Genomic DNA, 55,771 nt, shown 5'->3' on the forward strand with positions numbered 1-55,771 from the left:
GGGCGGATGTCGCGGCTGGACGGTTCCTGCTCAGTTTCGCCACCGATGCCGATCAACTGGCGGCCGAACTGGCTCGGCTGGATCCCGCGGAAATCCTGATTCCGGACTCCGATGAACTGGCGAACCTACTGGCAGGCAGCAAAGGCCTGCGCCGGCGGCCGGTATGGTATTTCGATACCGAAACCTGTACCCGGCAACTGCTGCAGTTTTTCGGCGTCGCGGATCTCAGCGGTTTCGGACTCAATGAGGGCACACCGGCCAATGCCGCAGCGATCGCCGCCGCCGGTCCGCTACTGGGTTATCTCGAAGAAACCCAGAAGCAGCGCCTGCCGCATCTCAATTCATTGCAATGGGAGGCCGCCGACGACGCCATCGCCATGAACGCCGCAACCCGGCGGCATCTGGAGCTGGACGAACGCTTTGACGGCCAATTACAGCACACGCTGCTGGGCGTGCTCGACACGACCTGCAGCCCGATGGCCGGACGTCTGCTGCGGCGCTGGCTGCACCGGCCGCTCAGGGATGCGGACACGGTCCGTCAACGCCACCAGGCGGTATCGGAACTCATCGACCGGCACATGACGGAGCCGCTAAGTGTCGTATTCCGCGGCATCGGTGATCTGGAGCGTATGTTGACCCGCATCGCCCTGCGCAGCGCACGCCCGAGGGACCTGAGCGGACTGCGCGATGGATTGTTGCGGCTTCCCGAAATTGAAGCAATACTGCAGCCTGCCGATGCACCGCGGTTACGTGAATTACGTGCCGCATTGGGTCGACATCCGGATTTGGCGGCGCATCTGCAGCAGGCACTTATGCAGCAACCTGCGGTATTGCTGCGCGATGGCGGTGTATTTGCAAACGGCTTCGACGCCGAACTGGACGAGTTGCGCGTGCTTTCCACCAATGCCGATCAGTTCCTCGTCAATCTAGAAGTACGGGAAAAGGCGGCGACCGGTATTCCCACGCTGAAAGTCGGCTACAACCGCGTGCATGGCTATTACATCGAAATCAGCAAAGGCCAGGCGGAGAAGGCGCCGGCGCACTATACGCGACGGCAGACCCTGACCGGTGCCGAGCGCTTCATCACCGAGGAGCTGAAAGCCTTCGAAGACAAGGTGCTGTCGGCACGCGAACGTTCGCTGGCACGGGAACGGTTTCTCTATGAGCAATTGCTCGACCGGCTCAATCATGACCTGCAGACCCTGAAAGCCTGCGCTCAGGCATTGGCCGAATGCGATGTACTGACGGCATTCGCCGAACGTGCCGAAGCTTTGAACTGGTGCTGCCCGCAGTTGCTGGATACCGATGGCATCCGTATCCGACGCGGCCGACATCCTGTGGTGGAGCAGGTGCGCGAGCAGGCCTTTGAACCGAATGATCTCATCCTCGACGGCGAGCAGCGCATGCTACTGATTACCGGCCCGAACATGGGCGGCAAATCCACCTACATGCGCCAGAACGCACTGATCATCCTGCTCGCCTATATCGGCAGTTTCGTTCCGGCCGAATCCGCTGAAATCGGTCCGATCGACCGCATCCTGACCCGCATCGGTGCCGGCGACGATCTGGCCCGCGGACAATCCACCTTCATGGTGGAAATGTCAGAAACCAGTTTCATCCTGCGCAACGCCAGTCCGCGGTCCTTCGTGCTGATGGATGAAATCGGCCGCGGTACGTCAACCTATGACGGCTTGGCATTGGCGCAGGCATGTGCCGAAGCACTTTGCGATGGCAACCATGCTTACTGCCTGTTCGCCACCCATTACTTCGAATTGACTGCACTGCCTGAAAGTCACTCCGGTATCCGCAACGTGCATCTGGATGCGGTGGAACACGGCGATCAGCTGATTTTCATGCATGCGGTGAAAGACGGCCCCGCCAACCGCAGCTTCGGTCTGCAGGTGGCGTCATTGGCCGGCCTTCCCAAGCCGGTGCTTACGCGTGCCAAGCAGGTGCTCCTGCAATTGGAAAATAAACCGCAACAAGCCTTGAGCCTGAATCCGCAGACACTTGAACAGCCGGCGCAACTCGGCCTGTTTGTTGCTGATGATGCCTTGGCCAATGCCGTCGACGCCTTGAATCCGGACGAGCTGACGCCGAAGCAGGCTCTGGAAGCACTTTACCGGCTGAAGCAGCTACGCTGATTCAGAGCGCGTCGATGTCGCCGAGCGCCTGGATCAGGCGGCGTGCACGCTTGTCGGGCTTGGTCAGTGGCGCCTTGTACCCGGCATTGGCGAGCCGTTTCATCTCGCGCTCGCTTTCACGTTTTATACGTGATGTTTCGGATTCGGAATACAGAGACTGTGCGACGGTCGCAGGGCCACGCTGCTCGCTCAGGCCGAGCACGCTGATTTCGTAAAGTTCATTGGCACGATTGATCTGCAGGATATCGCCGCAGCGCAGCATGCGCGAGGGTTTTATGGCCTGGCCGCCGATCAGCACTTTACCGCTGACCAGCATCTGCTTGGCCAGGCTGCGGGTCTTGAAAAATCGTGCGGCCCATAACCAAATATCGGCACGGACTTCGGTGAGGGGTTCTTTGTTCATGCGCTTTAAATGCAAACGGCCGCGATAAGCGGCCGTGTGTGCAACAGGTTAGACATCAACTCAGGCTTTTTTGCCGTAGTTGAGATCTTCCTTGATGCGGGCTTTCTTGCCTTCCAGGTCGCGCAGGTAGTACAGCTTGCCCTGACGGACATCGCCGCGACGCTTGACCGACACGGAGTCGATGGTGGCGCTGTGGGTCTGGAACACGCGCTCGACGCCGAAACCGTGCGAGATCTTGCGGACGGTGAAAGCGGAATTCAGGCCGCGGTTCTTGATGGCAATGACCACGCCTTCGTAGGCTTGCACGCGCTCGCGATTGCCTTCTTTGACTTTGACGTTGACCACGACGGTGTCGCCGGGACCGAAGTCAGGCAGCTTGCGGGTGATTTGTTCGGCTTCGAATTTTTGCAGGAGGTTCATAGGACACCACGGATTCTGTCGTTCTGGGGGACGCCTCTCGGCGTGTTTAGCCGCTTATTATAGCCCGAAACTTACGGTTTTGACTAGGGGTTTCGGCCATCGGCCGGGGGATTGCCGGTCTGTTCAGCTTTGAACTCGGCCAGAAGCGCGGCGTCGGCCTGGGACAGGCGGCTTTCATCCAGCAAATCCGGGCGTTTCAGCCATGTCCGGCCCAGACTTTGCTTTCGCCGCCAACGGGCAATCAGTGCGTGATTGCCGGACAACAGCACCTCCGGCACTCCATCGGTACCCAGGGTTTCGGATCGGGTGAAGTGCGGACAATCCAGCAGTCCGTTTTCAAAACTGTCCTGAATGGCCGAATCGGCATCGTTCAGGACCCCATCCAGCAACCGGACCACGGCATCGATGACCGTGGCCGCCGGCAGCTCGCCACCGGACAGCACATAGTCGCCGAGGGAAATTTCCTCATCGATGCGGGCATCCAAAAAGCGCTGGTCGACACCCTCATAGCGGCCGGCCAGAAGTACCAGTCGCGGCCTTGCAGCCAGTTCGCGGGCCTTGGCTTGGGTAAACGGCCGGCCCTGCGGACTCAGATAAACGGTGTATGCGAGCGCCTCATCGGCCTGTACCACGGCATCGAGGCACTCCATCAGCGGATCGGCCATCATCACCATACCCGGCCCACCACCGAAGGGACGTTCATCGATCCGGCGGTAGTTATCGTGAGTGAAATCGCGCGGGTTCCACACATGCAGGCCGGCCAGACCGCGCTCGAAAGCACGGCCGACGACCCCCACCTGCAGACACTGGCGGAAGTAATCGGGAAACAAGGTAATGACATCGAAACGCATCAGAAGTCGGCATCCCAGTCCACACGGATTTCACCAGCGTCGAAATCAACCGCATCCACGAACCGGTCCAACAGGAAGGGAATCAGACGTTCGCGCTCGCCAATGATGACCATGACCGGATTGGCCGGCGTTTCGAACAGGTGCGAGACCGTGCCGAAATCAACGCCCTCGCGATTGCGCACGCGCAACCCCTCCAGGTCGATCCAATAGTATTCGCCCAGCTTGGCCTTCGGCAGCTGGCTGCGTGTCACCCACAGTTCGGCACCAAACAGGGCCTGGGCAGCATCGCGATCATCCACGTCCGGCACACGGATGACCGGGCCTTTTGCGGTCATGCGCCCTTTCAGATCTTCCAGCACCCGCTCGTGGCCTTCATGCACAAGGATCAGCGGCTTGTATTTCAGCAGCTGCTGCGGCGGGTCGGCAAAACTCTGGCATTTGATTTCGCCCGAAATGCCGAAAGCGCCGACCATCCTGCCAATGAGGATGCGGCGCTCCGGATTAATATCAGGCCCTCGCGTCATGGCCGCGAGGACGGGCTCAGGCAGCGGCCTGGCTCGAGGCTTCTTTCACGAGCATGCGGACTTTGTCAGTCAGCTGCGCGCCTTGGGAAACCCAGTGGTTGACGCGGTCGGTGTTCAGCTCGACGCGCTTCTCGTTGCCTTGGGCAACCGGGTTGTAATAACCCACGCGCTCGATGGAACGGCCATCGCGCTTTTTGCGTTGATCGGTCACCACGATGTGGTAGAACGGACGCTTTTTGGCGCCGCCGCGGGTCAGTCGGATCTTGACCATAATATTGTATGCTCTGTAGTTCGGGGTGGAATCGAAGCCGAAGCCTCGGGTAGCCCGATATTATAGCCCCAAACGGGCCTCATGGAAAGTCAAAAGCTTAACGACCGCCAAATCCGCCCGGAAAACCACCGCCGAGCATGCCTTTCATGCCGCGCATCATGCCCTTCATGCCGCCACGGGAAAGCTTGGCCATCATGCCCTCCATCTGCTGGTATTGCTTGAGCAGACGGTTGACATCGGCCGGGGTGGTGCCCGAACCGCGTGCAATACGGGCCCGGCGCGAGCCGTTGAGTAGGCCCGGGTTACGGCGTTCTTTCGGGGTCATCGAATTAATGATGGCAATCATGCGCGGCATTTCCTTGCCGGTGACCTGATTTTTGACGTGGTCCGGCACCTGGGCCATACCCGGAAGCTTGTCCATCAGGCCGGAAATTCCGCCCATGGCCTGCATTTGCTGGAACTGTTCACGCATGTCGTTCAGGTCGAATTTCTTGCCTTTGGCCACTTTCTGGGCCAGTTTGGCGGCCTTTTCGTGATCAACCTGCGACTGTACCTGTTCGACCAGACTGAGTACATCGCCCATGTCCAGAATGCGGCTGGCAGCCCGGTCCGGGTGGAACACGTCCAGGCCTTCGGGCTTTTCACCGACACCGACGAATTTGATCGGCTGGCCGGTAATGTGGCGGACGGACAGGGCGGCACCGCCGCGGGCGTCACCGTCGGTTTTGGTCAGGATCACGCCGGTCAGCGGCAGCGCTTCGCTGAACGCCTTCGCGGTGTTGGCAGCATCCTGACCGGTCATGGCATCGACCACGAACAGGGTTTCCACCGGGTTCAGGGCCGCATGAAGTTGCTGGATTTCGGCCATCATGGCGGCATCGATGGCCAGACGACCCGCGGTATCAACCAGCACCACGTCCATGTAGGTTTTGCGGGCTTCGCTGATGCAGGCTTTGGCGATGTCGACCGGCGACTGGCTGGCCTGACTCGGGAAGAAATTCACCCCAACCTGTTTGGCCAAGGCTTCCAACTGGGCAATCGCAGCCGGACGATAGACGTCGCAGCTGACCACCATCACTTTCTTCTTGCGCTTTTCCTTCAGGAATTTGGCCAGTTTGCCGACCGTGGTGGTTTTACCGGCACCCTGCAGACCCGCCATCAGGATGATGGCCGGTGCCGGCACATTGAAGTTCAGATCGACCGCTTCGGCACCCATCACCGCCGCGAGTTCGTCATGCACAATCTTTATCAGTGCCTGACCAGGGGTCAGGCTGGTCAGCACTTCCTGGCCGACCGCGCGCGCCTTGATGCGCTCGATCAGGACCATAACCACCGGCAGGGCGACATCGGCCTCGAGCAGGGCGATGCGAACCTCGCGCAGAGAGTCTTTGATGTTGTCTTCAGTCAACCGGCCGACGCCACGCAGGCGTTGCAGGGTTCCGGACAGGCGTTGGGTCAGCGATTCAAACATGGGACATCCTCGGTTCAGACGCCCATTATACGCCGGTACGGATTTGCCCCGATCCCTCGATTTTTGCGTGAAATATGCCAAACTGTGGGCCATGACCGTTGAATTCGCCAGCCATACCGCCTTCTTCGCCTACCTGCTCAGCGCCCTGCTCTGGGTATTCCGCCAGCGCACCGGGCTGAATAGCATGTTCGCACAAGCCGCGGCCCTGCTCGCCTTGGCCGCACACGCAATGACACAAGGCCTGTTTTGGCACCAAGCCCAAGGGCCCGACCTGCACTTCTTCGCCGCACTATCCTGGATCGCATTGGCCATGGCGGTCATCAGTACCGTGTTGACTGCGCGCAGACCGCTGTCGGCACTCGGCATTCTGGTGTATCCGATTGCAGCGTTGTCGGTCTATGCGAATTACCGTTGGGGCGTGCATGTGACCAGCGCCCTCGACTGGCGCCTGAAGCTGCATGCCAGTTTCGCGCTACTGGCCTATGCCGGCCTGTCCATCGCCACCCTGCTCGCTCTGCTGTATTGGCTGCAGGACCGTGCCCTGCGCCGTCGGCATCTGCAATCCTGGCTGGGCGCCTTGCCGCCGTTAGTGCAAACCGAACATATGCTGTTCAAAACCCTGGGCACCAGCTGGTTGCTGCTCACACTCACGCTCGCGACCGGCATCGTATTCGTGGAAGACATGTTGGCCCAGCATCTGTGGCACAAAACCGTGCTCACCGCGCTGAGTTGGCTAGCCTTGCTGATTCTGTTGGTCGGCCGTATGCGTTACGGCTGGCGCGGCGCGCGCGCCGTGCATTGGACTTTGGGCGCGGCCACACTGCTGGCCTTGGCGTTCTTCGGCTCGAAGTTCGTCCTGGAACTGGTGTTGCAGAAGCCTTAAAACGCCGCCTGCAACGCGTCCATCAAGCGATCCACTGCAATCACTTCCATATCGCCGAACTGGCCGCGCTTGGGCGCATTGGCCTTCGGCACAATGGCGCGCTTGAAGCCGTGCATAGCCGCTTCCTTCAAGCGTTCTTCGCCGTTCGGCACCGGGCGGATTTCGCCCGACAGCCCAACCTCCCCGAAGGCCACGGTTTTCTGTGACAGCGGCCGGTCTTTGAGTGACGACAGCACCGCCAACAGCACCGGCAGGTCGGCCGCAGTTTCCTGCACGCGGATGCCACCGACCACATTGACGAACACATCTTGATCGGACACGCCGATGCCGCCGTGGCGGTGCATGACCGCCAACAGCATGGCCAATCGGTTCTGTTCCAAGCCGAGCGTGACCCGGCGCGGATTGGGCATGGACGATTGATCGACCAGGGCCTGTACTTCAACCAGCAGCGGGCGCGTACCTTCGCGGGTGACCAGCACCACGCTGCCCGGCGCGCTCTGGCTTTGACCGGAAAGAAAAATGGCGGACGGATTGGCGACTTCCTTCAGGCCTTTGTCGGCCATAGCGAACACGCCGAGTTCGTTGACCGCACCGAAGCGGTTCTTGAACGCGCGCAGCAGCCGGAAACGCGAACCGCTTTCACCTTCGAAATACAGCACGGCATCGACCATGTGTTCGAGCACGCGCGGGCCGGCGATACCACCCTCTTTGGTGACGTGACCGACCAGAAATACCGAGGTGCCGGTTTCCTTGGCATAGCGCACTAGGCGCGCGGCGCATTCACGCACCTGACTGACCGAACCAGGCGCAGCGCTGAGTTGTTCGCTCCACAGGGTCTGGATGGAATCGGCGACCAGAATTTTCGGCTTGGCCTGTTGGCAGTGTTGCAATATTTTCTCGACCGAAGTTTCGGCCAGCGCCAGCAGATGCTCGGTATCCAAGCCCAGCCGCAGCGCCCTCCCGGCCACTTGGCCGAGGCTTTCTTCACCGCTGATGTAAAGCGCCGGCTGACGCGCCGCCATGCTGGCCAATGCCTGCAATAACAGGGTGGACTTGCCGATGCCCGGATCACCGCCGATCAGCACCACCGAGCCTTCCACCAGGCCACCGCCAAGAACGCGGTCCAGCTCGTTCAGTCCGGTGCCAAGACGTATCTGGGTCTCTCCGGACACCTGCTTGAGCGGGGTGATTTTCGGTTCGACTGCGCCGGCATAACCGGTGCGCATCGGTTTGGCCGCAGTCGCGGCCAGCGTCACTTCGGTGAGCGTGTTCCATTGCCCGCAATCACCGCACTGGCCCTGCCATTGGCCGTAGGATGCACCGCAGTCGCTGCAGACATATGCGGATTTGCTTTTCTTTGAAATCGCCATGGTCTTTAGTGTAGCCTGATGGCAGTCAAAAGGCATCGGAAAGGACGGCATCATGAAGAAATGGTTTCTGCTCGCCAGTCTGGCGGGATTGGCGTTATTGGCCTATGTTGCCGCCGGCCCCTACCTGACCATGCACCGCATTGAAAAGAGCATCGCGGCACAGGATCTGGATGGCCTGAGCGCACAGATTGATTTTCCGGCGGTCCGCGCCGGACTGAAGGTGCAACTGCAGCGCAAAATCGAAGCGGAAACGCCGGCATTATTGAAGGAAATTCCATTGCTCAATCAGGCCGTGACGACACTCAGCACGAAGGTCTTGGAACAGGCCATCGATCCGCTGATGGCCGGTCAGCTGCTGTATATCATGCAGGGCAACGCCCCGGATCTGGATTTCGGTCTCGGTGAGCTGGTTACGCCGGTGCCGTCATCGACCAGTACCGACAAGGTCTTCGAGAGCGCCGAAACCGATTACATCGACCACCGGACCTTCGTGGCGACAGTCAGCCACGCCGAAAGCGGTACTTACCGCTTTACCTTCACCCGCACGGGTCTCAACTGGAAACTCACTGGCATTGAACTGCCGATGCTGGCGACAGAAACCCCTTAAACGCTTTTGCGCCGGAACAGTTTTCCGTAAAGGGCAACCAAGGCCACCACCGCCAAGCCAAGCAACACGCCGAACAGCGCGTTGACCAACGCCATAATCAACCAGGAAATCGATGGCATCATGCCGGCAATCCCTTCGACGGCATGATGCAGCACCGCCACGTTATGGGTCAGGATGCCGCCGCCGACCAGGAACATCGCTGCGGTACCGGCCACCGACAGGAATTTCATCAGCTTCGGCGCCAACCACAGCAGAAAGCCGCCAAACGCCTGCTTGCCGCGCGACCACAGGCCCGCTGCGGGATTGCGAATCAGATGTAAGCCGGCATCATCGAGTTTGACGATGCCGGCGACCACGCCATAAACCCCGACGGTCATCAGCACTGCAATGGAGGTTAGCGCACCAATCTGCACCCATAGGGATTTTCCGGCGACAGCGCCCAGTGTAATCACAATGATTTCGGCCGACAGGATGAAATCGGTGCGGATGGCGCCCTTGATTTTGTCTTTTTCGTACTGCACCAAGTCGAGCTTCTCGTCGCTGACCGCTTCAATCAGCTTCTGGTAATGCGTTTCCGAATCGGCCTCGGCATGCCCGCCGAACTTGTGTACCAGTTTCTCGGAGCCTTCATAGCAGAGATAGGCGCCGCCGAGCAGCAGCAAGGGTATGATCAACCAGGGCACGAAAGCACTGATCAGCAGAGCAGACGGCACCAGAATGAGTTTATTGACGAACGAGCCTTTGCACACCGCCCAGACCACCGGCAGTTCACGGTCGGGATTGACGCCGCTGACCTGATGCGCATTCAGCGCCAAATCGTCACCGAGCACGCCGGCAGTCTGCTTGGCCGCGACTTTTGTCATCACCGACACATCGTCGAGCAGGGTCGCGATGTCATCAATCAGGGCAAGCAGGCTGGAACCGGCCATAAATCACTCCCGAGAAGGAAAAACCCGCCGGAGCGGGTTTTTCGAATGGTGCCGGAAAGAGGAATCGAACCTCCGACCTACGCATTACGAATGCGCCGCTCTACCGACTGAGCTATTCCGGCGGATGTGTGATTTTACGGTTTTTGCCGGCTTTAGGCAATGAAACTCAGTCCACAAGGGTGATGCGCAGCTCTTTCGGCAGCGCGAATACCATGTCTTCGGGCTCGCCCTCGATCTCGGTGATCTCACCGCCGCCCAGTTGCTGCAGATGCGAAATAACACCCTGTACTAGGACTTCCGGGGCCGAGGCGCCGGCAGTTACCCCGATGCGGACCGCTCCCTCCAGCCATTCCGGACGGATTTCTTCGGCACCGTCGATCAGATAAGCGCGTGCACCGTTCTTCTCCGCCAATTCGCGCAGCCGGTTGGAATTGGAGCTGTTGACCGAACCGACTACGAATACAAGATCGCATTTTCCGGCCAACTCACGTACCGCATCCTGCCGGTTCTGGGTGGCATAACAGATGTCGTCGTGGCGCGGGCCTACGATTTTAGGAAACCGCGTCCGAAGTGCGGCGATAACATCGCGGGTTTCATCGACCGAAAGCGTGGTCTGGGTAGTGAATGCAAAATGCTCCGGTTGCGACACCTCTAGACTCATGACATCTTCGACGTCTTCGACGAGATAGATATTTCCCCGCGCATCCTGGCTGAGCCACTGACCCATAGTGCCCTCCACTTCCGGATGCCCTTCATGTCCGATCAGGACCACATCGCGGCCGGCACGGCAGTGCCGGGTCACTTCGATGTGCACTTTGGTCACCAGTGGACAGGTCGCATCAAACACTTTCAGGCCGCGGGCCGCCGCTTCAAGTCGAACAGCCCGCGGTACACCATGGGCACTGAAGATAAGGGTGGCACCGGACGGCACTTCATCCAGGTGTTCTACGAATATCGCTCCGCGTGCGCGCAGGTCGTTGACCACGAACTGGTTATGCACGACCTCGTGGCGCACGTAAATCGGCGCTCCGAGCATTTCCAGCGCACGATTCACGATTTCAATGGCTCGGTCGACACCGGCACAGAAACCGCGCGGATTAGCAAGAACGATATTCATGACGTCTCCGCTTTGCGATCCGGCAGGAAACTCAAGACAATCAACAAAACAGCTGCCACCGAGATTGCCGAATCGGCCAGATTGAATACCGGCCAATGGAAGTCACGCCAGTACCAATGCACGAAATCAACGACATAGCCGAAACGCACGCGATCAATCAAGTTACCGAGCGCACCGCCGACAATCAACGCCAATGGCAGTGCCATGCGCCAATCGCTCCGCGGCTGCTTTGCCAGCATTACTACGCATACGGCTGAAATGATTACCGCCAGGGCGCTGAACAGCCATTGTTGCCAGCCGCCGGCATCGGCAAGGAAACTGAAAGCAGCACCGGTGTTGTGGACCAGCGTCCAGTTCCAGAAGCCGGGAACCACTTCCTGCGGTACGGCGTAGGTCAACACCGACAATGCCCATTGTTTGGTGATCCAGTCCAGCACGATGATGGCAACCGAAAGACCCAGCCAGGGTAAGGCATTTTTTTGGGCGTCCATCAGAAGAATCTCCTTGTTTCGCCCAGACCGTGGACATTGCCAATGCAACGGTTACACAGCTCCGGATCCTCGGCGTCTGAGCCGACGCTGGCGCTGTAATGCCAACATCGCACGCATTTTCCGTTTCCGGAAACCTTGGCCTGGACCCTGAACGGCGAACCCTCGACAGCTATCGCATCAGCCGGCGCGGAAGCCAATGGCGCGAGCTGCAGCTGCGAAGTAATGAACAGGAACCGCAGTTCATCGCCTGTATCAGAAAGCGAAGAAATCACTTCATTCTCGGCATAGACCGTCACTTCAGCCTGCAACGCTGCACCGAGTTTACCTTCGGCTCGCATCGGTTCCAGAACCTTGCCGACCGCATCACGCATGGCCAGAAGTTGCTGCATTTCGATGCCATCGGCTTTCAGGTATTGGCCATCAGCGGGCAACAGCGCATCAATGGCGGCATTGTCTTGCAGGAAAATGCTTTCGGACTCAGCTCCTGGAATATGCTGCCAGATTTCTTCCGCGGTGAAGCTCAGCACCGGAGCCAAGGCCCTGACCATAACCTGCACGATGGCATACATGGCGGACTGCGCCGAACGCCGGCCGAGACTGTCCACCGGCATGGTGTACAGACGGTCTTTGGTCACATCGAGGTAGAGCGCGCCCATTTCGTTGGTACAGAAATTCTGCAGGCTCGCGACGACACGGGCGAAATCATAATCGGCATAGGCCTGGCTCACACGCTCATGCAGCTGACGCGCTTTCGCCATCGCCCACTGGTCGAGCAGAAGACAATCGGCTGACGCCACGTTATGCCGGACCGGATCAAACCCCGACAGATTTCCGAGCAGGAAACGGGCAGTGTTACGGATACGCCGATAGCCGTCGGCACTGCGTTTGAGGATGTCATCGGAAACCGACATTTCATTGCGGTAATCGGTACTGGCAATCCACAGGCGCAGCACATCGGCACCGAGCTTGTCGATTTCCTTTTGCGGCTCGACGGTATTGCCGATCGATTTTGACATCTTCTTGCCGTGCGCATCGACCGTAAAGCCGTGGGTGAGCACTTGCCGGTAAGGCGCCACACCATCCATGGCTACGCCGGTCAGCAGCGAACTCTGGAACCAGCCTCGGTGCTGGTCTGAACCTTCCAGATACAGATCCGCCGGTTTCGACAGACCGTCTTCAGGACGTGCCGCCAGCACCGCCTGATGGGTCACCCCGGAATCGAACCAGACATCGAGGATGTCGGTGATTTTGTCGTAATTTGCGGCATCGGCACCCAGCAAAGATTCGGGAGACAAATCGAACCAAGCATCAATGCCGGATGCAGCGACCAGATCAGCAACTTTCCGCATCAGCGCCACGGAATCCGGATGTGGTTCGCCGCTGATTCTGTCGATGAACAGTGCGATCGGAACCCCCCAGGTACGTTGGCGCGAAATGCACCAATCCGGACGGCCATCGATCATGCCCTTGATGCGTGCTTGGCCCCAGTCGGGAATCCAGCGCACGCCATCAATGGCGTTCAGGGCATCATCGCGCAGTCCGGCCTGCTGCATGGAAATGAACCATTGCGGTGTGGCGCGGAAGGCCACCGGGGTTTTATGGCGCCAGCAATGCGGATAGCTGTGAGTGAGTTTGGAGAACGCCAACAGCACACCGCGCTCGCGCAGCAGCTCGACGATGCTTTCATTCGCCTTCCAGATATGCTGGCCGGCGAAAATCTCGGTGTTTGGCAGGTATACGCCTTTGCCATCGACCGGATTGACCGTTTCGATGCCGTACTTCTGGCCAACCGCGAAGTCTTCCTGGCCGTGGCCGGGAGCGGTATGCACGGCGCCGGTACCGGCATCGGTGGTGACATGCTCGCCGAGGATGACCGGCACCTGCCGCGCATAGAATGGATGCTGCAGGAGCTGGTGTTCGAGCGCTGCGCCCTGTGCGCGGCCGAGAATGTCGACCGTCGTCACGCCATAACGCTCCAGGGCAGATTCGGCAAGCGCCTCGGCCAATACCAGCAGTCCGTTGGGCCCGCGCACCAGCACATAATCCACTTCCGGACCGAGTGTGACCGCCATGCTTGCCGGCAGGGTCCAGGGCGTAGTGGTCCAGATTGGCACCGCGATGGCCTCGGTGGATTCAATGCCGAAAGCCTTGGCCACCGCCTTCGGATCCAACGCGGCATAAGCCACATCCACCGCCGGGGAGGTTTTATCGGCATACTCGATTTCGGCTTCGGCCAAGGCCGAGCCGCAGTCGAAGCACCAATGAACCGGCTTCACGCCGCGCGCCAGATGGCCGCGCTCGGTGATTTTCGCCAGACTACGCAACATCTCCGCTTCAAACGCAAAGTCCATCGTACGGTAAGGGTTTTTCCAGTCACCCAGAACGCCGAGCCTTTGGAAATCCTTGGATTGGCCGGCAATCTGCTCGGCAGCGTATTCACGGCACTTCTGCCGGAACTCGCGAGCATCGAGCTTGACACCAACTTTTCCGTGTTTCTTCTCAACGGCCAACTCGATGGGCAGGCCGTGGCAATCCCAGCCCGGCACATACGGCGCATCGAAGCCGGCCATCAGCTTGGACTTGACGACGACATCCTTCAGCACTTTGTTGACGGCATGACCGATATGAATGTTGCCGTTGGCGTAAGGGGGACCGTCATGCAGCACAAACACCGGCTTTCCGGCGTTGCGCGCGCGTACCAGCGCATACAAGCCCTGCTGCTGCCATTGCGCCAGCATGGCCGGTTCGCGCTTCGGCAGATCGCCGCGCATCGCAAACGCGGTCTCCGGAAGGCTGATGGTGTGTTTGTAATCTTTGCTGTTTTCCTGCGTGCTCACGCACATTCTCCTAAAGTCCGGCACGCCAGAACTTCGCGTGCCTGTGCGGCGTCCCTATCCATCTGATGCACCAAGGCAGGCAGATCATCGAATTTTTCTTCGTCACGCAGTTTGCGCACGAACTCCACTTGCAGATGTTTTCCGTACAGGTCGCCATCGAAATCGAACAAATGCGCTTCGAGCAGCGGCTCGCGGCCATTGACGGTCGGTCGGGTGCCTAAACTGGAAACACCGGCAATCGGCCCATTGCCAACGCCGTGTATCCAGGTCGCATAGATACCCATCAGCGCCGGCTTGCGGCCCTGCAGTCGGATGTTGGCGGTCGGATAGCCAAGCGTGCGGCCAAGCTGTTTGCCGCGCACGACACGGCCCTCGATGACATACGGATGGCCAAGCTTCTGTGCCGCTTCCGTGAGACGCCCGGTCTGCAAATCGGCACGAATCAGCGAACTGGAAATCCGCTCGTCCTGTTGAATCTGCGGCTGCACACCCTGTGCTTCGAAGCCGTGTACCGCGCCAAGATCCCGGAGCATATCCAGATTTCCCCGTCGGCTTTTGCCGAAGAAGAAATCCGGGCCGACCATTACGCGATGTGCATTCAGACGCTGCACCAGAAGCTCAGTAATAAACGCTTCGGCGGACGTGTCGGCCAGGGCTTGGTTGAAGCGGAGCAGACCGACAGCATCGGCGCCGGCATCGCGCAGTGCACGGAATTTCTGTCGTGCCCGGATCAGCCGCGGCGGCGGATTGGCGCGTCCGAAGAATTCACGCGGCAACGGTTCGAAACTGACGACCACCAGGTCCAGATTGCCGGCATCGGCAAATCGCCGTGCTTCGGCCAGCAGGTGCCTGTGTCCGAGATGCAGTCCATCGAACGCACCGATACAGACCACGCTTCCGCGCGGACTGATCCGTGGTCCTGAGAAATCCCGGAATAATACTGTCATAGCCTTGGAATTATAGCTGTTTCCGGCCTCAGACTTCACGCAAATGGCGCAGACGAAGGCCGAAAATCAATTGCATCGCCAAATAGACGGCAGCACCAGCCGCCACCGCAACCACCAGCCAGAGCACCCGGTAAAGACCAGACAGCTGGCCCCAGTCGCCAACGTGGAAGCGCACCGCCCAAACCACCGCCCACATGGCTGCAGTAGCCACGACAATCCGTAACAACCAGACCAGCCAACCGGCTTCCGGGCGGTAGACGCCTTCCCGGTGCAATAACCAGGCCAGAGCGGCGGCATTGAATATCCCGGCCAATGCCGTTGCCAAAGCGATACCGGCATGGGCATACGGCAATTCGGCCCAGCGCATCAATGACACGAAGGACGCAATCAGAACCACGTTGACCAGCACCGTCCATACCGCCACCCGCATCGGGGTTTTGGTGTCATGGCGCGAATAGAAGGCCGGAAGCAGCACCTTGGACAGCATGAAGGCTGGAATCCCGATGCTCATGGCAGATACCGCCAGGGATACCATATGGGTATCTTCAGCAGTGAATTTGCCGTGCTGGAACAAGGTGGCGCAGAGGGGTTCAGCCAAAGCCACCAGACCAACTGCGGCCGGAATCCCGATCAGGCACACCATTTTCAATCCCCAGTCCAGGGCGCGGTTATAGCCCTCGCGATTCTCGGCAGCATGCTGCCGGGACAGATGCGGAAGAATGACGGTACCGATCGCGACACCGAACAGACCCAGCGGGAATTCGGTCAGCCGGTCGGAATAGTACAACCAGCTCTGCGCATTGACGACCAGCGCCGAGGCGAATACCGTGCCGACCAGCAGATTGAGCTGTGCCACCGAGGACGAAAAGATGGTCGGCAACATCAGTTTGAATACCCGCTGTACGCCCGGATGTTTGAAATCCAGACGGAATGCCGGCTTTACGCCAAACCGCGCCAATGCCGGCCACATCACACAGAACTGGAGAATGCCCGCCAACAGCACGCCCCAGGCCAACGCATAGGCCGGAATACTGAACAAGGGGGCCAGCACCAGCATGGCGAAAATGATGGCCAGATTATGCAGAACCGGAATGAATGCCGGCAGACCGAAATGCCGGAAGCTGTTCATCACCGCGCCGGCCAGTGCCGTCATCGAAATGAAGGTCAGATAGGGAAATGTGATGCGAAGCATGGAAGCGGTCAAGGCCACCTGCTCGGAATCCTGGTCGGCGAAGGCCAGAAAAATCTGGGCAATCCAAGGCGCCAACGCAATGCCGAGACCGGTAACCACCAGCACCACGGCCAACAGCGCTCCCGCGATATGGTTCAGGAAATCACGGATCTGCGCTTCATCGCCCTTTTCCCGCAACTCCGAGAGTACCGGCACGAACGCCGAGGAAAACGAACCTTCCGCGAAAATACGACGCAGATAATTGGGAATCCGGTAGGCCACCACAAAGGCGCTCACGGCCGGCCCAGTCCCGAACAGGGTGGCCTGCAACAGGTCCCGGGCGAATCCGGCCAGACGCGACAGGAAGGTCATCCCCCCGAAAACGGCGGTGGAACGCAATAAACCGGGTTTCGCCACTGTTTTCACCGAATCCTGAACACTGTACCTACGGTCATTATTGACGCAACAGGGATTTTCTGCCATACTTTTCAATCTTTGACACCCCCAATTCACCGATTTTCAGGAGCCCGCTGTGGCCAATATCAAATCCGCCAAGAAACGCGCCAAGCAAACCGTGGTCCGCAACGCGCGCAACACCAGCCACCGCTCGATGCTGCGCACCCTGGTCAAGAAGGTCGTCAAGGCCTTGGAAACCAAGGATGTCGCCGCCGCCGAAGCCGCTTTCGTCGAGGCCGTGCCGGTTCTGGACCGTTACTCCGCGCGTGGCCTGATCCACCGCAACAAGGCCGCCCGTCACAAGAGCCGCCTGACCGCCCACATCAAGGCGCTGAAAGCCGCCTGATTGCGGTTGACGCAAATCCATGAAAAAACCGGCCTAGGCCGGTTTTTTTATTGCTCGTGCGAAGCCGAAGCTCCGGGTCAAACGCCCATTTTGGCGCGCTCGGCAAGATCCTCAGCGGCCTCAAGGGCAGCGTGTTTCTGATCATCGAAGAACTGTTGGATCTTCAGCATGATCGGCCACGTCCCTTCGCGGCCAATGGCCGAAACCGTAAACCAGGGCTCTTTCCAGTCAAGCGCAGCGATGATGGCCTTGGCACGCTCGGACCGGGTTTCATCATCCAGCAGGTCGCCTTTGTTGAGCACCAGCCAACGCGGCTTGTCGAGCATGTCGGGATCGTACTTGCGCAGCTCGTTTTCAATGGCGCGGACCTGTTCGGCCGGATCAATCGATTCGTCGAACGGCGCCATGTCGACCAGATGCAGCAATAGACGCGTGCGCTGCACATGGCGCAGGAACAGACTGCCAAGGCCGGCGCCGTCGGCAGCGCCTTCAATCAGACCCGGAATATCGGCAATCACGAAGCTGCGGGCGATCTCGACACTGACCACGCCCAGATTCGGGTGCAGCGTGGTGAATGGATAATCCGCGACTTTCGGCGTGGCTGCGGAAACCGCGCGGATAAACGTTGATTTGCCGGCGTTGGGGAATCCGAGCAGACCGACATCGGCCAGCAGTTTCATTTCCAGACGGATTTCGCGCTCTTCGCCGGGCGTGCCATTGCTGGCCTTGCGTGGTGCACGGTTGACCGAACTCTTGAAGTGGACGTTGCCCTTGCCGCCTTCTCCGCCCTGGGCGACCAGCATGCGGGCGCCGTGAACGGTCAGATCGCCGATGATTTCATCGGTGGCGACGTTGACCACTTCGGTACCGATCGGCACCTTGATGGTGATGTCTTCGCCGGCCTTGCCGAACATCTGCCGACCCATGCCGTTCTGACCACGCTGGGCTTTGAAGTAACGGTCATGGCGGAAATCGACCAGGGTGTTCAGGTTTTCGTCGGCTTCCAGCCAGACGCTGCCGCCGTCACCGCCGTCGCCGCCATCGGGGCCGCCGAGCGGAATGAATTTTTCGCGGCGGAAACTGATGCAGCCGTTGCCGCCATTGCCGGCGGTGACTGTAATGACCGCCTCATCCACGAACTTCATGGGTATTCTCCCAAGGGGAAATGATGTTAAAGCTTAAATGAAAAACCCCGCCGAAGCGGGGTTTCTCCGACAAGCGCGAGTGGCTTATTCGGCCGGAACCACGCTGACCGTGCGGCGCTTTTTAGGGCCCTTCACGGCGAAATCGACGGTGCCGTCGACCAGTGCATACAGGGTGTGATCACGACCCATGCCGACATTGGCGCCGCGGTGGAACTCGGTGCCGCGCTGACGGATGATGATGTTGCCTGCTTCAATGGCTTGGCCGCCGTAAATCTTGACGCCCAGGTATTTCGGGTTGGAATCGCGGCCGTTGCGGGTTGAGCCTACGCCTTTTTTCGATGCCATGACGTTTTCTCCTCGGTCTTAGGCAGTGATGCCGGTAATTTGGATTTCAGTGAAATGCTGGCGATGGCCCATCTGCTTGCGATGATGCTTACGACGGCGGAATTTCACGATGCGGATTTTGTCCAGACGGCCATGCGACTTGATGGTCGCGGTGACTTTGGCGCCGGCCACGGTCGGAGTACCGACGGTGACGCTGTCGCCGTTGCCGACGAGCAGGACTTCATTGATTTCGACGTTGGCACCGGCTTCGGCATCGAGCTTTTCGACGCGGAGCACTTCGTCCTTCATCACGCGGTATTGTTTACCGCCGGTAACGATAATTGCGTACATGACCTGGATTCCTCTGTAGTTATTTTGAAAAAACCCGGACTTTGGTCGAAGCCCAGACGCGAAATTATGCGCCTAAGCCCCCGAAAAGTCAACAGACTTCGGGCTTATGGAGGCCGAATCGGGGTGGGTGCCCAGCCCAGCCTGAACCGGCGTTCAGACTACCGCCCGGCCACCGCTTCCTGATAGACTGAACGATTGATTCCCGGCCGTATCCGACCCCTATGATGGACTTTATCCGCATCCGCGGTGCCCGTACTCACAACCTGAAGAACATCGACCTCGATCTGCCCCGCGACAAGCTGATCGTCATCACCGGCCTGTCCGGCTCGGGCAAGAGCTCGCTGGCATTCGACACCATCTATGCCGAGGGCCAGCGCCGCTACGTCGAGTCGCTGTCGTCCTATGCCCGCCAGTTCCTGAGCGTGATGGAAAAACCGGACCTCGACCACATCGAAGGCCTCTCCCCAGCCATTTCCATCGAGCAGAAGTCGACCTCGCACAACCCCCGCTCCACGGTCGGTACCATCACCGAAATCTACGATTACCTGCGCTTGCTGTTCGCGCGCGTGGGCACCCCGCACTGTCCGGACCACAATTACCCGCTCAGCGCCCAGACCGTCAGCCAGATGGTCGACCAGACCCTGGCCCAGGACCCGGAAAAGCGCTTCATGCTTCTGGCACCGGTCATCAAGGACCGCAAAGGCGAACACATGCAGGTGTTCGACCAACTGCGCGCCCAGGGCTATGTCAGGGCCCGGGTCGACGGCGTTCTCTATGAACTCGACGATGTGCCACCACTGGCCCTGCGCCAGAAGCACAGCATCGATGCCGTCATCGACCGCTTCAAACCGCGCGAGGACATCAAGCAGCGGCTGGCAGAAAGCTTCGAAACCGCCCTGAAACTGGGCGACGGCAGCGCCGAACTGGCGCCGATGGACGATGCCGATACCCCCAGCATCCTGTTTTCGGCGAAGTATTCCTGCCCGGTCTGCGATTATTCGCTGACTGAGCTTGAACCACGACTGTTCTCGTTCAACTCACCAATGGGCGCCTGCCCGTCCTGCGACGGACTCGGGGTCGCGCAGTTCTTCGATCCAGGCAAAGTGGTACTGCATCCGGAATTGAGCCTGGCCGCCGGCGCCATCCGCGGCTGGGACCGGCGCAACGCCTACTACTTCCAGCTGATCCATTCGCTGGCCAAGCATTACCGCTTCGATCCGGAAAACCCTTGGCAGGAACTTTCAGATGCCGTGCGTCAGGCCGTGCTATTCGGTAGCGGAGGCGAACAGATCGCCTTCACCTATCTGACCGAAGCCGGTGGCCGGACGGTTCGCAAGCACGTATTCGAGGGCATCATCCCCAACCTGGAACGGCGCTACAAGGAAACCGAATCCCAAGCCGTCCGCGAAGAACTCGGCAAATTCATCTCCAGCCGCGAATGCCCGGAATGCCAGGGCTCGCGCCTGAACCGCTCGGCCCGTAACGTGCTGGTCGGCGGCAAAAACCTGACCGACATCAGCCGGATGTCGATCGATGCCTGCACGGCCTTCTTCGCCGCGTTGAAAGTAGCCGGCTGGCGCGGCGAAATCGCCGAAAAGATCGTCAAGGAAATCCTTGAACGCCTGCGCTTCCTGATGGACGTCGGCCTGGATTACCTGAGTCTGGAGCGCAAGGCCGATACGCTGTCCGGCGGCGAAGCACAGCGCATCCGTCTGGCATCACAGATCGGTGCCGGCCTGGTCGGCGTGATGTATGTGCTCGATGAGCCGTCCATCGGCCTGCATCAGCGTGATAACGAACGCCTGCTCGGCACCCTGACCCGCCTGCGTGACATCGGCAATACCGTGATCGTGGTCGAGCATGACGAGGATGCCATCCGTGCCGCCGATCATATCGTCGATATCGGCCCCGGTGCCGGCATCCACGGCGGCCGCATCATCGCCCAGGGTGTCCTGAAGGACATCCTCAAAGCGAAAGGTTCGTTGACTGGCGATTATTTGTCGGGCAAGAAAAAAATCGAATTACCGGAAAAACGCACGAAGCCGAATCCACGCATGAAGCTTTCCCTGAAAGGGGCTTCAGGCAACAATCTCAAAAATGTCGACCTGACGCTGCACGCCGGCCTGTTGACCTGCATCACCGGGGTTTCCGGATCCGGAAAATCGACCCTGATCAATGACACCCTGTTCCCGATTATTGCCAACGAACTCAACGGCGCTTCGCACACCATCGCCCCGCACGCCTCCATCGACGGCGTCGAGCTGTTCGACAAAGTGGTCGACATCGACCAATCGCCGATCGGACGCACGCCGCGCTCCAACCCGGCCACCTACACGGGACTGTTCACTCCGTTAAGGGAATTATTCGCACAGGTTCCGGAATCGCGTGCGCGCGGCTATTCGCCCGGACGCTTCAGCTTCAACGTGCGCGGTGGCCGCTGCGAAGCCTGTCAAGGCGATGGCCTGATCAAAGTCGAAATGCACTTCCTGCCCGACGTGTATGTGCCCTGCGATGTCTGCCACGGCAAACGTTACAACCGGGAAACATTGGACATCCTTTACAAAGGCCACTCCATCCACGACGTGCTGGAAATGACCGTGGAAGACGCCTTGGAACTGTTCAAGCCGGTACCGGCCCTGGCACGCAAGTTGGAAACCCTGATGGATGTCGGACTGAGTTACATCAAGCTCGGGCAATCCGCCACCACGCTTTCCGGCGGTGAGGCGCAACGCGTGAAGCTCTCGAAGGAACTGTCACGTCGTGACACTGGCCGCACGCTTTATATTCTCGATGAGCCGACCACCGGCTTGCACTTCCATGATATCGACCATCTGCTCGGAATCCTGCACAAGCTGCGCGATGACGGCAATACCGTGGTGGTCATAGAACACAATCTCGACGTCATCAAGACCGCCGACTGGATCATCGACCTCGGCCCGGAGGGCGGATACCGCGGCGGCCAGATCATCGCCGAAGGCACGCCGGAGCAGGTTGCCGCCAATCCGGCCTCGCACACCGGGCGTTTCCTGGCACCGCTACTTAAAAAGGCACGCAAATGACCCCGATTTTCAGCCATGGCATGGACATACGCTGGCGCGAGATGGATGCACTCGGCCATGTCAACAATGCCCAATACCTCAGCTATGTGGAAGAAACCCGCGTGCAGTGGTTCAACAGCCTGCAGAATAGCTGGCAGGAAGGAGATGCTGCGCCCATCGTAGCGGCCATCCATGTCGATTTCCGCAAACCCATCGTGTGGCCGGAGCAAATCACCGTTTCCCTGTTCGCTGAAAAACGCGGAAGCAAGAGTGCCACCATCGGCCATCGCATCCATAGTGCCGGGGATGCTTCGGTAATCTATGCCGAAGGCTATACGGTATTGGTCTGGATCGACCGTGCCGGCCAGACGGTTGCCCTGCCCGACTACATTGCAGCACTGTTCATCTAATTCAAATCATCCACGAGACCGCCATGATCGAAATCATCCAGCACGGCAATATCCATGAAATCAAACTGGCACGCCCGCCGGTGAATGCCCTGAATTTCGTACTGCTTGACGCACTGACGGATGCGGTTCAGTCCGCTCCCGGAAACGGCGCCACCGGCATAGTGCTCAGCGGTGGTGCCAAAGTGTTCTCCGGAGGACTGGATGTGCCCTATCTGCTGGGTTGTGATGAAGACGGTCTGCGCGCCTGTTGGTCACGCTTCTTCGATGCCGCACGCGCCTTGGCGAAATCCCCGATTCCGGTGGCCGCTGCCATTTCCGGGCACAACCCGGCCGGCGGTTGCGTTCTTGCGCTGTGCTGCGATTACCGTGTCATGGCCGAAGGCCCGTTCCGCATCGGCCTGAATGAAACCCAAGTGGGCCTAGCGGTTCCCGAAGCCATCCAATACCTGATGCGCCGTATCGTCGGCGCGCACCGCGCTGAGCGGTTGATTGTGGCCGGTGCCATGATTGAATCGGCACAGGCACATGCGCTCGGCATCATCGATGAACTGGCGCCGCAAGAAGCGGTGGTAGAAACCGCATTAACTTGGCTGAAAAGCACTACGGCGCTGCCGCAGGGGCCACAGCGCATTTCGCGCGCGATTGCCCGCGCCGATATCGTTCAGGCGCTTGACGGCTTCGCTGGCAATCAGATGGAACTGTTCCTGCAGGGCTGGTATTCGGAGGAAACCCAGCGCGTATTGCAGGGTCTTTTCCCGAAAAAATAAGGTCTTGATGTAATCAGTCGCCGACAGCCACTGGATTGCTGTCCTCAGCAATCCAACCGCTCCAACTCGGCGCGAAAAGGCGCCAATGATCCAATCCTGCATGGCTCAAGGCCAGGGCGTTGTGGCAAGCGGTGACGCCGGAGCCGCAGCTGAGCAGCATTTCCTTGCGACCATCAGCCAGAGCTTCGAACTCTGCACGCAAGGTATCGGGAGACTTGAACAATCCATTTTCAAGATTCAGCGCATAGGGCCGATTGACCGCACCCGGGATGTGCCCGGCTTTCCGGTCCAGCGGCTCAAGCTCGCCCCGGAAACGCTCCGGTGCACGGGCATCCAGCAACAGCACATCGGAGCCTTGTAGGCGGACTTTCAGTTCATCTTCAGCAATCAGCCGCTGCATACGGAAATGCACCGGATAGTGTGAGGGCTCCGGTTCAGCAAGGACAGATCCGGTGGGAAGATCCAGTGCCAGCCAGGCATTCATGCCGCCGTTCAATACGGTCACGTTTTCATGGCCGGCCAAAACAAACAGGAACCAGGCCCGCGCCGCCGCCATGGCGCCGTCGGCTTGGTCATAAATCACCACCTCATGTTCCGGGCGAATGCCAAGTCGTTCCAGTACCGTTTGCCAATGCGCCGGGGAAGGCAGCGGATGACGGCCAAGATGCGGATCGGTTTTGGGTCCGGACAGGTCGGCATTTAGATCCATGTACTGTGCGCCGCGGATATGGCTGTGCAGGTATTCATTGCGGCCAAGCGCCGCTTCCGCCAGCGAAAACCGGGCATCGAGGATTTTCAGATTCGGTGCGAACAATTTTCCGGAAAGCGCCGGTGCGGAAATCAGGCTCATGACAATGCTCCCAGTCGCGTGCGTAGATTAATCAGCATACTCGCCGTTGCTCCCCAGATCCGGTAATCCTGCCAGCGGAATTCCTTCAGGTTGCGCATTGCACCGCGAAACTCAATCTCGAAGGGATGCTCATTGCCGGCATCAAGAAACAGCGACAAGGGCGCTTCGAACAGCTCGGCGACTTCCACACCATCGGGCTCAGCACGGTAATCGGGATCAACAATCGCCACAGCTGGAAACACCCGGTAACCGGTGATGGTCACCAGCGGGTCGAGATAACCGAGCAGTCGCACATAGTCCGCCTCCAGCCCGATTTCTTCATGCGCTTCGCGCAAGGCGGCTTCGAACGGGTTGGCGTCTGCGGTTTCGATACGACCACCGGGAAAGCTGATCTGCCCAGGATGGTGGCGAAGATGCGGGGAGCGTTTGGTCAATAACACTTGAAGGCCATCCGCGCGAGGCACCAGACCGCACAGCACCGAAGCCGGTGCAAAGGCCTCGGCTTCCGGAAGAAAGGATTCCAGCTCGGCCAGATTATGCGGTACCGCCTGCAGGACAGCGGATTCGCTCAAGAGCGCACGCTGCACCTGCTGCCATAATGCCTGGGGCATTTCAGGATTCGCTTTCGCGCTGCGGCAGCACGGTTTCCATCAGGTATTCGCGCTGCTCCGGGCTGTAAGAAAGCCAGTTCCCGATTTCGCCAAGACTGCGGAAACAGCCTTCACAGAAGCCGTTGTCATTGATGGTACAGATGCCCACACAGGGGCTGAGGACAGGTTGAGCCATAACCGTAAAGCCCCGGCGAACCGGGGCTTTTTCATCACTTGACGGAGATCAGTTTGATGTCCAGCAAAATGGCCTGATTCGGACCCGGGCCGCCACGGACAGAATCCACGCCGCTACCCCATGCTTTTTCCGGCGGCAACAGAACCTGCCAGCGGGCACCATTCGGCATCTGCTGCATGATTTCCTGCATGCCCGGCAACTTGACCACATCGCTCAGCTTGCCGGAAACCGGCTTGACGTCAGCAAAGGTGCTGACGAAGGGCTGACCGGTTGTGGCCAGCGCACCCGAGAAATTGAATTCCACGGTGCTGTTGAGGTTCGGCCGAGCACCGGCACCGGCTTCAACCACTTTGTACTGGATGCCGCTCGGCAGGGTGACAACGCCCGGCTTGGTTTTGTTGGAGGCAATCACGGCATCCGACTTCAACTTGTTCTCGCGCGCTGCGGTATCGAAGCGGGATTTGGCTTCAGCTTCGCGTTGCTTCTGGTAAGCGACCATGGTGGCTTCCAGTTTTTCCGGAGCGATGGTCGGCGGACGCTTGGCATAGCCGTCTTGAATGGCGCGGTTGATGGCGGTGACATCCAGACCCGGAGCTTGATCGGCCATATTGCGGCCGAAATCATAACCGAGGGCGTAAGCCAAAGCGGCTTTATCGACCGGACCACTGGCAACCGGAGTTGCGGGCTTGGCGGCAGGAGCGGTTTGCGCCAAAGCGGCGGTGGCCAGCGTGGAGGCCAGAACGGCCGACAGCAATTGCAACTTCATAGTCTCTCCAGAGTGAAAAAAAGAGCAAAAATGCTCCCGACAGGTTGATAGAATACCCATTCACCGGCCCTTCGGCTAGTGATGGCCACAGTCGATTCGACCGCCAGCCGCCCGCATTAGTTCCAACTGACGGATGCCCTTGCCATGAATATCGCTAACCTGTTGATTGAATTGAAAGACAATGTCGCCTGGGTCCGTATCAACCGTCCGGACAAACTGAATGCATTGAATCGGGAAACCCTCCTCGAGTTGCACAGTGCCTTCCAAAGCCTCTCAATCCATCCGCAAGTGCGCATAATCGTGCTGACCGGATCAGGGCCCAAGGCCTTTGTGGCCGGCGCCGACATCGCCGAAATGAACGGCCTGAGCGCCATCGAAGCCCGTGATTTTTCCAAGCTCGGCCAGAATCTGATGCTGTCCATCGAACAATGCGGAAAGCCCGTCATCGCCATGATCAATGGCTTCGCGCTCGGCGGCGGACTCGAACTTGCCATGGCCTGCGCCATCCGTGTTGCCGCCAGCACCGCCAAGCTGGGCCAGCCGGAAGTGAATCTCGGATTGATTCCAGGCTTCGGCGGCAGCCAACGCCTGGTCCGTTTGTGCGGCAAAGCAATTGCACTGGATCTGTGCCTGAGCGGCCAACCGATTGACGCCGCTCGCGCGCTTGCGGTGAATCTGGTGACCCGCGTGCATGCCCCGGAGGCACTGGAAGAAGAGACCGAGAAACTGGCGACGCACATCGCTTCGCTGGCACCGCTGGCGCTGCGTGGCGTTTTGGACTGCATCCGTTACGGCGCCGAAGCCACCCTGGATGTCGGTTTGGATTACGAAAGCCAGATGTTCGGATTGATGTTCGCCACCGAAGACATGCGTACCGGAACGGATGCCTTCCTGAAACGGCAACCGGCCGTTTTCGCGGGCAAGTGATGACACAGGCCGATGCCCTCGCCCGGGCCAAGGCGCTTCTGGGTGAAGCGCGACTGGCGCGATCGGTCTTGCTGAAAGTACGCCATGAACGGCGCGCTGCAAGGCTGGAGCGCATCGCCCATGAAACCGCCTTCAAACGGCAACAGGCCTTGGCGGATCCGTTGGCACGTGCACTGGCGCGCGCGCAAGCACTGGTGGACAAAGGCGACGATGCATGAAAATGACCGACCGCACCGAATTCTTCAGCCGTCTGCGCGAGCTCAATCCGCACCCGAAGACCGAGCTTCTCTATACCAGTGAATTCGAATTGCTGATTGCGGTGATGCTGTCGGCACAGTCCACCGATGTCGGCGTGAACAAAGTGACGCGCCGGCTGTATCCCGTAGCCAATACGCCACAGGCGATACTGAAGCTCGGTCTGCCGGCTCTGCGCAAGGCCATCAGCACACTCGGTCTGTTCAATGCCAAGGCCGCTAATGTCTATGAGACCTGCCGGCTGCTGATCGAACGCCAAGACGGCATGGTTCCGCGTGAGCGCGAGGCGCTTGAAGCCCTGCCCGGCGTCGGCCGGAAAACCGCGAATGTGGTTCTGAACACCGCCTTCGGCGAACCTACCATGGCGGTCGACACCCATATCTTCCGTGTTGCCAACCGGACCGGACTGGCGCCGGGAAAAACCGTGCGCCAGGTGGAAGACAAACTGCTCAAGGCCGTGCCCAAAGAATTTCTGGTGGATGCACATCACTGGCTGATCCTGCACGGGCGCTATGTGTGCAAGGCACGTAAACCGGACTGCACGAACTGCGTGGTGCGCAGTTTATGCAGCTTCAAGCAAAAAACCGTTTAAGCGGCATTCTTTCCGGAGATTTCGTCCGGTCGGCCGAAATAGCGTGCGAATTTGTGGGGTTTCATGCGCCCGATTTCCAATTCCATCAATCCGTCAATCGTATTGTTGAAATCGGGATCAACACCAAAAGCAAGGAATCTGACACCGTCGGGTTCGCAAAGCTCCATATACTGCTTGTAGAGCGTTGGGATTTTGACACCCATGCCCGAAAGCGCTTCTTTCATCGACTTGAAGGCCTCTTCACGGCTGAGCGGGCTGGTTTTTTCCTGCAGAGGCTGGAATGGGCGGCGTGCCGTTGCCGAATCCTTCTGACATCCGTGGTATTGGCGATAATAGGCAATCAGACACTCCCGCGCGGCAATCGGCATGTCGGCACTGATCGAAACCGGACCGAACAGATACTGAACCTCCGGTCGACGCGCCAGACATGCGCCAATGCCATGCCATAAATTATCAAGACTGCGGCTGTTCCAGTATTTCGGCACCACGAAACTGCGGCCGAGCTCCGCACCCTTTACCAGCCGTGACAGGGTTTCACAGGAATACCTGAAAAGACTGGCACTGTAAAATCCGTCAATGCCGTGATCCGCATAAACCTGATCACCGAACGCAATACGGTAGGCACCGACGATTTCGAGGTCATCCGGACTCCAGAGCAGGATGTGTTCATACCAGGTGTCGTAGCGGTCGATGTCGAGCCGTCTTCCGGTGCCCTCGCCGACCGATCGGAAAGTGAGCTCTCTCAGACGGCCCAGTTCCGACAACAACGGCGATCCGGAAAGGATGCGTCCCGAATAAATGTGTTTTCCATCGGGAGTACTGCCCAGAAGCTCCATGCGTTTCAGCTCGGATTTAACAAGGCGCGGATCCACAGGAGATATCAATGGCTCCGGCCCGGCGATGCGTGAATGACGTCGGGTGCCGATGGCATACAGGCTTTGCCGTATAGCAGCCAAACTTGGTTTCGGCGGCGATGCGGCACTTACCTGATGCGGTTGGCCTATCCGCATTTCAATGCGCGTGCTGCGCCGCGCGGTGATTTCACGTGGCAGCATCAGGGTTCCCAGAGGCTTGTAAATTGCCGACAGACTGTAGAAAAGCGCGGAGTTACGGGCCTTGATTCGGACAGGTACGATGGGGGCATTGTGCTTTGCGGCAAGACGCACGAAGCCGGTATGCCATGGCGTATCTTTGATTCCCGTGGGGCGCAGGCGTGAAACCTCTCCTGCGGGAAAGATGATGACGCACTGCTCGCCCTCCAGGGCCTGATGCACGGCATCCATGCTTGACCGCCGGCGATCGGCCGTAAAAACATCCACAGGAATGAGAAGTTCATCCAGAAGACCGAGCGACGACAGGGCCTCGTTGGCCAGAATACGGACATCCTGACGCACCGTGCCGATGAAATGCAGCAATGCGAGCGCATCGACGACTCCGGCAGGATGGTTGGCGACCACGATGCAACGCCCCGATGCAGGAATATAACTTTTCTCGATGTGATCAACTGCGTAACGGATGTCCAGGTATTCGAGTGCCTGCTCCACCAAAAGCTGTCCTTTCAGATGGCCATGATTGGCAAGAAACCGCTCGATTTCATCGAAACGACAGAACTTTCCGTAGCCCCGCATGATGGCAGTACTGATTTTTCCCTTCGGCCCGTTGAACCATTGCGGAAAACGGCGGATGATTTCCTGTTCAATGACTCGCATGCATGGAATTCCCTGTAATTGCACGGTTTGTCGATGGCGCGTAATTCGGGTGCAGATTGCGCAGGAATTGACCGGTCGTGTGTTGCCAGGAAAATTGCTGCGCATGGGCGATGGCGTGTTTCGGATTCAATTCCAATGCAGTCAGGCAGGCCTCCAGCAGATCATTGCGGAGCGCCGCGGCTTCACACCCTGCGAGGACATCCATCGGTCCGGCCACGGGATAGGCCGCTACGGGCAGCCCGGATGCCATGGCCTCCAGAAGTACGAGTCCGAACGTATCAGTCTTGCTGGGGAAAACGAAAACATCCGCCATCCGGTAGATTTCAGCGAGTTCGGCATGGGTCTTCGACCCGAAGAAAATAGCATCCGGATAACGATCGGCAAGGTTTTCCAGCGCAGGACCATCCCCGACCAGCCATTTTTCACCCGGCAGACGCAGCCCCAGAAAGTCCTCAAGATTCTTCTCGACGGCGATGCGGCCGACGAAAAGAAACACCGGGTCTGCGCCCTCTTTCTTGTTTCGCGGCGGATCTGAACCGAATACCGACATATCAACGCCCCGGCTCCACTTCACAAGATTTCCGAAACCCTTCGCCTGCAGCTCGCTGATGACGCTGTCGGTGGAGACCATGACCGCCTTTGCAGAGGAATGGAACCAACGCATGGCCGGATAGAAGTGCTTGGCTGGAATGCCGGTTCGGGCCTCGAGATATTCAGGAAACTTGGTGTGATAGGCCGTAGTGAAGTTGAGTCCGTTTTTCAGGGCATAACGCCGTCCGGCGAACCCGAGCGGGCCCTCCGTGGCGATATGGATTGCATCCGGCGAGAATCCGGAAAGGATTGCCTTGACGCGCCGGTATGGCAGCAGCGACAGACGGATTTCGGGATATCCCGGACAGGCCATCGTCGAGAATTCCGTAGGTTCTAACACCAGGACTTCATGGCCTTCGGCGCGCAGACAGCGGACGGTCTGCTCGAGGGTTTTGACCACTCCGTTGATTTGGGGGCTCCAGGCATCGGTGATGATTGCGATCTTCATTCGGTGCTCTCCATGACATGTTCGACATTGACGGATACTTTGGTGATGCGCAGCTGGCGTTCCGGCACGGCGGCGGACGATTTGATTTCGTTCCAATGGACGATTTCCAGACTGCCGTCGAAATGCTCGACCATGGCGGTCAGGCTTTCGACCCAATCCCCGTCGTTGCAGTACAGCACCCCGTCGATCATCTTGATTTCGGCTTTGTGGATGTGCCCGCAGACCACACCGTCACAGCCGCGCCGACGCGTTTCGTGCGCCATCATGGTTTCGAAGCTGCTGATGAAGCTGACCGCATTCTTGACACTGTGCTTCAGATACTGCGACAGCGACCAGTACGGATAGCCAAACCGGGTGCGCAGCCGGTTGAACCAGCGGTTGGCAACCAAGATGACGCTATACAGCCAGTCGCCAAGGTAGGCGAGCCAGCGCGCGTACTGCATCACGCCGTCGAACAGATCGCCGTGAGTGACCCAAAGCCGACGCCCGTCGGCGAGCACATGGATGTCCTCGTGGCGGATGCGGATTCTTCCGAATGACATACCGGCGAACTGGCGCCCGGCTTCATCGTGATTGCCGGGCACATAAATGACGCGACAGCCTTTGCGTGCCTTCTTCAAGAGTTTCTGCAGGACATCGTTGTGTTCCTGCGGCCAGAACCAGGACTTCTTCAGGCGCCATCCGTCGATGATGTCGCCGATCAGATAAATGGTTTCGGCATCGTTATATCGAAGGAAATCGAGGAGATAGTTGGCCTGACAGCCCGGCGTGCCGAGATGTACATCGGAAATAAAAATTGTGCGATATCGGTTCATGCCGCCTTTATGACACGCCTAAATGACGGATTTATTGCAGTTTCGGCAGTTTCCACCAAATGTAAAAATTCGTGTTTCTGTAACATTAATGAAATATTCACGTCCTAAGATGAGCTGGTTTCAAACCACCTTCTAATAAGGATCCCACAATGAAAATCCGTCATTCTCTGCTTTCCGTCGCCGTGCTCGCCGCATTTGCCGGTACCGCTGATGCCCAATACACCATCGATGTCATCGGTGGTTCCGAAGTGACCTTCGAAGGTCTTGTCCAGACCGACTCCTACTGGTACAACGATGATTTCCGCGTTCTCAGCTCCGATGCCGTGGATGGTACGGATAGCGATTTCGGCATGCGTCGCGCCGAGTTGATCCTCAAAGGCAAAGGCCCGGGCATGTGGAACTGGGTCATCGGCTACGACGCCCGCTCCGACAAGTTCCTGGACAACAACATTTCCTATAAATTCAATGGTCAGACCTCCGTCACCGTCGGTCAGTACAAACAACCGAACAGCCTGGAAGAACTGTCCAGCACCAAGAACAACGACTTCATCTCGAAAGCTATGACCACCAACATGCAGGGCATGAGCCGGCGTTTTGGTGTCAAGGTCGATACCGACTACGGCAACTGGGGCGGTACCGTCACCTACTTCGGCAATGAAATCACCAACAATGAAAGCCCCTCGCTGGGCACCGGCCAAGGCTATGGCTTGCGTGGCTACTTCGCTCCGATCAAAACCGACACCAGCATCCTGCACCTCGGCCTGTCCTACATCGATATGGAAGCCCGTGACAGTTTCGACAACGGCACCGCCCGCCTGCGCGTGCGCCCGAACGCCGATGCCTCGGCACAACGTCTGATCGATACCGGCACCTTCAACGATGCCGACCGTCTGAAAACCACCGGTTTCGAAGCCGCTTATGTGGCCGGCCCGCTTAAAATCCAGGCCGAATACATGACCACCAAGGTCAGCCGCGATTTGAATCCCAGCTTCACCGGCGACAGCTGGTATGTCTACGGCGTCTATAACCTGACCGGCGAAGGCTCGGGCTACAGAGGCGGCGTATTCAGCACCCCGCTGCCGAACGATCCGGGCAAGGGCATGTGGCAGCTGGGTCTGCGCTATGACACCGCCGATTTGAATGACGGCAATGTCGATTTCACCAACCCGCTGGCTCCGGTCGTGACCGGTGTCATGGGTGGTGAGGAAAGCAACTGGACCGTGGGCGTCAACTGGTACTGGCGCTCGAACTTCAAGTTCTCGGCCAATTACGTGATGGTTGATTCCAGCAAATACAGCAGCACAATCAAGGACTTCCAGGACGACAATCCGGACATCTTCGAATTCCGCGCCCAACTGTTCTGGTAAGCGGCTGTCATAATCCTGTAACAAATCCACTTCACTATATGCCAAGCCCAATGTGGGCTTGGCTCAGGAGCACACATGTTCAATACCTTGAAAACCTCGATTCTGGCACTGGCGCTGGCTAGCGCCGGCATGGTCGCCAACGCTGCTGAAATCACCGGCGCCGGCGCTTCCTTCGTCTTTCCGGCCATGTCAAAATGGTCCGCCGACTACAATAAAGCCACCAAAAACAAGGTCAACTACCAGTCCATCGGTTCCGGTGGCGGTATTGCCCAGATCAAGGCGGCAACCGTTGATTTCGGATCCTCCGATGCCCCGCTGAAACCCGGCGATCTGGCCGCCTCTGGCCTGGCCCAATTTCCCTCGGTCATGGGCGCCGTGGTGCCGATTGTCAATATTCCCGGTTTGAAGCAGGGCCAAGTGAAACTGACCGGCCCACTCATCGCCGACATCTTCCTCGGCAAAATCACCAACTGGAACGATCCGGCCATTGCCACCGTCAACCCCGGCGTTGCTTTCCCGGCACTGAAGATCACCGTCGTGCATCGCTCGGACGGTTCCGGCACCACCTTCAACTTCGTCAATTACCTGTCGAAGGTGAGTCTGGATTGGCGCAATAAGGTCGGTGAAGGCACGGCCGTGAAGTGGCCGAGCGGCATCGGCGGCAAAGGTAATGAGGGCGTCGCCGCTTACACCAAGCAGATCAAGGGTGCGATCGGTTATGTCGAGCTGTCCTATGCCATCACCAACAAACTGAATTACACCGCCGTGCGCAACCGTTCCGGTAACTTCATCGTGCCCAGCAAGGAATCGATTAAAGCCGCAGCCGCTTCGGCCGAATGGGGCGACGTCAAGGACTTCTCGCTGGTGATTACCGATGCCCCGGGCGCACAGGCCTATCCGATTTCGGCCACCAACTTCATCCTGATGTACAAAACCCCGAAAAACCCGCAGCGCAGCAAAGAGGCGTTGGCCTTCTTCGACTGGGTTTACCAGAACGGCGACGACTCGGCGGAATCCTTGGGCTATGTAGCCCTGCCGGATGAGCTGACCACGCAGATCAAAGCCTACTGGGCCGCCAACATCAAGTAATTGCGTTATCCTATGGCCCGATACCTCCGGTATCGGGCCATTTCTGTATCTGAACCAGTGAGACACCATGACGATTTCGATTAGCCAGCAACGGACTCAACGCGATAGCCGTAACGACCGGTTCTTCAAGGGTGCAGTTACTGTTGCAGGTCTTTTTGTACTAATTTCCTTGTTTGCCGCGGCCGTCATGATGTTCAAAGGCGGCTTCGAGGCGTTCCAGACTTTCGGCTTTTCATTTCTGACGACTCCGAACTGGGATGTGCCGCAAAGCCAATTCGGCGCGTTGGTGCCGGTTTTCGGCACCGTTTACACCTCGCTTATTGCCCTGCTGATTGCAGTCCCTATCAGCTTTGGTATCGCCATCTTCCTGACCGAACTCGCCCCGAGCTGGCTGCGCCTGCCGGTTTCTTCGGCCATCGAGCTGCTGGCCGGCATTCCTTCAATTATTTACGGCATGTGGGGTCTGTTTATTCTGGTGCCGTTTCTGGGTGCACATGTATTTCCCTGGTTTTACGAAAACTTGAGCGAAAAACCCCTGATTGGCGCCCTGTTCCAAGGTCCGCCACTCGGCATCGGCATCGGAACCGCCGGTTTGGTTCTCGCCATTATGATCATCCCGTTCATCGCTTCGGTGATGCGGGAAGTATTCCTGACCGTTCCGACGCAGTTAAAGGAATCGGCCTATGCACTCGGTTCCACCACGACCGAAGTGGTCTGGAACATCGTACTGCCCTATACCCGCTCTGCCGTCATCGGCGGTATTTTCCTCGGCCTTGGCCGGGCGCTCGGCGAAACCATGGCGGTCACCTTCGTGATCGGCAACGCCTACGATCTCGGCCTCGGCCTGATGAATCCGGGAACATCCATCGCTTCTTCCATTGCCAATGAGTTCGGCGAAGCCGTGGATCCCCTGCATAAATCAACCCTGCTGGCACTCGGTTTCGTCCTGTTCATTCTTACCTTCATCGTACTGAGCATTGCGCGCCTGATGCTGCGCAGCCTGAACAAACGGGATGGCAACTGATGTCGAACGTCGAACACATTTACCTCAAGCGTCGCATCATCAATGGCGGAACCATGGTTCTGTCGGGACTTGCCACGATTTTCGGGCTGTTTTTCCTGACATGGATTCTGTGGACCACCCTGACCAAAGGTATTGATGCCATCGGCCTGCATCTGTTCACCCAGATGACTCCGCCACCCGGTGAAGTCAGCGGCGGTATGTTGAATGCCCTGGTCGGCAGTTTCATGTTGTGCCTGTTGGCCATCCTCATGGCTGCCCCCATCGGCATTGCCGCCGGCACCTACCTTGCCGAATACGTCAACCATCACTGGCTGGGCGATACCATCCGCTTCGTCAACGACATCCTGCTGTCGGCACCGTCAATCGTACTCGGCCTGTTCGTGTTCACCATTCTGGTCCAGCCGACAGGCGGCTTTTCGGGCTATGCCGGCGCCATCGCCCTCGGCTTCATCGTATTGCCGGTGGTGGTGCGCACCACCGACGAGATGATCCGTTTGGTGCCGACCCAGATGCGCGAAGCGGCACTGTCTTTGGGCATCCCGCAGTGGAAAGTCAACACACAGATTCTGTATCGCGCCGCCCTGCCGGGAATCCTGACCGGAATCCTGCTGGCCCTGGCGCGCATCAGCGGTGAAACCGCGCCGCTGCTTTTCACCGCACTGAACAACCAGTATTGGAATACGGATATGGCCAAACCGATGGCCAGCGTTCCGGTGGTCATCTTCCAATTCGCCATGAGTCCATTCGAATACTGGAACAAGCTGGCCTGGGCCGGCGCACTCATCGTCACGCTTTTCGTATTGTTCATCTCCATTTTCGCCCGCGTCGTTCTTGCCCGGAATAATAAATATGGCTAATCTGCACCTGTCGGTCCCACATTCGTCAACGATTGAAAGCCAGACTCCCGCCAAGCTGTCGGCCCGTGATCTTGCTTTCTACTACGGCGATTTCAAAGCCATCAAAGAGCTTTCACTGGACGTTCCGGAAAACAAGGTCACGGCGCTGATCGGCCCCTCCGGCTGCGGCAAATCCACGCTGCTGCGGGTGTTCAACCGCATCTATAGCCTTTATCCCAAACAGCGCGCAACCGGAACCGTCATGCTGGATGGCGAAAACATCATTGACCCGAACTACCCGCTGAACAAACTGCGCAGCAAGGTCGGCATGGTATTCCAGAAGCCGGTGCCGTTCCCGATGTCGATCTATGACAACGTCGCCTACGGCATCAGCCACTATGAAAAACTGTCAAAAGCGGAAATGGATGTCCGGGTTGAAAGCGCTTTGCGTGAAGGCGCTCTGTGGGAGGAAGTCAAGGACAAACTCAAGCAGAGTGCACTCGGCCTTTCCGGCGGACAACAACAGCGCTTGTGCATCGCACGCGCCGTGGCGTTGAAGCCGGAAGTCATCCTGTTCGACGAACCGACCTCAGCCCTCGACCCGATCGCAACGGGCAAAATCGAGCAGCTGATTTCCGAACTCAAGCAGCAATTCACCATCCTGATCGTGACGCACAACATGCAGCAGGCCGCACGCGTCTCCGACTATACGGCGTTCATGTATCTCGGCGAGCTGATCGAACACGGCGTGACCGAAACCATTTTCACCAAACCCACCAAGAAACAGACCGAAGATTACATCACCGGCCGTTTCGGCTAAGGATTCCTATGAACACCCATGACCATATCCTGAAAAGCTTCGACTCCGAACTCGACCGCCTGTACGATGAGATCAAACAGATGGGTGAACTGGCCATGGCGCAGCTCAATGCCGCCGTCGATGTACTCAGCCGACGCGACAGCAATGCCGCCGCCCGTGTGGTCGCAAATGATGAAGCCATCGACGCACTGGAAAATACGATCAGTGTCGACGTTCTCAAGCTCTTGGCACTGCGCCAGCCAATGGCGCGCGATCTGCGCGAAGTCTATGCCGCGCTACGCATCTCCTCTGACATCGAACGCATCGGCGACTACGCCTCGAACGTGGCCAAGCGCTCGATCGTCCTCAACAACAGTCCGGCGATACCGGCAACGAGCCGGATCGCGCGCCTGGCCAAAACCGCCAACGCCCTGCTTAGCGATGCCCTGAAGGCCTATGCCGAAAGCGATGCCGAGCTCGCCGCCACGGTCCGTGACGCCGATGCCGATCTCGACGCCATGTACACCAGCTTCTTCCGCGAACTGGTGACCTACATGATGGAAGATCCCCGCACCATCGGCGCCTGCACACACTTGATGTTCATGGCCAAGAACATCGAACGTATCGGCGACCATGCCACCAACATCGCCGAAAACACCTGGTTCGTGGTGCATGGCGACATGCCGGAAGGCGAGCGGAAAAAAGAAGACCGTACCAGCGAGTGATTCCGAGCAGACTTCCCAAAAAGACCCGCTCCGGCGGGTCTTTTCGTTATGGGAACACTGGTATCATGGCTGCATGTCCGTAACGCCACCGAAATTTCCCCTCAATGATCGTTTCCGCGGTTTTTTACCGGTCGTGGTCGACGTTGAAACCGGCGGCTTCGATTGCATGCGTCATGCGCTTCTGGAAATCGCGGCCGCTCCGATCGAATATGACGAGAACGGATTGCTGACCGTCGGTCAGATTTATTCCAGCCATGTGATCCCGTTCGAAGGCTCGGAAATCGATCCGAAATCACTTGAAATCACCGGCATCGACATCTCCCACCCGTTCCGTGACGCCAAGGATGAACGGGCTGCGCTCGACCATATCTTTGCGCCCATACGGCAGGCCGCCAAGCGCAACAACTGCACGCGCGCGATTCTGGTCGGGCACAATGCCTCCTTCGATCTGGGCTTCCTGAATGCGGCCGTGGCGCGGGTCGGCCACAAACGCAATCCGTTCCATCCCTTCAGTACGCTCGATACGGTGACTCTGGCCGCGATGGCCTATGGCCAGACCGTACTGAGCAAGGCGGTCATGGCGGCCGGCATGGACTGGAACAACGATGATGCCCATTCGGCGGTCTATGACACAGAACGGACCGCACAGCTGTTCTGCCAAATCGTCAACGGCTGGGGCAAACCCCTTTAAGCTACAGGCGGCTTACGGTTAACTAGCGACGATGCACGCTCGCATAGCGCCAGGTAGATGCCGTAGATGCTGATAACGCACCAGGCCGCCTCAATAGCGAAGGCCGAAAGATTGGTGTGCTCGTCATAAATCAAGGAGGCCAGAATGGCACCTGCGCCGATCAGATTCAGCAATGGATAGATCACACCATCGCCTCGCATGCGACGCGCCTGAAGTGCCAGATAGGCCAGCAAGGTGAGCCCTACCCCGAGCAGACCGACGATATCGAACCATTGGATGGTCATGATTTCACTCCTTGACGCTGACGGACGGTTTCGAACAATGCAATGCCGGTCGCGACCGACACATTCAGGCTTTCCATTTCACCAGGCATCGGAATTTTAATCAATCCGTCACAGTGCTCGCGGGTCAAACGGCGCATGCCCTCACCCTCGCCGCCCATGACGATGGCGACGTTGCCGGTGAAGTCGGTCTGGTAAATCAATCCAGGCGCTTCGCCGTCCATGCCGTAAACCCACACGCCGGCATCTTTGATGGCACGCAATGTGCGTGCCAGATTGGTCACCGAAATGACCGGGATGCGGTCAGCGGCACCGGCGGAAGTCTTGCGAACAGTGGCATTAAGCGGCGCCGCCTTGTCCTTGGGAATGATGACGGCGGTCACCCCGGCAGCGGCGGCCGAGCGCAGACAGGCGCCGAGATTGTGCGGGTCCTGAACGCCATCCAGAACCAATAGCAGCGCTTTACCAGCAGCGGCTTCGATGAGTCCGGGCAATTCCGATTCTTCGGTCGGTTTGGCCGCTTCATAGCGCGCGATCACGCCCTGATGGCGCAGACCGCCGGCAATGCCCTCCAGCGCCTGATGCGTTACACGGCGCACGGAAATATCCCGGCGGCGGGCATTTTCCTCGATTTCAACGATGCGCGCGTTTTTGCTGCCGGCCTCGACCAGCACTTCGCGCACGTGTTCTATGTCATGCTCGAGCGCCGAAGCGACGGCATTGATTCCCGAAATCCATTGGCTTGTTTTGCTCATCGGCGTTTTTTCCTTGCTGTTTCGTCCATGTTCTGTTTCGCACGGTCGGCATCGGCGAACACCGGTTTGAAATCGATGCGTTTGTCTTCCACGCTGGCCTTCAACACCAGCACCCGGATCGGATCGCCCAATCGGAAGCTCATGCGCTTGCGTTCACCGGTCAGGGTCTTGCGCTGAGGGTCGAAATGCCAGTAGTCATGCGGAAGCTGAGTCACGTGCACCAGACCATTGACCTTGGAATCGGTCAACTCCACGAACAGTCCGAAGCTGGTAACGCCGCTGATGACACCATCGAACTGGGACCCCACATGCTGTTCCATCCATGCGCTGCGATAGCGCTCATCGACTTCCCTTTCGGCCTCGTCCGCGCGGCGCTCGAGCGCGGAACACTGCAGACAGAGCTTGTCCATTTCCTGCGCTGAATAGTTGAAGCCGCCATCACTGGCCGGCAGCAAGGCTTTCTTCAGGGCGCGGTGCAACAGCAGATCGGGATAACGCCGGATTGGCGAGGTGAAATGGCTGTAGGCTTCCAGCGCCAGACCGAAGTGACCTTTGTTGTCCGTACTGTAAACCGCAAGACTTTGCGAACGCAGCAAAACAGTTTCCAGCAGGGCCGCATCCGGCCGCAGACGGACTTTCTTAAGCAGATTGGTGAAATCCTTGGGCTGCACCTTGGCGTAGCTCGGCATACTCAGCGCGAATTCCTTAAGGTATTCCAGCAGGTCGGCATACTTCGATTCCGGCGGCCGATCGTGCACGCGGAACGGCGCATGCGCATGATTGGCCAGCACGGCCTTGCCGGCCTCGACATTGGCGGCAATCATGCATTCCTCAATCAATTTGTGGGCGTCATTACGTGCCAACAGGCCACCCTGGATGACTTCACCCTGGGGATTGAGTTCAAAATGGACTTCACTGGATTCGAATTCAATGGCACCACGGCGGGTACGTGCCTTGGACAGGATGTCGTAAAGCTGGTGCAGACGGGAAATGGCCGGCAGCAGATCGCCCAACATCGCTTTGGTCTCGGCATCGTCTTCGCCGATGACCTTCCAGACTTGGTTGTAGGTCAGTCGGGCATGCGAGTGCATGACAGCTTCGTAGAAGCGGGATTCGCTGACCAGCCCGTCGAATCCGACCTGCATGTCGCAGACGAAACACAGGCGATCGACTTTCGGCTTCAACGAACAGATGCCGTTGGACAGATTCTCGGGAAGCATCGGGACGACAAAACCCGGGAAATACACCGACGTGCCACGTAATACGGCTTCATCATCCAGAGCGGCCCCCGGACGGACGTAATGCGAGACATCGGCGATGGCGACTACAAGACGGAACCCCGCAGGATTGGACTCGCAGTACACGGCATCGTCGAAATCCTTGGCGTCTTCGCCGTCAATGGTCACCAGTGGAAGATGGCGCATATCGACACGTGCGGCGGTTTCGGCTGCGGTCACATCCACCGGTATGGCATTGGCTTCCCGCAGCACCGGTTCCGGGAACTCATGCGGCAGGTTGTGACCATGGATGGCCATTTCGACCACTTTGGTCGCGGTCAAGCGGTCACCCAGCACCACCAAGACCTTGCCGATCGGCGGCCGGCCCGAATCCAGCGGCGATGTGATTTCAGCAACAACCAGCTGTCCGTCTTTGGCTCCGCTTCGATCATCCGGGCCGATCAGGACTTCATGCTGCAGCCGTTTGTCGTCCGGTACCACGGTGGCGATTCCGGTGCGGATATTGAATCGGCCGGTGACCCGTGTGTGGCGGCGCTCAAGCACTTCGGCAATGGCGACATTGCGCCGGCCCCTATGATCGATATTGATGACACTGACCAGCACGCGGTCGCCATGAAAGCATTTCCGCAGTTCGCTGGGATTCAGGAAGCCATCGTCACCGCCGGTTTCGAATTTGACGAACCCAAAGCCGTCCGGATGCGCGGTCACGGTACCTGCCAGCAGATCCAAAGCCGAGGCCGGTGCATAGCCGCCACGCCGGTTCAAAAGCACCTGTCCGTCACGCACCATGGCCTGCAGGCGTCGCTGGAGGGCATCCAGTCGATCTGGCGCATCCAGTTTCAGCGCTTTGGCCAAATCTTCCAGCGGCATCGGGCCCTCGGCATCGCGCAGATACTTCAGCAGGCCTTCGCGGCTGAGGATGGGGTTTTCATATTTCTGCGCCTCGCGGTGAAAGTGCTGATCGCCGGCTGTGCCATAGCGGGCCGATGATGGACCTGACTTCGGCTTGGCGGCCTGCGGTTTCTGTCGGGATTTACCGCCCGGTTTGCCTGGAGCCGCTTGTTTCAGCGTATCCGGCATCCAGGCCGGGAGACTGGACTTTTTCTTGTTTTTCGGGGGTTTTTTCATGCCCTCATCTTACACGCATCGCTCTTAACCTGCCGTTAAGCATCTGATTGGATACGGCAAATGCGTATTTGTTTTGACAAAAATCGGGCGTATGGCTAAAATAGCGGTCTGAACGAAACACCTTGCCCAGGTGGCGGAATTGGTAGACGCACTAGTTTCAGGTACTAGCGGGTAAAACCGTGGAGGTTCGAGTCCTCTCTTGGGCACCAACGCAGACCCTCACTCCGGTGAGGGTTTTTTTTGCCTGAAACGAATGATCGCAGGCTAAAATGATGGATTGACCCGGGACTTCCACATGAGTGAAGACAAGCTTCTTACGCTGGCACAATCCCTCGTGGCATCCGGAGATCTGACCGGCGCTGAGGATGCCCTGGCGGCACGGATTAAAATCCATCCGATACCGGTCGACGCCCTACTGCTTCTCGCCGAAATCCGTTTGCGGCTCGGCAAAACCGAAGATACCCTGGCATTGCTCGCTCCCTATGGTAGCCACCGCCATTGCGCGGATTGGGTCCGCGAATACACCATCGGCGAGCGCATGAATGCGCAGGCCACCTCATGGCTGAACGGCATTCCGAAATCCGGAAGCGTTGACGATCTCATCGATCAGGCTGCCTTGCTGCAGCTTTCGGGAGATGCGCGCTCAGCTGCGGCACTGTGCCGGAAAGTTCTGGACCTTCAGCCGGACAACGTGTTTGCCCTGAACCATCTCGGACGCGCACTTTTCAATACCGGCATGGCCGCAGAAGCGCGCCAGGTATTCGAGAAAGCGACGCATCTGGCACCCTCCTACTCCCAGGCCTGGCACAATCTCGGGCATGTTCTGCGTGCACAGAACGACCTTAAAGGCGCCATTGCGGCTTATGGCAAAGCGCTCGCCATTGCACCTTATTACCAGTCCGCCATGTTGAATATTGCCTTGCTCAAAATGGGACAGGGTGACAATGCCGGTGCTGTGGCACAGCTCTCCGGCCTCCTTGAACTGAACCCCACGCATGCAGAAGCCCTCCTGAATATCGGCATCTGCCATCACATCCTGCGCGAATTCGAACCGGCGAAATCCGCATTCGAAAAATCCATCGCGGCCGATCCTGCTCAACCGCGTGCCCTACGCCACATGGGCGGTTTGCTCCGTGAAATGCAGGACAGCCGGGTAGCAATCGATTTCTACCGGCGCGCCTTGTTGTTAGCTCCGCGCGACGGCGACCTGCGCGCTGAACTGATTTCAACGCTTGAACTGCTGAGCGAACTCGATGAGGCCGAAAAAACGGTTACGGAAGGTTTGGCATTGAATCCGCAGGATGCCGGCATCCTGTTCGAATCCGCAAAACTGCACCGGCGACGCCGGAACCATGAACAGGCATGGCAGATATTGAACGCCATCAAACCCGAACGCCTGCCGCCTCGCCTGCTTCAGAGTTACTACTATGAGCGCGGAACGACGGCCGACCGAATCGACCGCAATGACGAGGCATTTGCCGCGTATGCCAAAGGCAATGAATTGGCATTGACCAGTATCCGCGCCAGGAATACCGACCAGACCGCATTGCCACGACAGATAGAACGCATGAAGAATTGGGTGGAACGTGGCGCACCGGCAGCAGTCATTGGCCCTGATGAGGATCTCGGCGCTGACCTCTGCTTTCTGATCGGGTTTCCACGTTCCGGCACCACGCTGCTGGATGTCATGCTGGATGGACACGACCAGGTTCTTACGCTGGAAGAAAAGCCGACCATTGAACATGTCGCTTTCGCATTGGATCGGCTGCCCGGACATTATCCGGATGCCATGGCATCTCTGACCGTGGCGCAGCTATCCGAGCTTCGCCTGCTCTACCGCAGCAAGATTGCTGGATACCGAAAGCCGGAACACACCCTGGTCATCGACAAAATGCCCATCCGGACCGTCAATGCGGCTTTCATCCATCGGTTATTTCCCGAGGCGCGGTTCATTTTCGCCGAGCGACATCCCTGCGATGTCGTGCTCAGCAATTTCATGCAGCACTACGCAATCAATGAAGCCATGATCCATTTTACCCGACTGGAAACGGCAGTCGACATGTATGACTCTGTCATGCGTCTATGGGCATTGACGGAACAGGAGCTTCCCGGCATTCACGTCCAGCGCGTCCGCTACGAATCGCTGATTACGGATACCGCAGGCATCCTGCGTGATGCCTGCGCCTTCCTGGATCTGCCTTGGCAGGAAGGCATGGATCGGCATCAGGACACCATCGCCCAGCGCACGCAGATCAAGACCAACAGTTACCATCAGGTCGCGGAACCGGTCTACCTACGCTCGAAATTCCGCTGGCTCAACTACAGAAGCCATTTCGAACCGTACATGAAAATCCTTCAGCCGCACATCGACCGCATGGGCTATTGATTCATTCCGCTCCGGTCTCGGGTTCTGAGAACGGGCGCCATCATCATGGCAATCAGCGGGAGTTGGTTATCACTGTAATGCATTCGGCAAACGGCAATGGCAGAGGGGACATGGAACTGCGCAGTCTTTTCATCGATTTCAATGCCTATTTCGCTTCTGTCGAACAGCAGGACCGGCCGGAGCTTCGCGGGCGTCCGATTGCGGTGGCCCCGGTTCTGACGGCGAATGCCTGTTGCATCGCCGCCAGTTATCAAGCCAAGCGCCAGGGGGTCAAGACCGGCACGCTGCTGCGAGAGGCCAAGACCCTGTGTCCAGATATCGAATTCATACAGGCGAGACCGGCTCTGTACGTGTCTTATCATCATCGCTTGCTCGAACTGATTCATGCCTGTATACCAACCGCATTCATCGGATCGATTGACGAAATGGCCTGCGAGCTCATGGGCAGCGAGCGCCGGCGGCCTCGGGCCGAAGCCATCGCTTATGCCATCAAAGCCAAACTCGCGGAAAATGTTCCTGCCATCACCGCCTCGATCGGCATCGCACCCAATCACTTCCTGGCCAAAACCGCAACCGACATGCAGAAACCGGATGGCCTGGTCGTGCTTGAAGCCGGCGATTTGCCGCATGCCCTGCATCGCCTGCAGCTGCGTGAGCTCTGCGGCATCGGCCGCGCCATGGAAAAACGACTGGAGCGGCATGGCATCACCACGGTGGCGCAGCTCTGCGCGGCATCGCCACTGGCCTTGCGGCAGGCCTGGGGCGGCATAGAAGGCGAGCACCTATACCGCAAACTGCGTGGCGAGTGGATGCCGCATGCACCCTCGAACGGTCGCGGCAGCATCAGCCATTCCCATGTGTTGGCGCCGGCAATGCGCAATCTTAACGGCGTGGAAGCGGTACTGAAGAAACTCCTGCAGAAAGCCGCCATGCGCCTGCGTTCGGAGAAACTGGTAGCCGGGCGACTGGAGGTCAAGGTCAAATACCTCGACCGCGACAGCTGGAAGGAAACGGTGTTTTGCAACGATACCGATGACAGCCATGCATTGCTGATGCAACTGAACGAACTGCTGGCGCAGCGGCCTGCCGGCGGTAGACCCTTGACCGTGGCTGTGGCCCTGTCCGACCTGTGCGAGCGGATCGGCACCACGGACGACCTGTTCGCCACGGAGCAGGCCAAAGAGCACGCGCCGCTGAGCGCGCTGATGGACCGCATCAATGACCGCTTCGGTCCGCAGAAGATCAGTTACGCCTCCAGTCAAGCCGCCGCCAAGGAAGCCCCCATGCGCATCGCCTTCAGCCGCATCCCCGATGTGGCGCATGAGGATGAAGACTTCAGTCGGAAATGAACAAAGCAGGCCGAAGCCTGCTTTTCTTGAAAACACTGTAATACTTTGAATCGGTCAGGCGAATGGGTCCTGAAGCACGATATTGGCGTCGCGGTCCGGACCGGTCGAGACGATGGCGATCGGACAGCCGACCAGCTCTTCCAGCGAACGCAGATAGGCGCGTGCGGCCGGCGGCAGTTTGTCCCACTCGGTGATGCCGGCGGTGGATTCGGTCCAGCCCGGGAACTCCAGATAGACCGGTTCGCATTCGTCCCAGCCGGCTTCGTCGAGCGGCGAGTATTCGGTCTGTTTGCCGTGGTATTTGTAGGCGATGCACATCTTCAGGCTCGGCATGCCGTCAAGGATGTCGAGCTTGGTGATGCACAGGCCGGTGATGCCGTTGATGGCAACCGCGCGCTTGAGCGCAACGATATCAATCCAGCCGCAGCGGCGCGGACGGCCGGTGGTGGCTCCGTACTCTGCGCCCTTGTCGCGGATCAGCTGACCGGTTTCATCATTGAGTTCGGTCGGGAACGGACCGCCGCCGACGCGGGTGGCATAGGCCTTGGCAATGCCGAGCACGTAATCGATGGCATCGGCACCGACACCGGTACCGGCGAGCGCTCCACCGATGGTGGTGTTGCTGGACGTCACGTAGGGATAGGTGCCGTGGTCAATATCAAGCAACGAACCCTGTGCTCCTTCGAACAGCACGCGCTTGCCGTGCTTGCGCAGGTCGTGCAGGATGCCGGCGACATCGCTGATCATCGGTTTGATGTATTTGCCGAATTCCACCGCCTCATCAAGCGTGCTCTGGAAATCGATGGCCTCGACGCCGAGATATTGGGTCAGCACGAAATTGTGGTAATCCAGCGCCGCACGCAGTTTTTCCGCCAGCTGCTCCGGATAGGCCAGATCGGCAACGCGTACGCCGCGGCGTGCAACCTTGTCTTCATAGGCCGGACCGATACCGCGGCCGGTGGTGCCGATGGCTTTGCCGCCGGCGGCTTTTTCGCGGGCCTGGTCGAGTGCGATGTGGTAAGGCATGATCAACGGCGTAGCCGGACTGATGCGCAGACGCGAACGTACTTCCACGCCGTTGCCTTCGAGCTCGGCGATTTCCTTTTTGAGCGCTCCCGGGTGCAGGACTACGCCATTGCCGATCAGGCATAGCGCATCATCGCGCAGGATGCCTGAGGGAATCAGGTGCAGTACGGTTTTCTTGCCGGCAATGACCAGCGTGTGTCCGGCGTTGTGACCGCCCTGGAAACGCACCACGGCGCCAATCTGTTGGGTGAGCAAGTCGACAATTTTGCCTTTGCCCTCATCGCCCCATTGTGCTCCCAGTACGACGACCGACTGACCCATGATGCTCGCTCCCGAAATGAATGTTGCAGACGCAGAAAAAGCCGAACGGATGTCGGCTTTGACGTATTATACGCGCTTTGGTTTCGGGGCGGAACGTTAGCGTTTGCCGCCGCCGAAATATTTCAGGAACTCGGAATCCGGGTCCACGACCATGGTCGACTTGCCGTCCGCGAAGCTGGCCTTGTAAGCTTCCAGGCTCCGGTAAAATGCGTAAAAATCAGCATCTTGGCCATAGGCGGCGGCGGAAATACGGGCCACTTCGGCATCACCTTCACCGCGTACTTTCTGGGCTTCGCGCTGGGCATCGGCCAAAATCACTTGGCTTTCGCGTTCGGCCTCGGCACGGATGCGCTCGGACTCTGCAAAACCTTCGGCTCTCAAGGCATTCGCAACTTGCTTGCGTTCGGAACGCATGCGGTCGAGAACTTGATCGCGTATTTTGGCGTCTTTCGGGAAATTGATGCGCTTGATGCGGATATCAACCACCTCGATGCCCAAGGTCGCCGCGCCGAGGTTGATTGGCTTCAGTAAGCGTTGCGCCAACTCGGTACGCTCACCGGAAACCAATTTCTGCAAAGTGAAACTGTTGATGTCGTTACGCAGGGTGTTCTTGATGATCGGCGTGAGTCGCTGGGCGGCCGCTTCTTCATTGCCGCCGCTGGTGGCGCGGTAATAAGCGGTCACATCCTTGATGCGCCATTTCACGAAGAAGTCGACTTCAACGTCTTTCTTCTCGACAGTCAGGTAACGCTCCGGATTGTCATCCAGGGTCAATAGGCGGCGGTCGAACTTGCGGACCTGCTGAACGAATGGCACTTTGAAATGCAGGCCGGGCTTCATGTCGGATCGCACCACCTTACCCAGGTTGAGGACAATGGCGGTTTGGCTTTCATTCACAATGAACATGGATGAAAGCAACAGGATGACGGCAGCAAGGCCACCGAAAATGAGAGTTGTTGGATTACGCATGATCAGGTTCCCTCCCGGCCTTGGCGGACTTCGCCACGACCCACTGAATCCGCAGGCGGTACCTGCGGCGCGACTACGGCCGGAGACGGACGTGATACGCCATCGGCGCTGACCGCGGGTGCGGCGCTACCGGGTGCCGGCAAATAGAAGATATTACCCTTGCCGGAAATGATCTTCGGATTACGGGTCATTACATCCTGCATGGTTTCAAGATAAAGGCGCTTGCGGGTGACTTCCGGTGACTTCCGGTATTCATCGGCCAGCTGGCGGAAGCGCGATGCATCACCGGTGGCCTTGGCGATACTGGCCTGACGGTAACCGTCGGCCTCGGCCTTGATTCGTGAGGCGGTACCACGGGCTTCTGGAACGATTTTGCTGGCATATGCCAGAGCAGCATTTTTGATGGAATCGCTTTGCTGCCCTGCATTGATGGCCTCATTAAACGCATCGCTCACTTCTTCAGGGAAGCGGGCATCAGGCAGAGTGAACTGCGACACTTTGATGCCGGTGCGGTACATGTCGAGCGATTTCTGCAGGTGATCCTTGGCCACGATGGACAGTTGACCACGCTCGAAAAGGGCTGCATCCATGGTGTTGTTTCCGACCACTTCACGGACTGCACTTTCGGCGGCCTGTCGCACCGTTTCCGACCCCTGCTGGCCACCGGCGGCGACAATTTCATCCCGGTAACCGAAAAGATAAAGACGCGGATCGCTGATGGTGTATTGGGCGTTGAACTTGATATCGACGATATTCTCGTCTTTGGTCAGCACGTTGACCGTTTCCTCGACAGTCTGGACCTGCGTGGCATTGACGACAGTCACCGACTCGATTGGCCACGGCAGCTTCAGGTTGGCACCCGGCGTCAGGATGCGGTCGAACTTGCCAAAACGCAGTACAACGCCACGTTCGCGTTCATCAATGAGCTGGAAGCAGTTGAAAACAATCAGTACGGCAAGACCGATTAGTACCGGCTTGATCCAGGAAGGACCGTTTCCGGAGTCGCCGATACCCAATTGGGATTTCAAACGACCGAGAAAATCATCGACCGGGTTGCCGTTACCTTTCGGTTTCCAGGGCTCCTTACCACCGCCCGGTTGGTTCCACGCCATACTGACTCCGTCCTGCTGATTTTGTATTTTATGATATGGGGGCCGTACGGGACGGCTTCAAGGGGCCGACTTATTCGGCTGCATCCGTATCCGCTTCCACTGCATCATCACCACCGGCAGATCCGATGCGTACGTTGCGGGCCGGGACGACGGTTGAGATTGCATGTTTGTAAACCATCTGGCTGACGGTGTTTCGCAGCAGGACGACGAACTGGTCGAAACTTTCGATGGTTCCCTGCAACTTGATGCCATTGACGAGGAAAATCGAAACCGGCACACGTTCGCGGCGCAGGGCGTTCAGGAAGGGATCTTGGAGGGATTGCGATTTAGTCACGGTACGGCTCCGTTCTTATTCTGGGTTATTTATTGTTGGTTTTAAGCCGGGCTCAGGAACTCCCGTACGTAGTAGTCTAGCTCATCTTTTTCAGCCTGTGGGTCAAACCACCGTGAAGATACGGAACCGCGAAACCAAGTCAGCTGGCGTTTAGCTAACTGGCGTGTCGCGGCAATGGCCTGCTCCCGGAAAGTCTTCAGATCGGACTGTCCCGAAAGATGCTGCCAGGCCTGGCGGTACCCCACCGCCCGCATCGAGGGCAGATCCGGATGCAGTCGCGGATCGGCCATCAACCCACGGACTTCTTCGAGAAATCCATCTTCCAGCATCCGGTCGAAACGAAGGGCAATCCGGCGGTGCAGCTCACCACGGTCCTTCGGCGCAAGAACGATGGACAGAAGTCGGAACGGAAACACCGGTTTTTCAGCCTGTCGCTGCCAATCGGTTCGTGATTTTCCGCTCAGCCGATGGATTTCGAGCGCACGCAGAACCCGCTGCGGATCGTTCGGATGGATTCGGGCCGCACTGTCCGGATCCAGCGCCTGCAACTGGGCATGCATCGCCTGCCAGCCTTCGGACGCCGCCTGGGCCTTGAGCTCGGCACGTACGGCGTCATCCGCCGCCGGCATCTGCGACAAGCCCTCGATCAAGGCCCGGAAATACAGACCGGTACCGCCGACCAGCAACGGCACCTTACCCCGACCCGCCAGATCCTGCAGATGCGGCATGGCTTCACGTGCGAAATCGGCCGCCGAAAAAGTTTCATGAGGATCCCGTATGTCGATCATCCGGTGTGGGGCGATTTTCAGGGTCGCGGCATCCGGCTTGGCGGCACCGATATTCAGACGCCGATAGACCAAGGCCGAATCGACACTGACGATTTCCGTCCCGAGCCTCTGGCAAAGTTCCGCCGCATAGGCGGTCTTGCCGGATGCGGTCGGCCCCATGATGGCGATGACCGGTGGGGCCTGCATGGCGGCACTCAATAGCCGGGCTCGAGCTCGGTCCGTACCGCTTCAAAGCGTTCCTGCATTGCGCGCGATGCCGGCATACCGATTCGACTGGCCACGACAATGGCGACAGAGGCCAGGATGAATCCGGGAATGATTTCATATAGGCCGAACCAGGCAAATTGCTTCCAGACCACCACGGTGACCGCTCCGGTTACCATACCCGCCAGCGCACCGGCGCGCGTCATCTTTTTCCACCCCAAGGAGAAAAGAACGACAGGGCCGAAAGCCGCACCGAAACCGGCCCAGGCGTAACTGACCAGACCGAGCACACGGCTTTCCGGGTTGCTGGCCAAAGCGATTGCAACCAAGGCCACCAGCAAAACGGCGATCCGCCCGATCCAGACCAGCTCTTGCTGGCCGGCCTGCGGTCTGAGCAGTCCTTTGTAAAAATCCTCGGTCAGGGCGCTCGAACATACCAGCAGCTGGCAGCTGAGGGTGCTCATGATCGCGGCCAGAATGGCGGAAAGCAGGATGCCGGCGATCCATGGATTGAACAGCAGTGCGGACAATACGATGAATACACGCTCACTGTTGGCGGTGACCGGCGCTGCGTGATCGGGATGTTGGGCAAAATAGGCAATACCGAAGAAACCGACCGCCATGGCGCCGAGCAGGCAAAGCACCATCCAGATCATACCAATCCGTCGGGCAGACGGAATCGATTTGACCGAATCAACTGCCATGAAACGCGCGAGGATATGCGGCTGACCGAAATATCCAAGGCCCCAGGCCATGAGGGAAACGATACCGATGACCGTCGTGCCCTTGAAGAAATCGATGTTGGACGGATCGGCCTGAGCAATCAGGGCCAGACTGGGTTCAACTCCGCCCACGCTGAGGATGACGGCGATCGGCGTCAGAATCAGCGCGAAGATCATCAGGGTCGCCTGCACGGTGTCGGTCCAGCTGACCGCCAGAAAACCGCCGATCAGGGTATATGCGATGGTGGCCCCCGCGCCAAGCCATATGGCTTCAGCATAGGAAATGCCGAATACGGATTCGAAAAGCCGTGCCCCGGCGACAATGCCTGAAGCGGAATAGACGGCGAAGAACGCCAGAATGATCACTGCTGAAATGATGCGCAGCACGCGGGACTCGTCTTCGAAGCGCTGCGTGAAATAATCCGGAAGGGTCAAGGCGTTGTTGCAGCGTTCGGTATAGACGCGCAAGGGCCCGGCGACGTATTTCCAGTTGCACCAGGCCCCAAGAACCAATCCAATGGCGATCCAGGACTCCGAGAGTCCGCTGAGGAAAAGCGCTCCCGGCAGACCCAATAACAGCCAGCCACTCATATCCGAAGCGCCAGCGGACAACGCAGTCACAAAGCTGCCCATGTTTCGGCCGCCGAGGATATAGTCATCCAGGGTTTTAACGGATCGCCAAGCGACGAACCCGATTCCCAGCATCAGGAGGATGTAAAGCGCAAAGGTAATGGTTAAAGGCGTCCAGCTCATGGCTTTGGGTTTCCCGGTCGGTTCTGGAGTAATTACTCTAGTTGCACTAAGGTAGCATCGAACATCAACAACATGGTATACGGACGATGCAAAGACTGAAAGCCCTCCGTTACGCATTGGTATTCCTGCTACCCCTGCAGCTACTGCTTGCCATGCAATGGGGAACCCGGAGCGGTATGCCCGACCTGCTGGCCTGGTGGCCGCTTCTGTTTTTTTTCGTATTCCTCCCGGCAATTGACTTCGGCATCGGTCGCGACACGGTGAATGTCCAGACCGCCCAGGAACGTGAGGTCTCGGCCGATCCTGTGTTCAAGTGGCTTTGTCTTGCGGTATTGCCGGTGCAGATCGGAACCCTGTATCTATCGATGCAGTGGTTCGTGGCAACGGATCTCGGCCCGGTCGGAGTCATCGGCTGGCTGTTGTCCCAGGGCATCATCAGCGGCGCGCTGGCGATCAATACGGCGCATGAAATGATCCACAAGAACGGCCGTCTCGAGCAATGGGCGGGTGCTCTCCTGTTGATTACCGTCGGCTACCACGGCTTCAAAATCGAGCATCTGCGCGGACATCATGTGCATGTGTCGACGCCGGAAGATCCGTCAAGCGCTCCTTACGGCATGAGCATCTGGACATTTCTGCCTCAGGCCCTCCGGCGCAATAGCGTCAATGCATGGAAACTTGAAGCCGAACGTCTCCGTAAAGCGGGACTTTCGGTTATCGGTTGGCACAATGAGATGCTGGTGATGACCGCGATTTGGCTCGCGCTTGCGTCAGCGGTATTCGCCATAGCGGGCATCGAAGGACTGCTGTTCTTCCTGGCCCAGGGCCTGCTCGCGGCCGCAACTCTGGAAGTCATCAATTATGTCGAGCATTACGGACTGGAACGCCGTAAAACCGATGCCGGCTACGAACGCACCACGCATCTGCACAGCTGGAATTCGAGCTATGCCCTGTCGAATGCAATGCTGTTCAATCTGCAGCGGCACTCCGACCATCACGCGTATCCGAAACGCCGCTACGGCATCCTGCGCCATTTCGATGACTCCCCGCAGCTGCCCGCGGGCTACCCGACCATGTTCCTGTTGGCTTTGTGCCCGCCGCTGTGGCGCCGGGTCATGGATCCGCGGGTCAGGGCACACTACGCGGCATTGGCGTCCTAGTCATCCGGCCACTGGATGGCCGGCTTGGCTTTGATCGAATGGTCTTTGCGCGTCGCGCCTTGCACCGCCGCCAGCACCGACAGAACATCCTTGGTTTCAGCCACATCATGCACACGGATGATTCCGGCACCGTTCTGCGCCGCCAACATCGCCGCTGCTGCTGAGCCTGATACCCGGGCATCAACATCACGGCCGGTAATTTGACCGATCATCGATTTGCGGGAGAGCCCCGCCAAAACGGGAACACCGAGTTCGCAGAAATATCCGAGGTTGGCCAGCAAGGCCAGATTGTGCTCCAGATGCTTGCCGAACCCGAAGCCCGGATCGATGACCAGATTCTTCTTGGAGATGCCGGCCATTTCGCAGGCGAACATCCGCTCGGTCAGGAACTGCCGGACCTGCACCAGCACATCCTCATAGTGCACGGACTGCTGCATGGTGCGCGGATCGCCGGGCATGTGCATCAGACAGACCGGAACGCCGAGTTCGGCCGCGGCCGCCAGCGCCCCCTCATGACGCAGCGCGGCCACATCATTGATGAACCCTGCACCGGCGGCAACGGCAGCACGCATAACCTCCGGCTTGGACGTATCGATGCTGATCGGAACGCTGCAGCGCGTGGAGAGCGCTTTGATGACCGGAACGACGCGATTGAGCTCTTCCTCTAGGGAGACCGGCTCTGCATTCGGTCGCGTGGATTCCCCGCCGATGTCGAGCATGTCAGCACCCTGCTCGACCAGTTTGAGTGCATGCGCCACTGCGGACTCCGTATTAGCAAGCCGGCCACCGTCGGAAAAGGAGTCCGGGGTGACATTGACGATGGCCATGATTCTCGGCACGTCCAGCCTTAGAACATGGGGCCCGCATTGCAGGTTGGGACCGGTATCGAACATGAAATGCTCCTTAGTTGAGCAATAGCATAGCGCATGAAAAAGCCGGAACACGTTCCGGCTTTTTCAGTGATGGTGGAGTGACTCAGGTCTGCGGCATCGGACCGCCGATCGGGCCGGCACTGGGTTTATCGTCTTTACTGGTCCGGCCGGACTTGGCCCAGTCCAGTGGCGGGCCCGGAATGCGACCTTCCATCACTGCATCGATTTGGCTGACGTCGATGGTTTCATAGGTCAGCAAGGCTTCGGCCATCATATGCAGCTTGTCGGTATTGTCTTTGAGAATCTGGGTCGTACGCGCATAGGCACGGTCAAGGATGATACGTACGACCTCGTCGATTTTCTTGGCGGTGTCGTCGGAAACATGCTTGGTCTGCGACACCGAACGGCCGAGAAACACTTCGCCCTCATCTTCGGCATAGGCAATCGGACCGAGCTCGTCGGACAGACCCCATTTGGTGACCATGTTGCGGGCCATTTTGGTGGCGCGCTCGATGTCGTTGGAGGCACCGGTGGTGACTTTGTCGGCACCGAAAATAAGCTCCTCGGCAACGCGGCCGCCGTAGAGTGAACACAACTGGGACTCGATCGCGACCTTGTTATAGCTGTACTTGTCGCCTTCGGGCAGGTACATAGTGACGCCGAGTGCCCGACCGCGCGGAATGATGGTCACTTTGTACACCGGATCATGCTCGGGCACCATGCGGCCGACGATGGCGTGACCGGCTTCATGGTAGGCGGTAAGTTTCTTTTCGTCTTCGCTCATCACCATCGAGCGGCGCTCGGCACCCATCAGAATCTTGTCACGGGCCTTGTCGAAGTGCTCCATGCGCACTTCCTTTGCGTTTTCGCGGGCTGCGAACAGAGCCGCCTCGTTGACCAAATTGGCCAGATCCGCACCGGAAAATCCGGGCGTGCCGCGGGCGATGGTCATCGGCTCGACATCTTCATTCAGCGGCACTTTGCGCATATGCACTTTCAGAATTTGTTCGCGGCCTCTCACGTCGGGAAGACCGACCACGACCTGACGATCGAAGCGGCCCGGGCGCAGCAGCGCCGGATCGAGCACGTCCGGACGGTTGGTGGCGGCGATGACGATGACGCCCTCGCCACCTTCGAAACCGTCCATTTCGACCAGGAGCTGGTTGAGGGTCTGCTCGCGTTCGTCGTGGCCGCCACCCAGACCGGCACCACGGTGCCTGCCGACTGCATCGATTTCGTCGATGAAGATGATGCATGGTGAATGCTTTTTGGCGGTATCGAACATGTCGCGAACGCGCGAAGCACCGACGCCGACGAACATTTCGACGAAATCGGAACCGGAAATGGAGAAGAACGGTACTTTGGCCTCACCGGCGATGGCACGGGCCAGCAAGGTCTTGCCGGTACCGGGATTGCCGACCATCAGCACGCCACGCGGAATACGGCCGCCGAGCTTCTGGAATTTGGAAGGATCACGCAGGAACTCGACCAGTTCGCCGACTTCTTCTTTGGCCTCATCGCAACCGGCGACATCGGCGAAAGTGACCTTGACCTCGTTCTCGCCCTGCATTTTGGCACGCGAACGGCCGAAGCTCATCGCGCCCTTGCCGCCGCCCTGCTGCATCTGTTTGATGAAGTAGAAAGCAATGCCGAAGAACAGGATGTATGGCAGAATGTTCAGCACGATGGCCCAGAACGGCGGACCGGCGGCCGGCTTGGCCTGCACGATTTCGACCTTGCGCTTGACCAAGACATTGACCAGATCGCGGTCATAAGGACCCCAAGTCTGGCCGACACTGCCGTCACCACGGGTGTATTTCAGTTCGGTGCGGGCGCTGGAACTGTCTTCTGAAAACTCGACCTTGCTGACGGTGCCGGTATCGACTTCATCGAGGAATTTCGAATACGCCACTTCCGGTGTGTTCTTTCCGAACTCGGGGGAAAATGCGTTCATGACCGCCATCATCAGGAAGCCGACGACGACGAATACGATGATGTTCTTGGCCAGATCGTTCATTTTGTTCCTTCAGCGCTTGCCGGTTGCCAGCGCATAAACTTCGTTAGAACGGCGCCGTGAAGCCGCCGGTTTTCGGATGGTCAGTTTCTGATAGCGTGGACGGAGGTCTTTGACATATGCATCGAAACCTTCGCCATGAAACAGCTTGATCAGAAAATCACCGCCTTTTTTCAGGTGGGCATCGGCGAAGTCGCGCGCCAGTTCGGAAAGGTACATCGCGCGCGCTAGATCGACGGTATCCACACCAGACATATTGGGGGCCATATCCGATAAAACAAGGTCCACCGGTTTTTCGCCCACTAATGCCTGTAATTGAGACAATACCGATTCTTCCCTGAAGTCGCCGTGAATGAATTCGACTCCGGCGATGGGGGGCATTTCGAGGATATCGAGGGCGATGACCCGGCCTTTGTCGCCCATGACCTTGCGGGCCATCTGTGACCAGCCGCCGGGAGCGGCGCCCAGATCGACAACGGTCATTCCCGGCTTGATCAACCGGTCGCGCTCGAGCAGCTCTTCCAACTTGTAAGCCGCACGTGAACGCAGACCCTCGGACTGGGCCTTTTTGACATAAGGGTCGGCGAAGTGCTCTTTCAGCCAACGCTGGCTGCTTTTGCTGCGGGTAGCCATAATCGTTGTGGGCGTGGGGACGGGTTCATGATAACCTTTTATCCCCCTCACCGCATTGGGCCAAAGGTCATGACCACCCCCCTCAGTAATCCGCAGAAACGCTATCTGCGCGGGCTCGCACACGACCTGAAGCCCATCATCCTGGTTGGCGCCAAGGGCCCGAGCGAAGCCCTTTTGGCCGAA

At 58.4% G+C, this 55,771-nt stretch carries 55 protein-coding genes, 2 tRNA genes and 1 pseudogene (1 of these 58 cut by a window edge); 22 read left to right on the top strand and 36 right to left on the bottom strand.

Annotation, left to right across the window (positions count from 1 at the left end):
• The coding region (mutS, locus tag ACIQ1A_RS02385; protein WP_395769485.1) for a DNA mismatch repair protein MutS at positions 1–2,144 on the top strand (2,144 nt) is incomplete at its 5' end.
• Between the two features lies 1 nt (position 2,145).
• On the opposite strand, the gene ACIQ1A_RS02390 is transcribed toward mutS, so the two are convergent.
• The 6 genes from ACIQ1A_RS02390 to ffh all read right to left on the bottom strand — a co-directional run bounded on the left by ACIQ1A_RS02390 (position 2,146) and on the right by ffh (position 6,084).
• Complete coding sequence (locus tag ACIQ1A_RS02390; protein WP_395769486.1) at positions 2,146–2,547, bottom strand: RNA-binding S4 domain-containing protein; 402 nt, start codon at positions 2,545–2,547, stop codon at positions 2,146–2,148.
• Positions 2,548–2,607: 60 nt separating this feature from the next.
• Complete coding sequence (gene rplS / locus ACIQ1A_RS02395) at positions 2,608–2,967, bottom strand: 50S ribosomal protein L19 (RefSeq protein ID WP_297798873.1); 360 nt, start codon at positions 2,965–2,967, stop codon at positions 2,608–2,610.
• Between the two features lie 83 nt (positions 2,968–3,050).
• Positions 3,051–3,818 (bottom strand): tRNA (guanosine(37)-N1)-methyltransferase TrmD, encoded by a 768-nt coding sequence (gene trmD, locus ACIQ1A_RS02400; RefSeq protein ID WP_395769487.1) that lies wholly within the window; start codon positions 3,816–3,818, stop codon positions 3,051–3,053.
• Entirely contained in the window at positions 3,818–4,342 is a 525-nt protein-coding gene (gene rimM, locus ACIQ1A_RS02405) for a ribosome maturation factor RimM (protein ID WP_395769488.1), read from the bottom strand. The genes trmD and rimM overlap by 1 nt, the downstream gene beginning before the upstream one ends.
• A gap of 16 nt (positions 4,343–4,358) precedes the next feature.
• Positions 4,359–4,613 (bottom strand): 30S ribosomal protein S16, encoded by a 255-nt coding sequence (gene rpsP / locus ACIQ1A_RS02410; protein WP_395769489.1) that lies wholly within the window; start codon positions 4,611–4,613, stop codon positions 4,359–4,361.
• A gap of 97 nt (positions 4,614–4,710) precedes the next feature.
• Complete coding sequence (gene ffh, locus ACIQ1A_RS02415) at positions 4,711–6,084, bottom strand: signal recognition particle protein (protein ID WP_395769490.1); 1,374 nt, start codon at positions 6,082–6,084, stop codon at positions 4,711–4,713.
• Positions 6,085–6,175: 91 nt separating this feature from the next.
• Here ffh and ACIQ1A_RS02420 point away from each other — a divergent pair, with 91 nt between their 5' ends.
• Positions 6,176–6,967 (top strand): inner membrane protein YpjD, encoded by a 792-nt coding sequence (locus tag ACIQ1A_RS02420; RefSeq protein ID WP_395769666.1) that lies wholly within the window; start codon positions 6,176–6,178, stop codon positions 6,965–6,967.
• Here ACIQ1A_RS02420 and radA read toward each other — a convergent pair.
• Positions 6,964–8,337 carry a DNA repair protein RadA gene (gene radA, locus ACIQ1A_RS02425; RefSeq protein ID WP_395769491.1) on the bottom strand — a complete coding sequence of 458 codons (1,374 nt, stop codon included), beginning with the start codon at positions 8,335–8,337 and terminating at the stop codon, positions 6,964–6,966. The genes ACIQ1A_RS02420 and radA overlap by 4 nt on opposite strands.
• Positions 8,338–8,389: 52 nt before the next feature.
• Between radA and ACIQ1A_RS02430 the strand changes: the two genes are divergently transcribed.
• Positions 8,390–8,944 (top strand): DUF2939 domain-containing protein, encoded by a 555-nt coding sequence (locus tag ACIQ1A_RS02430; protein ID WP_395769492.1) that lies wholly within the window; start codon positions 8,390–8,392, stop codon positions 8,942–8,944.
• Here ACIQ1A_RS02430 and ACIQ1A_RS02435 read toward each other — a convergent pair.
• From ACIQ1A_RS02435 to murJ, 7 genes are all read right to left on the bottom strand, one after another.
• Positions 8,941–9,873 (bottom strand): DUF808 domain-containing protein, encoded by a 933-nt coding sequence (locus tag ACIQ1A_RS02435; protein ID WP_395769493.1) that lies wholly within the window; start codon positions 9,871–9,873, stop codon positions 8,941–8,943. The genes ACIQ1A_RS02430 and ACIQ1A_RS02435 overlap by 4 nt on opposite strands.
• Positions 9,874–9,919: 46 nt before the next feature.
• Positions 9,920–9,995: transfer RNA gene (locus ACIQ1A_RS02440), tRNA-Thr, on the bottom strand.
• A 44-nt stretch (positions 9,996–10,039) separates the two neighbouring features.
• Positions 10,040–10,990 carry a 4-hydroxy-3-methylbut-2-enyl diphosphate reductase gene (gene ispH, locus ACIQ1A_RS02445; protein WP_395769494.1) on the bottom strand — a complete coding sequence of 317 codons (951 nt, stop codon included), beginning with the start codon at positions 10,988–10,990 and terminating at the stop codon, positions 10,040–10,042.
• Entirely contained in the window at positions 10,987–11,481 is a 495-nt protein-coding gene (lspA, locus tag ACIQ1A_RS02450) for a signal peptidase II (protein WP_395769495.1), read from the bottom strand. Before lspA ends, ispH begins: the two co-directional genes overlap by 4 nt.
• Positions 11,481–14,252 (bottom strand): isoleucine--tRNA ligase, encoded by a 2,772-nt coding sequence (ileS, locus tag ACIQ1A_RS02455; protein ID WP_395769667.1) that lies wholly within the window; start codon positions 14,250–14,252, stop codon positions 11,481–11,483. The genes lspA and ileS overlap by 1 nt, the downstream gene beginning before the upstream one ends.
• 62 nt (positions 14,253–14,314) lie before the next feature.
• Complete coding sequence (locus ACIQ1A_RS02460; RefSeq protein ID WP_395769496.1) at positions 14,315–15,265, bottom strand: bifunctional riboflavin kinase/FAD synthetase; 951 nt, start codon at positions 15,263–15,265, stop codon at positions 14,315–14,317.
• Between the two features lie 28 nt (positions 15,266–15,293).
• On the bottom strand, positions 15,294–16,853 hold the full coding sequence (gene murJ / locus ACIQ1A_RS02465; protein WP_395769497.1) for a murein biosynthesis integral membrane protein MurJ: 1,560 nt from the start codon (positions 16,851–16,853) through the stop codon (positions 15,294–15,296).
• 115 nt (positions 16,854–16,968) lie between these two features.
• On the opposite strand from murJ, the gene rpsT reads away from it, so the two are divergent.
• Complete coding sequence (gene rpsT / locus ACIQ1A_RS02470; protein WP_395769498.1) at positions 16,969–17,238, top strand: 30S ribosomal protein S20; 270 nt, start codon at positions 16,969–16,971, stop codon at positions 17,236–17,238.
• 77 nt (positions 17,239–17,315) lie between these two features.
• Here rpsT and cgtA read toward each other — a convergent pair whose 3' ends face one another.
• The 3 genes from cgtA to rplU form a co-directional block, all read right to left on the bottom strand.
• Complete coding sequence (gene cgtA / locus ACIQ1A_RS02475) at positions 17,316–18,383, bottom strand: Obg family GTPase CgtA (RefSeq protein ID WP_395769499.1); 1,068 nt, start codon at positions 18,381–18,383, stop codon at positions 17,316–17,318.
• A gap of 84 nt (positions 18,384–18,467) precedes the next feature.
• Positions 18,468–18,728: a 50S ribosomal protein L27 gene (gene rpmA / locus ACIQ1A_RS02480; RefSeq protein WP_395769500.1), complete on the bottom strand. Its 261-nt coding sequence runs from the start codon at positions 18,726–18,728 to the stop codon at positions 18,468–18,470.
• 18 nt (positions 18,729–18,746) lie between these two features.
• A complete protein-coding gene (gene rplU / locus ACIQ1A_RS02485) occupies positions 18,747–19,058 on the bottom strand; it encodes a 50S ribosomal protein L21 (RefSeq protein ID WP_395769501.1) in 312 nt (103 codons plus the stop codon).
• A gap of 224 nt (positions 19,059–19,282) precedes the next feature.
• Between rplU and uvrA the strand changes: the two are divergent.
• The 3 genes and pseudogenes from uvrA to ACIQ1A_RS02500 all read left to right on the top strand — a co-directional run.
• Positions 19,283–22,099, top strand: a pseudogene (uvrA, locus tag ACIQ1A_RS02490) (excinuclease ABC subunit UvrA); the annotation flags it as partial.
• Between the two features lie 14 nt (positions 22,100–22,113).
• Positions 22,114–22,506, top strand: a complete 393-nt coding sequence (locus ACIQ1A_RS02495; protein WP_395769502.1) for an acyl-CoA thioesterase — start codon at positions 22,114–22,116, stop codon at positions 22,504–22,506.
• 23 nt (positions 22,507–22,529) lie between these two features.
• Positions 22,530–23,273 (top strand): enoyl-CoA hydratase/isomerase family protein, encoded by a 744-nt coding sequence (locus ACIQ1A_RS02500; protein WP_395769503.1) that lies wholly within the window; start codon positions 22,530–22,532, stop codon positions 23,271–23,273.
• Positions 23,274–23,286: 13 nt separating this feature from the next.
• On the opposite strand, the gene ACIQ1A_RS02505 is transcribed toward ACIQ1A_RS02500, so the two are convergent.
• From ACIQ1A_RS02505 to ACIQ1A_RS02520, 4 genes are read right to left on the bottom strand one after another with little or no spacing between them, the layout of a single operon-like run.
• Positions 23,287–24,123, bottom strand: coding sequence for a sulfurtransferase (locus ACIQ1A_RS02505; RefSeq protein WP_395769504.1), 837 nt, complete (start codon positions 24,121–24,123; stop codon positions 23,287–23,289).
• A complete protein-coding gene (locus ACIQ1A_RS02510) occupies positions 24,120–24,734 on the bottom strand; it encodes an NUDIX hydrolase (protein WP_395769505.1) in 615 nt (204 codons plus the stop codon). The genes ACIQ1A_RS02505 and ACIQ1A_RS02510 overlap by 4 nt, the downstream gene beginning before the upstream one ends.
• 1 nt (position 24,735) lies before the next feature.
• Positions 24,736–24,909 (bottom strand): DUF1289 domain-containing protein, encoded by a 174-nt coding sequence (locus tag ACIQ1A_RS02515; protein WP_395769506.1) that lies wholly within the window; start codon positions 24,907–24,909, stop codon positions 24,736–24,738.
• Between the two features lie 34 nt (positions 24,910–24,943).
• The gene (locus ACIQ1A_RS02520) at positions 24,944–25,675 is read right to left on the bottom strand and encodes an FKBP-type peptidyl-prolyl cis-trans isomerase N-terminal domain-containing protein (RefSeq protein WP_395769507.1); all 732 of its coding nucleotides are present in this window, start codon (positions 25,673–25,675) and stop codon (positions 24,944–24,946) included.
• A 150-nt stretch (positions 25,676–25,825) separates the two neighbouring features.
• Between ACIQ1A_RS02520 and ACIQ1A_RS02525 the strand changes: the two genes are divergently transcribed.
• Genes ACIQ1A_RS02525 through nth form a run of 3 tightly spaced genes read left to right on the top strand, consistent with a single transcriptional unit; the run spans position 25,826 to position 27,449 of the window.
• The gene (locus ACIQ1A_RS02525; RefSeq protein ID WP_395769668.1) at positions 25,826–26,602 is read left to right on the top strand and encodes an enoyl-CoA hydratase/isomerase family protein; all 777 of its coding nucleotides are present in this window, start codon (positions 25,826–25,828) and stop codon (positions 26,600–26,602) included.
• On the top strand, positions 26,602–26,820 hold the full coding sequence (locus ACIQ1A_RS02530; protein ID WP_395769508.1) for a hypothetical protein: 219 nt from the start codon (positions 26,602–26,604) through the stop codon (positions 26,818–26,820). The genes ACIQ1A_RS02525 and ACIQ1A_RS02530 overlap by 1 nt, the downstream gene beginning before the upstream one ends.
• Complete coding sequence (nth, locus tag ACIQ1A_RS02535) at positions 26,817–27,449, top strand: endonuclease III (protein WP_395769509.1); 633 nt, start codon at positions 26,817–26,819, stop codon at positions 27,447–27,449. The genes ACIQ1A_RS02530 and nth overlap by 4 nt, the downstream gene beginning before the upstream one ends.
• On the opposite strand, the gene ACIQ1A_RS02540 is transcribed toward nth, so the two are convergent.
• Genes ACIQ1A_RS02540 through ACIQ1A_RS02550 form a run of 3 tightly spaced genes read right to left on the bottom strand, consistent with a single transcriptional unit; the run spans position 27,446 to position 31,012 of the window.
• Positions 27,446–29,158: a lysophospholipid acyltransferase family protein gene (locus ACIQ1A_RS02540; RefSeq protein WP_395769510.1), complete on the bottom strand. Its 1,713-nt coding sequence runs from the start codon at positions 29,156–29,158 to the stop codon at positions 27,446–27,448. The genes nth and ACIQ1A_RS02540 overlap by 4 nt on opposite strands.
• Positions 29,145–30,197 (bottom strand): glycosyltransferase family 4 protein, encoded by a 1,053-nt coding sequence (locus tag ACIQ1A_RS02545; RefSeq protein WP_395769511.1) that lies wholly within the window; start codon positions 30,195–30,197, stop codon positions 29,145–29,147. The genes ACIQ1A_RS02540 and ACIQ1A_RS02545 overlap by 14 nt, the downstream gene beginning before the upstream one ends.
• Complete coding sequence (locus tag ACIQ1A_RS02550) at positions 30,194–31,012, bottom strand: UDP-2,3-diacylglucosamine diphosphatase (protein WP_395769512.1); 819 nt, start codon at positions 31,010–31,012, stop codon at positions 30,194–30,196. Before ACIQ1A_RS02550 ends, ACIQ1A_RS02545 begins: the two co-directional genes overlap by 4 nt.
• A 149-nt stretch (positions 31,013–31,161) precedes the next feature.
• Here ACIQ1A_RS02550 and ACIQ1A_RS02555 point away from each other — a divergent pair, with 149 nt between their 5' ends.
• The 7 genes from ACIQ1A_RS02555 to rnt all read left to right on the top strand — a co-directional run bounded on the left by ACIQ1A_RS02555 (position 31,162) and on the right by rnt (position 37,543).
• A complete protein-coding gene (locus ACIQ1A_RS02555) occupies positions 31,162–32,379 on the top strand; it encodes an OprO/OprP family phosphate-selective porin (protein ID WP_395769513.1) in 1,218 nt (405 codons plus the stop codon).
• Positions 32,380–32,454: 75 nt separating this feature from the next.
• Positions 32,455–33,468, top strand: a complete 1,014-nt coding sequence (gene pstS / locus ACIQ1A_RS02560) for a phosphate ABC transporter substrate-binding protein PstS (RefSeq protein WP_395769514.1) — start codon at positions 32,455–32,457, stop codon at positions 33,466–33,468.
• Positions 33,469–33,535: 67 nt separating this feature from the next.
• Positions 33,536–34,492 (top strand): phosphate ABC transporter permease subunit PstC, encoded by a 957-nt coding sequence (pstC, locus tag ACIQ1A_RS02565; RefSeq protein WP_395769515.1) that lies wholly within the window; start codon positions 33,536–33,538, stop codon positions 34,490–34,492.
• Positions 34,492–35,349, top strand: coding sequence for a phosphate ABC transporter permease PstA (gene pstA / locus ACIQ1A_RS02570; RefSeq protein WP_395769516.1), 858 nt, complete (start codon positions 34,492–34,494; stop codon positions 35,347–35,349). Before pstC ends, pstA begins: the two co-directional genes overlap by 1 nt.
• The gene (gene pstB / locus ACIQ1A_RS02575) at positions 35,342–36,148 is read left to right on the top strand and encodes a phosphate ABC transporter ATP-binding protein PstB (protein WP_395769517.1); all 807 of its coding nucleotides are present in this window, start codon (positions 35,342–35,344) and stop codon (positions 36,146–36,148) included. Before pstA ends, pstB begins: the two co-directional genes overlap by 8 nt.
• Positions 36,149–36,156: 8 nt before the next feature.
• Positions 36,157–36,852 carry a phosphate signaling complex protein PhoU gene (gene phoU, locus ACIQ1A_RS02580; RefSeq protein WP_395769518.1) on the top strand — a complete coding sequence of 232 codons (696 nt, stop codon included), beginning with the start codon at positions 36,157–36,159 and terminating at the stop codon, positions 36,850–36,852.
• 73 nt (positions 36,853–36,925) lie between these two features.
• Positions 36,926–37,543 carry a ribonuclease T gene (gene rnt, locus ACIQ1A_RS02585; protein ID WP_395769519.1) on the top strand — a complete coding sequence of 206 codons (618 nt, stop codon included), beginning with the start codon at positions 36,926–36,928 and terminating at the stop codon, positions 37,541–37,543.
• On the opposite strand, the gene ACIQ1A_RS02590 is transcribed toward rnt, so the two are convergent.
• From ACIQ1A_RS02590 to rnr, 3 genes are read right to left on the bottom strand one after another with little or no spacing between them, the layout of a single operon-like run.
• Positions 37,540–37,827: a hypothetical protein gene (locus ACIQ1A_RS02590; protein ID WP_395769520.1), complete on the bottom strand. Its 288-nt coding sequence runs from the start codon at positions 37,825–37,827 to the stop codon at positions 37,540–37,542. The genes rnt and ACIQ1A_RS02590 overlap by 4 nt on opposite strands.
• Entirely contained in the window at positions 37,824–38,579 is a 756-nt protein-coding gene (gene rlmB, locus ACIQ1A_RS02595) for a 23S rRNA (guanosine(2251)-2'-O)-methyltransferase RlmB (protein ID WP_395769521.1), read from the bottom strand. The genes ACIQ1A_RS02590 and rlmB overlap by 4 nt, the downstream gene beginning before the upstream one ends.
• On the bottom strand, positions 38,576–40,945 hold the full coding sequence (gene rnr, locus ACIQ1A_RS02600; RefSeq protein WP_395769522.1) for a ribonuclease R: 2,370 nt from the start codon (positions 40,943–40,945) through the stop codon (positions 38,576–38,578). Before rnr ends, rlmB begins: the two co-directional genes overlap by 4 nt.
• Positions 40,946–41,069: 124 nt before the next feature.
• Here rnr and ACIQ1A_RS02605 point away from each other — a divergent pair.
• The 3 genes from ACIQ1A_RS02605 to ACIQ1A_RS02615 all read left to right on the top strand — a co-directional run bounded on the left by ACIQ1A_RS02605 (position 41,070) and on the right by ACIQ1A_RS02615 (position 44,680).
• A tRNA-Leu gene (locus ACIQ1A_RS02605) sits at positions 41,070–41,154 on the top strand.
• A gap of 86 nt (positions 41,155–41,240) precedes the next feature.
• A complete protein-coding gene (locus ACIQ1A_RS02610; protein WP_395769523.1) occupies positions 41,241–43,331 on the top strand; it encodes a tetratricopeptide repeat-containing sulfotransferase family protein in 2,091 nt (696 codons plus the stop codon).
• 110 nt (positions 43,332–43,441) lie between these two features.
• Positions 43,442–44,680, top strand: a complete 1,239-nt coding sequence (locus ACIQ1A_RS02615; RefSeq protein WP_395769524.1) for a DNA polymerase thumb domain-containing protein — start codon at positions 43,442–43,444, stop codon at positions 44,678–44,680.
• A gap of 54 nt (positions 44,681–44,734) precedes the next feature.
• Here the strand turns inward: ACIQ1A_RS02615 and ACIQ1A_RS02620 are convergent, their stop codons facing one another.
• The 6 genes from ACIQ1A_RS02620 to putP all read right to left on the bottom strand — a co-directional run bounded on the left by ACIQ1A_RS02620 (position 44,735) and on the right by putP (position 50,909).
• Positions 44,735–46,027, bottom strand: coding sequence for an adenylosuccinate synthase (locus ACIQ1A_RS02620; protein WP_395769525.1), 1,293 nt, complete (start codon positions 46,025–46,027; stop codon positions 44,735–44,737).
• A 96-nt stretch (positions 46,028–46,123) separates the two neighbouring features.
• Positions 46,124–46,996: a protease modulator HflC gene (hflC, locus tag ACIQ1A_RS02625; protein WP_395769526.1), complete on the bottom strand. Its 873-nt coding sequence runs from the start codon at positions 46,994–46,996 to the stop codon at positions 46,124–46,126.
• A gap of 2 nt (positions 46,997–46,998) precedes the next feature.
• Positions 46,999–48,108 (bottom strand): FtsH protease activity modulator HflK, encoded by a 1,110-nt coding sequence (hflK, locus tag ACIQ1A_RS02630; protein ID WP_395769527.1) that lies wholly within the window; start codon positions 48,106–48,108, stop codon positions 46,999–47,001.
• Between the two features lie 70 nt (positions 48,109–48,178).
• The gene (hfq, locus tag ACIQ1A_RS02635; protein WP_395769528.1) at positions 48,179–48,442 is read right to left on the bottom strand and encodes an RNA chaperone Hfq; all 264 of its coding nucleotides are present in this window, start codon (positions 48,440–48,442) and stop codon (positions 48,179–48,181) included.
• A gap of 41 nt (positions 48,443–48,483) precedes the next feature.
• Positions 48,484–49,416, bottom strand: coding sequence for a tRNA (adenosine(37)-N6)-dimethylallyltransferase MiaA (miaA, locus tag ACIQ1A_RS02640; RefSeq protein ID WP_395769529.1), 933 nt, complete (start codon positions 49,414–49,416; stop codon positions 48,484–48,486).
• 8 nt (positions 49,417–49,424) lie between these two features.
• Complete coding sequence (gene putP, locus ACIQ1A_RS02645) at positions 49,425–50,909, bottom strand: sodium/proline symporter PutP (protein WP_395769530.1); 1,485 nt, start codon at positions 50,907–50,909, stop codon at positions 49,425–49,427.
• Between the two features lie 86 nt (positions 50,910–50,995).
• On the opposite strand from putP, the gene ACIQ1A_RS02650 reads away from it, so the two are divergent.
• Positions 50,996–52,069, top strand: coding sequence for an alkane 1-monooxygenase (locus tag ACIQ1A_RS02650; protein WP_395769531.1), 1,074 nt, complete (start codon positions 50,996–50,998; stop codon positions 52,067–52,069).
• Here the strand turns inward: ACIQ1A_RS02650 and folP are convergent.
• The 3 genes from folP to rlmE all read right to left on the bottom strand — a co-directional run bounded on the left by folP (position 52,066) and on the right by rlmE (position 55,588).
• Positions 52,066–52,962: a dihydropteroate synthase gene (gene folP, locus ACIQ1A_RS02655; RefSeq protein ID WP_395769532.1), complete on the bottom strand. Its 897-nt coding sequence runs from the start codon at positions 52,960–52,962 to the stop codon at positions 52,066–52,068. The two genes, ACIQ1A_RS02650 and folP, sit on opposite strands and share 4 nt — an antisense overlap.
• A gap of 82 nt (positions 52,963–53,044) precedes the next feature.
• A complete protein-coding gene (gene ftsH / locus ACIQ1A_RS02660) occupies positions 53,045–54,958 on the bottom strand; it encodes an ATP-dependent zinc metalloprotease FtsH (RefSeq protein ID WP_395769533.1) in 1,914 nt (637 codons plus the stop codon).
• 9 nt (positions 54,959–54,967) lie between these two features.
• A complete protein-coding gene (rlmE, locus tag ACIQ1A_RS02665) occupies positions 54,968–55,588 on the bottom strand; it encodes a 23S rRNA (uridine(2552)-2'-O)-methyltransferase RlmE (RefSeq protein WP_395769534.1) in 621 nt (206 codons plus the stop codon).
• Positions 55,589–55,657: 69 nt separating this feature from the next.
• Between rlmE and yhbY the strand changes: the two genes are divergently transcribed.
• Positions 55,658–55,771, top strand: partial view of a ribosome assembly RNA-binding protein YhbY gene (yhbY, locus tag ACIQ1A_RS02670; protein ID WP_297799403.1) — the start only. 192 nt of this gene lie beyond the right edge of the window; only the first 114 of its 306 coding nucleotides appear in the window; it begins with the start codon at positions 55,658–55,660; its stop codon lies beyond the right edge, outside the window.

This window comes from Arenimonas sp., from assembly GCF_044353605.1.
In the GTDB taxonomy this organism is placed as follows: Bacteria; Pseudomonadota; Gammaproteobacteria; order Xanthomonadales; family Xanthomonadaceae; genus Arenimonas.

What these genes read in the sequence shown, in the direction of transcription:
- ACIQ1A_RS02390 (WP_395769486.1), bottom strand. Translation starts at nt 2,547, where the DNA reads ATGAACAAAGAACCCCTCACCGAAGTCCGTGCCGATATTTGGTTATGG.
- rplS (WP_297798873.1), bottom strand. Translation starts at nt 2,967, where the DNA reads ATGAACCTCCTGCAAAAATTCGAAGCCGAACAAATCACCCGCAAGCTG.
- trmD (WP_395769487.1), bottom strand. Translation starts at nt 3,818, where the DNA reads ATGCGTTTCGATGTCATTACCTTGTTTCCCGATTACTTCCGCCAGTGT.
- rimM (WP_395769488.1), bottom strand. Translation starts at nt 4,342, where the DNA reads ATGACGCGAGGGCCTGATATTAATCCGGAGCGCCGCATCCTCATTGGC.
- rpsP (WP_395769489.1), bottom strand. Translation starts at nt 4,613, where the DNA reads ATGGTCAAGATCCGACTGACCCGCGGCGGCGCCAAAAAGCGTCCGTTC.
- ffh (WP_395769490.1), bottom strand. Translation starts at nt 6,084, where the DNA reads ATGTTTGAATCGCTGACCCAACGCCTGTCCGGAACCCTGCAACGCCTG.
- ACIQ1A_RS02420 (WP_395769666.1), top strand. Translation starts at nt 6,176, where the DNA reads ATGACCGTTGAATTCGCCAGCCATACCGCCTTCTTCGCCTACCTGCTC.
- radA (WP_395769491.1), bottom strand. Translation starts at nt 8,337, where the DNA reads ATGGCGATTTCAAAGAAAAGCAAATCCGCATATGTCTGCAGCGACTGC.
- ACIQ1A_RS02430 (WP_395769492.1), top strand. Translation starts at nt 8,390, where the DNA reads ATGAAGAAATGGTTTCTGCTCGCCAGTCTGGCGGGATTGGCGTTATTG.
- ACIQ1A_RS02435 (WP_395769493.1), bottom strand. Translation starts at nt 9,873, where the DNA reads ATGGCCGGTTCCAGCCTGCTTGCCCTGATTGATGACATCGCGACCCTG.
- ispH (WP_395769494.1), bottom strand. Translation starts at nt 10,990, where the DNA reads ATGAATATCGTTCTTGCTAATCCGCGCGGTTTCTGTGCCGGTGTCGAC.
- lspA (WP_395769495.1), bottom strand. Translation starts at nt 11,481, where the DNA reads ATGGACGCCCAAAAAAATGCCTTACCCTGGCTGGGTCTTTCGGTTGCC.
- ileS (WP_395769667.1), bottom strand. Translation starts at nt 14,252, where the DNA reads ATGCGCGGCGATCTGCCGAAGCGCGAACCGGCCATGCTGGCGCAATGG.
- ACIQ1A_RS02460 (WP_395769496.1), bottom strand. Translation starts at nt 15,265, where the DNA reads ATGACAGTATTATTCCGGGATTTCTCAGGACCACGGATCAGTCCGCGC.
- cgtA (WP_395769499.1), bottom strand. Translation starts at nt 18,383, where the DNA reads ATGAAGTTCGTGGATGAGGCGGTCATTACAGTCACCGCCGGCAATGGC.
- rpmA (WP_395769500.1), bottom strand. Translation starts at nt 18,728, where the DNA reads ATGGCATCGAAAAAAGGCGTAGGCTCAACCCGCAACGGCCGCGATTCC.
- rplU (WP_395769501.1), bottom strand. Translation starts at nt 19,058, where the DNA reads ATGTACGCAATTATCGTTACCGGCGGTAAACAATACCGCGTGATGAAG.
- ACIQ1A_RS02495 (WP_395769502.1), top strand. Translation starts at nt 22,114, where the DNA reads ATGACCCCGATTTTCAGCCATGGCATGGACATACGCTGGCGCGAGATG.
- ACIQ1A_RS02500 (WP_395769503.1), top strand. Translation starts at nt 22,530, where the DNA reads ATGATCGAAATCATCCAGCACGGCAATATCCATGAAATCAAACTGGCA.
- ACIQ1A_RS02505 (WP_395769504.1), bottom strand. Translation starts at nt 24,123, where the DNA reads ATGAGCCTGATTTCCGCACCGGCGCTTTCCGGAAAATTGTTCGCACCG.
- ACIQ1A_RS02510 (WP_395769505.1), bottom strand. Translation starts at nt 24,734, where the DNA reads ATGCCCCAGGCATTATGGCAGCAGGTGCAGCGTGCGCTCTTGAGCGAA.
- ACIQ1A_RS02515 (WP_395769506.1), bottom strand. Translation starts at nt 24,909, where the DNA reads ATGGCTCAACCTGTCCTCAGCCCCTGTGTGGGCATCTGTACCATCAAT.
- ACIQ1A_RS02520 (WP_395769507.1), bottom strand. Translation starts at nt 25,675, where the DNA reads ATGAAGTTGCAATTGCTGTCGGCCGTTCTGGCCTCCACGCTGGCCACC.
- ACIQ1A_RS02530 (WP_395769508.1), top strand. Translation starts at nt 26,602, where the DNA reads ATGACACAGGCCGATGCCCTCGCCCGGGCCAAGGCGCTTCTGGGTGAA.
- nth (WP_395769509.1), top strand. Translation starts at nt 26,817, where the DNA reads ATGAAAATGACCGACCGCACCGAATTCTTCAGCCGTCTGCGCGAGCTC.
- ACIQ1A_RS02540 (WP_395769510.1), bottom strand. Translation starts at nt 29,158, where the DNA reads ATGCGAGTCATTGAACAGGAAATCATCCGCCGTTTTCCGCAATGGTTC.
- ACIQ1A_RS02545 (WP_395769511.1), bottom strand. Translation starts at nt 30,197, where the DNA reads ATGAAGATCGCAATCATCACCGATGCCTGGAGCCCCCAAATCAACGGA.
- ACIQ1A_RS02550 (WP_395769512.1), bottom strand. Translation starts at nt 31,012, where the DNA reads ATGAACCGATATCGCACAATTTTTATTTCCGATGTACATCTCGGCACG.
- ACIQ1A_RS02555 (WP_395769513.1), top strand. Translation starts at nt 31,162, where the DNA reads ATGAAAATCCGTCATTCTCTGCTTTCCGTCGCCGTGCTCGCCGCATTT.
- pstS (WP_395769514.1), top strand. Translation starts at nt 32,455, where the DNA reads ATGTTCAATACCTTGAAAACCTCGATTCTGGCACTGGCGCTGGCTAGC.
- pstC (WP_395769515.1), top strand. Translation starts at nt 33,536, where the DNA reads ATGACGATTTCGATTAGCCAGCAACGGACTCAACGCGATAGCCGTAAC.
- pstA (WP_395769516.1), top strand. Translation starts at nt 34,492, where the DNA reads ATGTCGAACGTCGAACACATTTACCTCAAGCGTCGCATCATCAATGGC.
- pstB (WP_395769517.1), top strand. Translation starts at nt 35,342, where the DNA reads ATGGCTAATCTGCACCTGTCGGTCCCACATTCGTCAACGATTGAAAGC.
- phoU (WP_395769518.1), top strand. Translation starts at nt 36,157, where the DNA reads ATGAACACCCATGACCATATCCTGAAAAGCTTCGACTCCGAACTCGAC.
- rnt (WP_395769519.1), top strand. Translation starts at nt 36,926, where the DNA reads ATGTCCGTAACGCCACCGAAATTTCCCCTCAATGATCGTTTCCGCGGT.
- ACIQ1A_RS02590 (WP_395769520.1), bottom strand. Translation starts at nt 37,827, where the DNA reads ATGACCATCCAATGGTTCGATATCGTCGGTCTGCTCGGGGTAGGGCTC.
- rlmB (WP_395769521.1), bottom strand. Translation starts at nt 38,579, where the DNA reads ATGAGCAAAACAAGCCAATGGATTTCGGGAATCAATGCCGTCGCTTCG.
- rnr (WP_395769522.1), bottom strand. Translation starts at nt 40,945, where the DNA reads ATGAAAAAACCCCCGAAAAACAAGAAAAAGTCCAGTCTCCCGGCCTGG.
- ACIQ1A_RS02610 (WP_395769523.1), top strand. Translation starts at nt 41,241, where the DNA reads ATGAGTGAAGACAAGCTTCTTACGCTGGCACAATCCCTCGTGGCATCC.
- ACIQ1A_RS02615 (WP_395769524.1), top strand. Translation starts at nt 43,442, where the DNA reads ATGGAACTGCGCAGTCTTTTCATCGATTTCAATGCCTATTTCGCTTCT.
- ACIQ1A_RS02620 (WP_395769525.1), bottom strand. Translation starts at nt 46,027, where the DNA reads ATGGGTCAGTCGGTCGTCGTACTGGGAGCACAATGGGGCGATGAGGGC.
- hflC (WP_395769526.1), bottom strand. Translation starts at nt 46,996, where the DNA reads ATGCGTAATCCAACAACTCTCATTTTCGGTGGCCTTGCTGCCGTCATC.
- hflK (WP_395769527.1), bottom strand. Translation starts at nt 48,108, where the DNA reads ATGGCGTGGAACCAACCGGGCGGTGGTAAGGAGCCCTGGAAACCGAAA.
- miaA (WP_395769529.1), bottom strand. Translation starts at nt 49,416, where the DNA reads ATGCAGGCCCCACCGGTCATCGCCATCATGGGGCCGACCGCATCCGGC.
- putP (WP_395769530.1), bottom strand. Translation starts at nt 50,909, where the DNA reads ATGAGCTGGACGCCTTTAACCATTACCTTTGCGCTTTACATCCTCCTG.
- ACIQ1A_RS02650 (WP_395769531.1), top strand. Translation starts at nt 50,996, where the DNA reads ATGCAAAGACTGAAAGCCCTCCGTTACGCATTGGTATTCCTGCTACCC.
- folP (WP_395769532.1), bottom strand. Translation starts at nt 52,962, where the DNA reads ATGTTCGATACCGGTCCCAACCTGCAATGCGGGCCCCATGTTCTAAGG.
- ftsH (WP_395769533.1), bottom strand. Translation starts at nt 54,958, where the DNA reads ATGAACGATCTGGCCAAGAACATCATCGTATTCGTCGTCGTCGGCTTC.
- rlmE (WP_395769534.1), bottom strand. Translation starts at nt 55,588, where the DNA reads ATGGCTACCCGCAGCAAAAGCAGCCAGCGTTGGCTGAAAGAGCACTTC.